The sequence below is a fragment of the Streptomyces sp. NPDC028635 genome (assembly GCF_040637635.1).
Classification (GTDB): domain Bacteria; phylum Actinomycetota; class Actinomycetes; order Streptomycetales; family Streptomycetaceae; genus Streptomyces.
The window spans coordinates 1-55,200 of sequence record NZ_JBEZWX010000022.1 but is presented as its reverse complement, the minus strand read 5'-3'; the positions used below and the strand labels follow the sequence as shown (position 1 = coordinate 55,200).

Below are 55,200 nucleotides of genomic sequence, written 5' to 3'. Positions count from 1 at the left end.
CGGCCCGATCAGCTCGTACGACTGGGCGCGCGCCACGCCGCCCGTCACCACGATCTTGAACTGCGGCCGTACGGCCAGCTCGTTGGCGATGTTGAGGGCGTTGGTGACGACGGTGAGCGCGGGGGAGCCGGACGCCAGGTCGCTGCGCACGGCGAGCGCGCGGGCCACCTCGGTGGTGGTCGTGCCGCCGGTCAGACCGACGGCCTCGCCGGGCGCGATCAGCTCGGCCACCGCCCGGGCGATGCGCTGCTTCTCCGAGGCGCGCCGGGCCGTCTTGTAGCGCAGCGGCAGTTCGTACGACACCCCGTGCACGACCGCGCCGCCCCGGGTGCGCACCAGCATCTGCTGCTCGGCCAGCTGGTCGAAGTCGCGGCGGATCGTCGCGGCCGACACCTCCAGCTCGGCCGCGGCCTCCTCGACGTCCAGCCGGCCGCGTTCGACGAGCAGTTCCAGCAGCGCCTTCCAGCGGGCGTCGCGCGACATCCGCACCTCCGTCTTCCCTTGTCTCGGCTCCTCGGTGACCCTAGCGCACCCTCCGTGGCGTGGAATGCTTGAAGTTGCTCGAAAGCTCGCTATATCTTGCATAAACAAACAGGACCCTGGGAGGGGCAGCCGCATGACGCATGTCGAGGACGAGCTGAACAGCCAGCCGGAGTGCTGGACCCGCGCCGCGGCGGAGGCGACCGCGCACGCCGCCGCGCTGCCCGCGCCGGGAGAACGGACCGCGGTGGTCGGCTGCGGCACCTCCTACTTCATGGCCCAGGCGGTAGCCGGTCTGCGCGAGGCCGCCGGCCAGGGCGAGACCGACGCCTTCGCCGCCTCCGAGTTCCCCCACGGCCGCTCCTACGACCGGGTCGTCGCCCTCACCCGCTCCGGCACCACCACCGAGGTGCTGGAGCTGCTCGGCCGGCTGAAGGGCCGGACCCGCACCACCGCGGTGACCGCCGACCCCGGCACGCCCGTCATGGCGGCCGCCGACGACGTCGTGGTGCTCGCGTACGCCGACGAACGCTCCGTCGTACAGACCCGCTTCGCCACCACCGCGCTCACCCTGCTGCGCGCCCACCTCGGCCTGCACACCGCTGCCGCGGTCGACGACGCCCGCACCGCGCTCGCCGCCGCCCTGCCCGAAGAGCTCGTCGCGTGCCGCCAGTTCACCTTCCTCGGCCGCGGCTGGACGGTCGGCCTGGCCAACGAGGCCGGTCTGAAGATGCGCGAGGCGTCCTTGTCCTGGACCGAGGCCTACCCGGCGATGGAGTACCGGCACGGCCCGATCAGCATCACCACCGACGGCACCGCCACCTGGATGTTCGGCGACGCTCCCGAGGGACTCGCCGACCAGGTGCGGGCCACCGGCGGACTCTGGGTGGACGGTGGCCTCGACCCGCTCGCCGAACTGGTCCGCGCCCAGCGCCTCGCGGTCGCCGTCGCCGCGGCCCGCGGCCTCGACCCCGACCAGCCGCGCCACCTCACCCGCTCGGTGATCCTCGCCCCCTGAGCCGCCCGACACCCCGGAAAGGACAGGCCGTGCCCCTCGCGACCACCGGCGAGCTCGTCACCCGCGCCGCCGTCGACCGCTCAGCCGTCGCCGCCTTCAACATCATCACGCTGGAGCACGTCGAGGCCGTCATCGCCGGCGCCGAACAGGCCGGCGCACCCGTCGTCCTCCAGGTCAGCGAGAACGCCGTGAAGTTCCGCTACGGCCGCCTCCTGCCGCTCGCCCGCGCCGCGGTCGCCGCCGCCGAGGCCGCCACCGTACCCATCGCCCTGCACCTGGACCATGTGCAGAGCGACGCCCTGCTGCGGCAGGCACCGGCGGCGGGCTTCAGCTCGGTGATGTACGACGCCTCCGCGCTGCCCTACGCCGAGAACCTCGCCGCCACCCGTGCCGCCGCCGACTGGGCGCACGCCCAGGGGCTCTGGATCGAGGCCGAGCTGGGGCAGGTCGGCGGCAAGAACGGCCGCCGCCCGCTGGACGCGCACGCCCCCGGCGCCCGCACGGACCCCACGGAGGCGCGCGGCTTCGTCGCCGACTCCGGGGTCGACGCGCTCGCCGTCGCCATCGGCAGCGTGCACGCCATGACCACCCGTACCGCCGCCCTCGACCACGAACTCCTCAAACGCCTCGCCAAGGCCCTGGAACTCCCGCTCGTCCTGCACGGCTCCTCCGGAGTCCCCGACGAGGAACTGCGCACGGCCGTCGCGGGCGGCATCACCAAGGTCAACGTCGGCACCGCCCTCAACCAGGCGATGACCGCGGCGATCCGTCACTTCCTGGCCACCCACCCCGAGGCGGTCGACTCCCGCAAGTACCTGAGCGTCGGCCGGGAGGCGATGATCCAGGAGGTGACCCGCATCATCTCCGTCCTGAACTGACGCCACGACGGCCCGCAGGCGCGTACGGCGGCAAGGGGCCGGGGTGGGGGGTGTCCGCCCGCAGCGTCCGGCACCGGGCAACGGCGCCGTCGTCGGGGACGGCCGGCCGGACCGAGGACGGACACCCCCCGCCCCGGCCCCGCCGTGACCACCGCCCGCAGGCGAGACCGCAACCGTCCACCGGACGGACACGGGCCGCCGCAGGCACAAAAGGGGCGCGGGGAACGGCGCGAGCAACCCCCCACGCACCCGCACCCGAGAAACGACACGCCGCCGCAGGCACAAAGGGGCGCGGGGAACGGCGCGACGAGCCACAACACAACCCGCACCCGAGACACGAACCGCCGCAGGCGCTTACCGCCGGACGGCCCGCAGCACCACGAACTTCGGATCGCTCGCCACCACCGCACTGTTGCCGAACAGCCGCCGCAGCTTGACGTGGTACCCCAGATGCCGGTTCCCGATGACCCACAGCTCCCCACCCGGCCGCAGCACCCGCCGCGCACCCGAGAACATCCGCAACGCCGTCGCGTCCGTCGTGGCCTGGTGGGAGTGGAACGGCGGATTGTTCAGCACCAGGTCCACACTCCCGGACGCCACCCCGGCCAGACCGTCCCCCACCCGGAACTCCCCGTGCCCCGGCACCCCGTTCGCCTTGTACGTCGCCTCCGCCGAGGCCACGGCCTGGAACGACTCGTCCACGAACAGCACCTCCGCCTCCGGGTTGGCGAGCGCGACCGACGTGCCCACGACGCCGTTGCCGCAGCCGAGGTCGACGATGCGGCGCGGACCGTCGGTGGCCGGCAGGTGCCGGAGGAAGAACCGCGTGCCGATGTCCAGCCGGTCCGCGCAGAACACCCCGGCGTGGTTCACGACGGGCCGCCCCGACACCGGCCCGACCCCCTCCTCCAGCCGGTAGCTGTACGGCCACGGATTGACGGGCCGCTCCAGCGCCGGATCCGGCGTGCAGAAGATCAGCCGCGCCTTCTGCCGGGCAAGCGAGGTGCGCGTCGGGCCGAGGATCCGCTCGAACAGCTCCAGGGTCGAGGTGTGGATCTCCTTGACCATGCCGGTGCCGACCACCACGGACCCCGCGTGCAGGGCGGGAGCCAGCCGCAGCAACTGGTCCTCCAGCAGCGCGAGACTCTTCGGCACCCGCACCAGCAGCACGTCGATCCGCTCCGGCGGCGCGTCCTGCGTGGTCAGCAGAGGCACCGTCCCGGGGGCCACCCCGTTGCGCGCGAGGTTCGCCCGGGTCGCCTCCTGCGCCAGGTAGGAGTCGGTGATCTGCGTCGGCGCGTGGGGAGCGAGCGCCGTGACCAGCGCTCCCCAGCGGTCACCGACGACCACGACCGTGCCGGACAGACCGACCCGCTCCTCGGCCAGATGCCGCAGCAGATACGCGTCGGAGGCGTCCCAAGCGCGCAGCCTGTCGCGCGGGTCCTCGGGGAAACGGGTCAGCGCGAACTCGCCCCAGGGCGTCGTCATACGGTCGTTCATGGTGTGTCCAGGCTAGCCGAGCCGCAGCTCAGGCCCGGTGGGGCAGGATGGTGCCATGGACGCCGAGCTGTTCCCGCGCGAGCGCGCCGAGGTCGCACCCGGTGCGGTGCACGTGCCGGACTGGCTCGACAGGGACCGGCAGCGCACGCTGCTCGACGCCTGTCGCGCCTGGGCCCGGCCCCCGGCGGGCCTGCGCACCGTGCGCACCCCCGGCGGCGGCACGATGACCGCCCGCCAGGTCTGCCTCGGCTGGCACTGGTACCCGTACGCCTACGCCCGTACGGTCGTCGACGGCGACGGCGCCCCCGTCAAGCCCTTCCCGGCCTGGCTCGGCGAACTGGGCCGTCAAGCGGTGACCGACGCGCTGGGCCCGGGGGCGGAGCCGCCGCCGTACGACATCGCGCTGATCAACTTCTACGACGCCGACGCCCGCATGGGCATGCACCGCGACGCCGACGAGAAGGCCGACGCGCCGGTCGTCTCGTTCAGCCTCGGTGATACGTGCCTCTTCCGGTTCGGCAACACCGAGACCCGCGCCCGGCCCTACACCGACGTCGAGCTGCGCAGCGGTGACCTGTTCGTCTTCGGCGGGCCGTCCCGGTTCGCCTACCACGGGGTGCCGCGCGTGCTGCCGGGCAGCGCACCGCCGTGGCTCGGGCTGACCGGGCGCCTGAACATCACGCTGCGCGTCAGCGGTCTGCGGGCGGACGCCACCTGAGCAGCGGATCATGACAGACTCCCCCTCATGAGCGGCAAGGCGGACCCCCGGCAGGCGGGGGAAGGGACCACCTCGAGGACGCGGCTGGACCGGGGGCGCGGAGCGCTCGGGCCCGCGTTGGAGCTCGTGCACACCGGACGCGCGCCCACCCGTGCCGTGCTCACCGCCGAACTCGGCGTCACCCGCGCCACGGCCGGCGCGGTGGCCGCCGAGCTGGAGGCGCTCGGCCTGATCCGCGTCGACGCCCGGCCCAGCGCCCCCGCCGGCGCCCAGGGCCGCCCCTCGCACCGGCTGAACCTCGCCGAGGACGGCCCCGTCGCGCTGGCCGCCCAGGTCCACGCCGACGGCTTCCGTGCCGCCCTGGTCGGCCTGGGCGGCCGGATCGTCGCGACCGCGCCCGGCTGCGAGACCGTCGACGCCGACCCGGCGAAGGTGCTCGGGTCCGTGGTCGAAGCGGGTGCGCAACTGCTGCGCGAGACCGGCCGGCGCTGCGTCGGCGCCGGGCTCGCCGTGCCCTCCGCGGTCGCCGAACCGGAGGGACTCGCGCTGAACCCGCTGCACCTGGCCTGGCCGGTGGGCGCGCCCGTGCGGGAGATCTTCGCCGCGTGTGTGCGCGACGCCGGGATCACCGGGCCGGCCTTCGCCGCCAACGACGTCAATCTCGCCGCGCTCGCCGAGCACCGGCACGGCGCCGGCCGGGGCTCGCGCGACCTGCTGTGCGTGGCGACCGGGCACCGCGGCGTGGGCGGCGCGCTGGTCCTCGACGGGCGGCTGCACACGGGCAGTTCGGGCCTCGCGCTGGAGGTCGGCCACCTCACCGTCAACCCCGAGGGCGGCCGCCCCTGCCACTGCGGCAGCCGCGGCTGTCTCGACGTCGAGGCCGATCCGCTGGCTCTGCTCACCGCCGCGGGCCGCGACCCCGGCCCCGAGGTGTCCCTGCTCCAGCAGGCCAACGACCTGATCCGCACCGAGTACGACGACCCGGACGTCCGGCGGGCCGTCGAGGCGCTCGTCGACCGGCTGGGCCTGGGCCTGGCCGGGCTGGTGAACATCCTCAACCCCGACCGGATCATCCTCGGCGGGCTGCACCGCACACTGCTGGACGCCGACCCCGAGCGGCTGCGCGCGGTCGTCGCCGACCGCAGTCTGTGGGGCCGCAGCGGCGGTGTGCCCATCCTCGCCTGCTCCCTGGACCACAACAGCCTGGTCGGCGCGGCCGAGTTGGCCTGGCAGCCGGTGCTGGACGACCCGCTCGGGGCGCTGACCGGGGGCTGATCTCCGGCTACAGCGCGGCGCCCCCGTCGATCACCAGGTCCGTGCCGACCAGCGGCGCGGCCGCGTCGGACGCCAGGTACAGGACGGCTTCGGCGACCTCCTCGGTGGACGACACCCGGCCGAGCGGCGACTGGTCCTTCATGCGCACGGCGCGCTCCGGCTCGCTCTCCCCGGGCCTGAGCGACATCGTGGTGTCGGACGCGCCGGGGCTGACGGCGTTGATCCGCACCCCGTCCGCGATGTACTCCAGCGCGGCCCCGCGGGTCAGCGAGGCGACGGCGGCCTTGCTCGCGGCGTACGCGACGGCGCTCGGCACCTGCTTGTGCCGGCCCAGGTTCGAGGCGACGTTGACGATCGCACCGCCGCCGGGCTGCGCGCGCATCTGCCGGATCTCCGCCTGAAGAGCGAGGAACACGCCGGTGACATTGATGTCGAGCAGGGTGTGCCAGTCGTCCTCGGCGAGGTCGGCGAGTGGCGCGCCCCGGAAGACGCCCGCGTTGTTGATGGCCACGTCGAGCCTGCCGAACCGGTCGACGACCGCGCGCACCAGCGCCCGTACGTCGGCGGCCCGGCTGACGTCGGCGACCTCGGCGACGGCGGTGCCGCCGGCCTCCTCGATCAGCGCCACGGTCTCGTCGAGCGACGCCCTGGAGCGGCCGGCCACGACGACCCGGGCGCCCTCGGCGGCCAGGGCGAGCGCGACGGCCCGGCCGATACCGGTACCGGCGCCGGTGACGAGGGCGGTACGGCCGGAGAAGCGGTTGCTGGACACGGGAGTTCCCTTCGAAGGAGACATACGGACGGCGGCCCTTTTACTGGACCGTTCGGTCAAATAAGGGATCAGCGAAAAGCGGCGTCCCGGTGGCGCGCGTGCGCCGGGACGGACGTCAGTCCAGGAGTGCGAGCGCCTGCTCCGCCGCGTCGAGCACCCGGGCCGGCTCCGTGGACGCCTTGCCGACCACCCTCAAGCCCTGCATCAGCACCAGCAGCATGCGGGCCAGCGCGCGCGGGTCGCGCCCCTCGGGCAGCTCGCCCTGGGCCCGGGCGCGCAGCAGCGCCGAGTGCAGCAGGGTCTCCAGGTGCCCCCAGCTGCGCTCCACGCGGCGGGCGGCGTCGTCGTCGTGCGGGGCCAGTTCGGCCGCCGTGTTGGTGACGAAACAGCCACGCTCGCGGCGGGCGTCGTCCGCCGCCTCGGCGGCGAACCGGCGCACCACCGCCCGTACGGCGGGCAGCGCCGGCCCCGGCTGGGACACCTCCAGCGCGAGCAGCGGGTCGTGCTCCTCGCCGTAGCGGTCCAGGGCCTTCAGATACAGGTCGTGCTTGTTGCCGAAGGTGGCGTAGAGGCTCGCGCGCCCGATCCCGAGGTGCTCGACCAGGTCGGCCATCGACGTCGCCTCGTAGCCCTTGCGCCAGAAGAGGTCGAGGGCGGACCGGAGGGCGGCGTCCGGATCGAATTCCTTGGTCCTGGCCATGACGGAGACGCTAGCCCTTTATGGAACGATCGGTCAACTATGGTTGGCCGGGAGGGGGTCCGCCGCTGCCGGCGCCCGGCGGAGCGGTGTCCTCGCTACCGTTCGCCGGGGGAGGGCGGCGCCGCCACGGAGTCCCGGGCGATGAACGTCGTGTCGAGCGTGATGTGCCGGGGCTCCTCGCCGCTGCCCTCGATGCGGGCCGTCAGCGCCCGCACCGCGCGAGCCCCCAACTCCTGCACCGGCTGCGCCACCACGCTCATCCGCGGGCGCACCGCGGCCGCCCAGTCCGGGTCGTCGAAGGTGACCACCGACAGGTCGTCCGGCACGGTGAGGCCGCCGGCCCGCGCGGCCGTGAGCACCCCGAGGGCGATCATGCTGTCGGTGGCGAAGACGGCCGTGGGGCGGTCCGGCAGGGCCAGCAGGTCGGCCGCCAGCGCCGCCGGGTCCTGGCGGTGGAAGGTGCCGCGGCGCAGATACCGCTCGGTGTCCCCGATGCCCGCCTCGTGCAGCGCCGACCGGTAGCCCTCGATGCGCTCCAGGCCCGTCGTGATCGGGCCCGACGGGTCCTCGTCGCCGGTGCCGACCAGGCTCACCAGGCCGATCCGGCGGTGGCCGGCCGCGATCAGGCGGCGCACCGCGTCCTGTGCCGCGCCCCGGTTGTCGACGGTGACGGAGTCGCAGGGCAGGCCGGGCGCCCGGCGGTCCAGCAGCACCACGGGGCATCCGGAGGTGTGCGCGGCGTTCAGGTGGGCCGCGTCGGCCGTGGAGGCGGGGGCGACGATCAGGCCGTCGACATGCTTGTCCAGCAGCGTCTTCACGGCCGCGCGCTCGGCGGTGACGTCCTCGTCGGTGTTGGCGAGCAGCACCTGGTAGCCGGCGGCTCGGGCCGCGTCGGTGATGCCACGGGTGACACCGGCGAAGAACGGGTTCTGGATGTCGGCGACGACCACGCCGAGCGTGTGCGTGCGCCCCGTGATCATCGAGCGGGCCAGCTGGTTGGGGCGGTAGCCCAGCTTCTCGGCCGCCGCGCGCACCTTCTCGCGGGCCTCCGGCGAGACGGACCCGTAGTCCGCCAGGGCCCGGGACGCGGTGGAGCGCGAGACCCCGGCCTCGCGGGCGACGTCGGGGATGGTGGCGGGGCGGGCGCGGCCGCTGCTGCGTCGGTTCGTCGTCATGGCAGGGGTCAGATTAACGGGCGCGACACGGGTCTTGACGCTCGGGATCGGGCGGTGGGAAGGTTCTCACCACCGCCGGTGAGAACGTTCCCAATCCGTTTGCGCTGTCCTGTCGACTGCGATTGGGAACGTTCCCCATCTCCCTCTCGGAAGGAACCGCGTGAGCACCGCATCCCTGCCCCTCAAGCCCATCACCGAGGACTTCAAGGAGGCCGTGGCCTTCGCACTCGGCCAGAACGACACCGCCCGCGCCTTCGTCGACGAGGTCGTCGAAGTCGGGCTGCGCAACGTCTTCCTGGTGGGCTGCGGCGGCTCGCTCACCGCCGCCTACCCCGTGCAGTACCTGCTGGAGACCCGGGCCCGGTTCCCCGTCTTCCACCTCAACAGCGACGAGTTCAACCACCGCAGGCCCGCCCTGCTCGGCGAGGGCTCCCTGGTCCTCGTCTCCTCCCACACCGGCACCACCAAGGAGACCGTCGCGGCCGCCCACTACGCCCGTGAGGCGGGCGCCAAGGTCGCCGCTCTCACCCGCAGCGCCGACAGCCCGCTCGCCGAGGCCGCCCACGTGGCGTTCACGTACCGCAGCGAGGACACCGTCGTAGCCCCCAAGGGCGTGCTGTTCGGTCAGCTCGCCCACGCCCTGCTGGAGAAGACCGGCGTCGAGGGCGACTACGCGGCGCTCCGGCAGGCCTACGAGGCACTGCCCGACGCCCTGTACACCGCGCAGGAGGAGGGCGAGGAGCTGGCCGCGTCGATCGCGACCGCGCTCGCCGACGAGCCGGTGACCTACGTGCTCTCGGCCGGCCCCAACTACGGCGCCGGCTACGGCTTCACCATGTGCTACCTGATGGAGATGCAGTGGAAGCACGGCGGCAGCTACAACGCCGGTGAGTTCTTCCACGGCGCCTTCGAGGTGGTCACCGAGGACCAGCCGGTGATCCTCTTCCTCGGCGAGGACGCCACCCGTCCGATGGCCGAGCGGGCGAGGACCTTCCTCGACAAGTACACCAAGAAGGCGCACCACGTGGACTCGACGATGTTCTCCCTGCCGGGCGTCCCCGCCCACCTGCGCGGCGACATCACGCCCATCGCCCTGGACGTCTTCGGCACCCGCCTCGCCCGCCACTACGAGTCGGTGCGCGGCCACGACCTCGACAAGCGGCGCTACATGTTCCAGGTCGAGTACTGAGCCACCGCTCGCCGGCTCCCGTTCCACCCCCGGCCCGGTGCGGAGCCGCACCGGGCCGGCCCGTACCCGCGACCGGCTCCGCTCCCGTGGCCCCAGCGGCCACCACCCCGCATCCACCGACTCCCTGCCGAGGAACCCCCATGCGTATCTGCGGAGTCGGCGACAACGTCGTCGACCGCTACCCCCAGCGCGGCCTGATGTACCCGGGCGGCAACGCCCTCAACGTCGCCGTGCACGCCGCCCGGCTCGGCGCCGAGTCCGCCTATCTCGGCGTCACCGGCACCGACACCGCCGGCGCCCACATCCGCGCCGCCCTCGCCGCCGAGGGCCTGTGCCTCGACCGCCTGCGCACCGCCGACGGCCCCAACGCGTACGCCACCGTGTACGTCGAGGAGGACGGCAACCGCACCTTCGGCGCGTGCGACGCCACCGTCTCCCGCTTCACCCCCGACACCGCCGACCTCGCCTGGCTGCGCCGCTTCGACCTCCTGCACACCGGCGACTGCAGCCGGCTCGAGGACGAGCTGCCGCGCCTGGCAGCCGCCTGCCCGGTCAGCTTCGACTTCTCCGACCGCCCCTGGTCCTACGCCGCGCCCCTGCTGCCGTACGTGCACACCGCCGTCTTCTCCCGCCCGCACGCCGACGACACCGAGGCCGTCGACCTGACGCGGCGCGCCGAGAACGCCGGCGTGCGCCTGGCGGTGGTGACACGGGGCGCCCGCGGGGCGCTGATCCGCTACGAGGGCACCGCGCACCACCAGGACGTCGTGCCCGTCGCGGCCACCGACACCCTGGGGGCCGGTGACTCCTTCCTCGCGGCCCTGCTCGTCGCCCTGCACCACGAGCGGCGCACCCTCGCCGACGCCGCCGCCCGCGCGGCCGCGTACGCCGCCGAGGTGTGCACCCGGCCCGGCGCGTTCGGCCACCCCCTCGCCTTCGAGGCCGCCGGCACGCCCTGACCCCCTCGCACACCCTCCGACCCCGACCGCCAGGAGCCACCGATGCGCCGAACTCCCGCCCCCGTCGTCGGCTGCCTGCTCACCACCCTGCTGATGCTGCTGGTCAGCGGCTGCGGGCAGCGGCCGGTCACCGTCACCCCCGACGACTTCACCCTGCACGGCCGGCCCGAGGGCCACCTCACCGTCCTGGAGAAATGGGCCGACCCCGAGTACGCGCCCTACTTCCAGCAGGCCGTAAGCGCCTACGAGCGGCAGAACCCGGGCGTCACCATCGAGCTCCAGGCGGTCGGCGACCAGCCCTACAAGGACCGCATCGCCGTCCTCGCCGCCTCCCGCGAACTGCCGGACATCTTCTTCGCCTGGCCCGGCCAGTACGCCCGCAAGTTCGCCGACGGCCGCCTCGCCGCCGACCTCAGCAGCACACTCAAGGGCACGGCCTGGGGCGACGGCTTCGAACGCAACGCCCTCGACGCCTTCACCTTCGACGGCCACGTCTACGGCGTCCCCCTCGACGTCGACGCCAAGGTGTTCGCGTACAACACCACCCTGTTCGCCGAGGCCGGCGTCACCACGCCGCCGCGCACCTTCCCGGAACTGCTCACCGCCTGCGACCGCATCCGCAAGGCCGGCCACACCCCGCTCGCCTTCGGCAACCAGTACGGCTGGCCCGCCGGCCACCTGCTCACCCAGTTCAACGCCGCCGAGGTGCCCGCCGACGTCCTCGCCCGCGACTACGACGGCCGGGGCGACTTCACCCACCCCGGATACGCCCGCGCCCTGGACGACCTGGCCCAGCTCAAGCAGCGCTGCATGGCCCCCGGCGGCACCAGCATGAGCCACGAGTCCGCGCAGGCCCGCATGCTGTACGGCAAGGCCGCCATGCAGTACCTCGAGACACTGGAGTTCTCCTACCTGACCGAACAGGGCGGCGCGCCCGAGGAGTTCGCCGGTCACTGGGACTTCTTCCCCATGCCGCGCATCCCCGGGGCGCAGGGCGACGCGAAGGCCATCGCGGGCGGCGCCGACGGACTGCTCGTCTCCAACGCCTCGCCCCGCAAGGCCCTCGCCCTCGACTTCCTCAAGTTCCTCACCAGCCGCGCCCAGGCCCGCGCCATGGTCCGCGACCTGGGCTGGCTCAGCGCCGTCAAGGGCACCGCCGACGCGGCCCGGCTGCCCGCCCTCGCCAAGGCGCAGCGCGTCATCGCCGGGCACGACATGGCCGTATGGCTGGACACCCGGGCCGGGGAGAAGATCGTCAACCCCTGGCTGTCGGCGGCCGAGGCCGTCCTGGCCGGGCGTGCCTCCCCGCAGGCGGCCCTGCGCGAGGTGCGGCGCGGCGCCGAGCAGGCCCGGCGCTACGGGGTCACTCCGTGACCGGCCCGCACACCCCCGAACCCGCCCCGAAGGAGGTGCCCCCATGGGACACGCCGGCACACCCCACGGCAGAACGCGGCACCGGCTGCGCCACTCCCTGTACGTCGCTCCCGCCCTCGCCCTGATCGCGCTGTTCGTCTACTACCCGATCGTCGAGAACGTCCGGCTCAGCCTGTTCAAGTTCAGCGTCTTCCGGCCCGGCATGCGCTACGTCGGACTGGACAACTACCGCCAGGCGGTCGTCGACCCGGTGTTCTGGCAGGCCCTGCTCAACAACGTCTTCTACGCGGTGACGTCCGTGGTCTTCCAGGTCGGCGCCGCCCTGGTGCTGGCCGCCGTGCTGGAGGAGGCCGTCGGACGCCGGCTGCGCGGGCTGCTGCGCACCGTGTACTTCGTCCCGGCAGCGGTGTCGATGACGGTGGCCGGCCTGCTGTTCCAGTTCCTGTACCAGCCGGACGCGGGTCTGGTGAACAGCGCCCTGAAGGCCGTCGGACTCGGCTCTCTCCAGCACGACTGGCTCGGTGACGCGGCCACCTCCATCTGGGGGGTGATCAACACGAGCCAGTGGCAGTCCTTCGGCTACACCACGATGCTGCTCACCGTCGCCATGCAGCGCGTCCCGCGCGAGCTGTACGAGGCGGCCACCGTGGACGGTGCCGGGCGCGTGCGGACCTTCTTCACCGTCACCGTGCCCATGGTCCGCGAGATGACCACCCTGCTCGTCATCCTCACGGTCTCCGGCGCCTTCCTGGTCTTCAACGAGGTGATGGTGATGACCGGCGGCGGACCCTCCAACTCCAGCCAGGTCCTCGGCACCTGGCTGTACGCCTCCGCCTTCACCGGCGACGACATGGGTTACGCGGCGGCCGTCGGCACCGTGATGTTCCTGATCACCTTCGCCGCAGGAGCCGTCCAGCTCCTGCACTCCCGCAGGAAGGCGGCCACGGCATGACCCTCACCCTCGACCGGTCCGGAACCCCGGCCACCGCCGCCGCCCCGCCCACCCGGCCCACCCGCACGGCCGGCACGGCGGCGCTGCGCGTCCTCACCCACGCCGCGCTCGCGGCCCTGGCGATCGCCGTGCTCTACCCGCTGTTCTGGATGGCCGTCTCCGGTCTGAAGTCCAACGGCGAGATCTTCTCCGACCCCTGGAGCCTGCCCGCCCACCCCCACTGGGGCACGTACGCCGACGCCTGGCACCAGGGAGTGCTCGGTTACCTCCTGAACTCCCTGCTCGTCACCTCCGCGAGCGTTCTCGCCGTCGTCCTGGTCAGCGCCTGGGCGGCGTACGGCCTGACCCGTCTGGACATCCCGTGCTCGCAGCCCGCGCTGCTGCTGGTCCTCGGCGCGATGATGCTCTCGCCGACCGTGGCGATCGTGCCGCTGTCGCAGCTGCTCCAGGCCCTGCACATCTACGACACCTACTGGGCGCTGATCGTCCTGTACACGGCGTTCAAGGTGCCCTTCACCACCTTCCTCATCCGCGCCTACCTGCTCGGCCAGCCTGTGGAGGTGGAGGAGGCCGCGTTCCTCGACGGCGCCGGCCGCTGGCAGACGTTCTGGCGGGTCGTCGTGCCCATGGCCCGGCCCATCCTCGTCTCCGCGGCGGTCCTGCAGTCACTGTTCGCCTGGAACGAGTACGCCTTCGCCCTGGTCTTCATCACCGACGACCGGCTCAAGACGCTCCCGGTGGGGCTCGCCGACATGGCCGGGCGGCTCAACTCCGACTGGCCGGTGCTGTTCGCCGGCCTGACCATCGCCGCCCTGCCGATGATCGCGGTCTTCCTCATCGGCCAGCGGCACTTCGTGCGCGGGCTGTCGGCGGGCATCGGCAAGTAGCGCGGCCGCCCTCGCGGCCCCGGTGGCCCGACCGGCGGTCACCCGAACGCGGGGCGGCGGGCCGGCGCACGGCGTGCTTGCCGGAGCCGTCCGAGGGAAGGCTGGAGCCTGAGGTCCGCACCGCCGCCAGGAAGAGGAAACCCCCGCGCCATGACCGACCAGCTCACCGTCAGCGTCCTCGGCACCGGCATCATGGGCGCGGCGATGGCCCGCAACCTCGCCCGCGCCGGCCACACCGTCCACGCCTGGAACCGCACCCGCGCCAAGGCCGAACCCCTCACCGCCGACGGAGCGCGGGTCGCCGACGACCCGGCGGAGGCGGTGCGGGACGCCGACGTGGTCCTGACCATGCTGTACGACGGCGCGGCCGCGGCGGACGTCATGCGCGAGGCCGCTCCCGCCCTGCGCCGGGGCGCCGCGTGGGTCCAGTCCACCACCGCCGGACTGGACGCCGTACCCGGCCTCGCGGCCTTCGCCCACGAGCACGGCCTGCTCTTCTACGACGCCCCCGTGCTCGGCACCCGGCAGCCCGCGGAGGCCGGACAGCTCACCGTCCTGGCCGCCGGTCCCGCCGAGGGCCGCGCCACGGTGACGCCCGTCTTCGACGCCGTCGGCGCCCGCACGGTGTGGACCGGAGAGGACGGCTCCGCGGCCACTGCCACCCGGCTCAAGCTGGTCGCCAACAGCTGGGTGATCGCGGCCACCGCGGCGACGGGGGAGACGCTGGCCCTCGCCAAGGCGCTCGGCGTCGACCCGGCCGGCTTCTTCGACATCATCGCCGGCGGCCCCCTCGACATGGGCTACCTGCACACCAAGGCGGCCATGGTCCTGGACGACAAGCTGACGCCGCCGCAGTTCACGGTGGCGACCGCCGAGAAGGACGCCCGCCTCATCGTGGCCGCGGGCGAAGGGCACGGCGTCCGCCTCGACGTGGCCGCCGCGAGCGCCGAGCGCCTGGCCCGGGCCGCCGCGCGGGGCCACGCCGACGAGGACATGGTGGCCGCGTACTTCGCCAGCTTCCCCGAAGAGCCCGCGTCCTGAACACCCAGCACCCGCAGGAGGAATCCCATGTCCAAGCCGCCGCTGCCGCCCGAGGCCGTCGAACTGCTGCGCCGCCCCAACCCGTGCGTGATGGCCACCCTGCGCTCCGACGGCGCGCCCGTGTCCACCCCCACCTGGTACCTGTGGGAGGACGGCCGGGTCCTGATCAGCCTCGACGAGGGCCGCGTGCGCCTGAAGCATCTGCGCCGCGACCCGCGCGTCACCCTGACCGTCCTGTCCTCGGACGACTGGTACACCCACGTCACCCTCATCGGCCGGGTCGCCGAGCTGCGCGAGGACAAGGACCTGGCCGACATCGACCGCCTGGCCACGCACTACATGGGCGGCCCGTACCCGAGTCGGGACCGTTCCCGGTTCAGTGCCTGGATCGAGGTCGAGCGCTGGCACGGCTGGGGTGCGATGAAGGACAGCGACCAGCCGGGGTGAGCGGCCCTCAGCCGCGCCGCGGCCGGGGAACCAGCTCGCCGCCGCAGTTGGGACACACGTCGCGCAGGTCCTCGCCGCACGGCACGCAGAAGGTGCACTCGTAGGAGCAGATCCGGGCCGGGGAGTCGGGCGGCAGCACCGCCGTCGTGCAGCGCTCGCACCTGTCACGCATCTCCAGTGCCATCGTCGTCCCACTCCTCGTCCGTCGCGTCCTCAAGGTCGTGGACCCTCGCAGGTCATGGACCCTCGGACGTCATGGTGCGGGCCCGGTCGGCCGCCGCGCAGCGCCCGGCCGGGCCGGAATCCGACATGATCGGGCCACGCCGGCTCACCGCCACGCGACGGCGAAGGCGCGCGCCGGGTTCTCCGTCAGCATCCGTGTGACCGGTTCCTCGCCCAGGACGGCGGCGAGCCGCGGCCACACCCGCCGCAGCAGGTACGGCATCCCCGGGCCGCCGTTCACCGAGCGGGCCGCCGCGGTCGTCGTGTCGCCGCCGAGCAGCAGCCGGTCGCCGAACCCGGCCTCCACCAGGGCCGCCACGGCCTCCGGCATGCGCCAGTCGGTCGCGTGGTTCGCGCGGGACGGGCCGTCGAAGGCCAGCCAGCAGCCGGACCGCGCCGCCTGGAGGTGCACCACCGGGTCCGGGAAGCGGTTGAGATGACCGAGGATCACCCGGTGCGGCGGCACGTCCAGTTCCCCGCAGAGCAGGTCGAGCACGTCCGGCGCGCCCGTGCCCAGCTCCAGGTGGACGGCGATCGGTGCGCCGGTCGCGTGGTGCGCCTCGGCGGCCGCGGTCATCGTCCAGCGCGCGTGTCCGTCCAGCGCGTGGAAGCCGCCCGCCACCTTGATCAGTCCGGCCCGTACGCCCGAGGTGCCGATGCCGGCGGTGAGTTCGGCGACGAACACCTCGGCGAGCCGCCCGCGGACCTCCTTCAGCAGCGTCTCGTCGTAGTGGACGTCCTGGTGCAGTCCCGTCGCGGCGAGCACGTGAACCCCGGTATCGCGGGACAGTGCCGGCAGGTCGGCCGCCCGCCGCCCCAGCCCGTACGGCGTCCACTGCGCCACACAGCCGCCGCCCTGTTCCCGGAACGCCGTGAGCTCCGCCCGTGCCGCGGCCACGCTGTTCAGTTCCTGGCCCGGCAGGCGGGGGCTGGTGAAGAACAGGTGATCGTGCGCGTCGCACACCCCCAGCCGTTCCGGCTCGACGTCCCCGAGCACGGTACGGACGGCGCTCACCACTGCCGGCCCCGCGGCAGCCGCCCGCGGCCCGGCGCCGACAGGTGCAGCACCTGGAACACCTCGCCCTCGGCCTTCGGCGTCCCGCCCGACCACAGCGAGAAGTGGACGATCTCCCAGCGGCTCGAGTCGACCACGGCCGCCGCCAGCACGGCCCCGTCCTCGCCCGCCAGCCGCCCTGCCTCGGCCGCCGCGTCCGCCATCACGTCCGCCAGCACGACGCCGTCCGGTACGGCCTGCCGACGGCGTATGGCGACGGCGGCCGGAGAGCCGGCGGCCACCCCCTCCTCGTACGCGAGGCCCGTCCACTGCCGCACGGCCGGGCGGCCGAAGTCGTCGACGGGCCCCTGGAACGCACCGCCCCACAGGAAGCGGTTCATGCCCTCCATGCTGTGCCAGAGGTAGAACGGGGCGTACTGGTTCACCGGCGAGCCGTCCACGCCGCGCTCGCGGACGAGATAGGCCTTGATGCCGAGCCCCTCCCATGCGTCCAGCTTGTGTCCGAGGCGGGACACGCGCGTGCGGATGACGTCCATGTCGTAGTCGGCGGGAAGCGTCATGGCGTACTGCATGGCATGCATGGGGCGGTCCTTCCTCGGACGGACGGGAATCAGGGGGCGAGCAGGGCGAGCAGTCCCCGCACCCCGGCGTCGAAGGCGGCGGGGGAGCCGGAGGCTCGGGCCAGGACGTAACCGCCCTGCACGGTGGCGACGATCGCCGAGGCGGTCTCCTCGCTGTCGAGGCCGGGCCCGAACTGGCCCTGTTCCTTCCCCTCGTCGACGAGGGCGGCGAGCCGGTCCCGCAGCCAGGCGATCGTCTCGTCGACGGGGGCGCGCAGCTCCGCACTGGCGACGATGTCCGGGTCCATGGTCAGCCGGCCCACCGGGCAGCCGCGCAGGACGTCACGCTCCCGGGTGAGGTACGCGGCGATGCGCTCGTACGGGGTGCCCGGGCCGTCGAGCACCCGGCCGGCGGCGGCCCGCATCTCCTCCGCCGTGCGCCGGATGGCGGTCAGCGCGAGGTCCGGCTTGCCCTTGAAGTGGTGGTACATGCTGCCCTGGCCGGCGCCCGCGCGCTCCAGGATCGCCTTCGGGCTGGTGCCCACGTAGCCGCGCTCCCACAGCAGCTCGCGGGTGGACTCGATCAGTCGCTCCGACGTGCTCATGCGCTCACTGTACATACTGGTAGTTACAGAATCCAGGGAGGGTGGCCAAGGGGAGTGGGCCTCAGGGGAAATGGACCTCAAGGGGAGTGGGCCTCACGGGGGAATGAGCCTCAACGGGGAATGAGCCCTGGGGGTGAACCTGCAACCGACTCGGCTTCCGATATGTCTCCTTCGGTGAAGGGAGGCCGTCGTGTCTCCCTCGGCAAGGGAGCCCGCCATGACCGCAGACACCGCATCCCGCCCGCCGCGCCGCCGGACCGTCGCCCTGTCCGCCGCCGCGCTCACCCTCGGCGTCCTGGCCACCGCCACGGCCGCCACCGCCTCGCCCGCCGAGCACACCGCGCAGTCCTCCCGCACCAAGGAGATCGCGTCCTGCGTACTCGGCCCGGACTACAAGGTCACGCTCACCGCCCTGCGCTCGGGCACCGACCCGTACGCCGCCTCCGTGCGCCTGCAGGTCTTCGTCCACAAGGGCGGCGCCTGGAAGGAGTCCGACCGCGTCCAGGTGGGCAAGGCGAACGGCTGGTTCTGGTACCCGCTGACCGGCAGCCAGGCCGTGGGGACCTTCGCCACCGCGAGCACCGAACCCGCCCCGGTCAAGGTCCGCCTGCTGATCACCCCGTCCATCGGCTACTCCGGGACGTACTCCTACGTCATCCGCCACGGGGACATCACCGCCCGCTGAACCGCCCGCGTACTCCCGCGGAGGTACGCGCGGTGCCGCTGGCCGTACGACGACCCAGGGCCCCTGCCGGGGCGAGGCTCGGAAGTGAACCGCAAGGACACGCACTTCCGAGGAGTTGACCGACCATGCAGACCCTGGCGCACTTCGGCGACGGCGGGCCCGGCCCGTGGATCCTGCTCTTCCCGGTGATCTGGGCCCTGGTCATCGGCGGCGGCATCGCGCTGCTGCGCCGCACCGCGTGGCGCGGCGGCCGGCGCGGCCCCTGGCGGCCGCCCGCCGCCGAGGACACCTCACCGCTGACCCTGCTCGGCCGCCGCTTCGCCGCCGGTGAGATCGACGAGGACGAGTACTGGCGCCGGCTGTCCGTCCTGGACGAGCAGTTCGGCCGCAAGGGCGGTGCGGCATGACGACCACCACCGCCGTGCGCACGGCCGCCCGGGTCGTCGACGCCGTCAAGGTGTACGGCAGCGGCGACACCGCCGTCAGGGCCCTGGACGGGGTGAGCGTGGCCTTCCCGGCCGGACGCTTCACCGCGATCATGGGGCCCTCCGGCTCCGGCAAGTCCACCCTCATGCACTGCGCGGCCGGACTCGACACCCTCACCTCCGGCTCCGCCCGCATCGGCGACACCGACCTCGCCGGCCTCGACGACCGCCGGCTCACCCTGCTGCGCCGCGACCGGATCGGCTTCGTCTTCCAGGCGTTCAACCTGGTGCCGACCCTCACCGTCGCCGAGAACATCACCCTCCCGCTCGACCTCGCCGGCACTCGCGGCGACCCGGAGTGGATCGACGCGCTGATCGGCGTCGTCGGGCTGCGCGACCGGCTCCACCACCGTCCCTCCGAGCTGTCCGGCGGCCAGCAGCAACGCGTCGCCGTGGCACGCGCGTTCGCCGGCCGGCCCGACGTCGTCTTCGCCGACGAGCCGACCGGCAACCTCGACTCACGCTCCGGCGGCGAGGTGCTCGCCCTGCTGCGCCGGGCCGTGCGCGACATGGACCGCACCGTCGTCATGGTCACCCACGACCCGGTAGCCGCCGCCCACGCCGACGAGGTCGTCTTCCTCGCCGACGGCCGCCTGGTCGACCGGATGCAGGACCCGACCGCCGACCGCGTACTGGACCGCATGAAAGCCTTCGAGGTCCCGTCATGAACGCCGCCCTCCGCCTGAGCGTCTCCTCCTTGCGCGCCCACAAGCGCCGCTTCGCCGGGACCTTCCTCGCCGTCTTCCTCGGCGTGGCGTTCCTCGCCGGGACCCTGGTCATGGGCGACACACTGCGCGCGAGCTTCGACTCCCTGTTCGGCAGCGCCACCGCCGGCACCGACGCCGTGGTCCGCAGCGCCGACGCCATCACCACGCCCGGGGAGAGCCAGGGCGTACGGCAGCCCGTGCGCGCCGACCTGGTGCAGAGGATCGAGGGCGTCCCCGGGGTCGCCGCGGCCGCGCCGAACATCCAGGGCGCCGGCCAGCTCGTCGGCAGCGACGGCAAGCCCGTCGGGGGCCAGGGACCGCCCACCCTGGCAGGCAACTGGATCACCGACCCGCGGCTCAACCCCTACCGGCTCGCCGAAGGCCGTGCCCCGCGCAACCCCGGCGAGGTCGTCGTCAACCGCGGCGCCGCCGAAAAGGGCGGACTGCACCTCGGCGACACCACCGTGCTGCGCACCCCCGACCCGGTCCGGGTGCGGATCGTCGGCCTCGCGACCTTCGGCGGCGCGGACGGCATGGCGCAGGTGACGTTCACCGGGATGACCCAGGCCGACGCGGAGAAGTACCTCACCGCGCGGCCCGGCGAAGCGGCGAGCATCCAGGTCCGTGCCGTGCCCGGTGTGAGCCGGCGCCGGCTCGTCGACCGGCTCGCACCCGTGCTGCCGCACGGAGTGGAGGCCATCACCGGGCAGGAGGCCGCGCAGGAGAACACGGACATGATCTCCAGTCAGTTCCTGACCCTCTTCACCACGTTCCTGCTCGTCTTCTCCGGTGTCGCCCTGCTCGTGGCGACCTTCTCCATCCACAACACCTTCGCGATCGTCGTCGCCCAGCGCAGCCGGGAGAACGCCCTGCTGCGCGCGCTCGGTGCCTCCCGCCGCCAGGTGACCGCCGGGACGCTTGCGGAGGCGAGCGCCGTCGCCGTCGCCGCCTCCCTGGCCGGACTCGCGGGCGGCATCGGGATCGCCGCCGCACTGGGGGCGCTGTTCCCGGCCATCGGGTTCCCCTTCCCGGACGGCGGCCTGGTGATCGGCGCACTGTCCATGACGCTGCCGCTGGTGGTCGGCGTCCTGGTCTGCCTCGGATCCGCGCTGCTGCCCGCCGTACGCGCCGGGCGCACCGCGCCGCTGGCCGCCCTGCGGGAGACGGCCGTCGACACCTCCGGCGCGTCCCGGCCGCGCGCCGTCGCCGGCGCGGCGCTGATCGCCCTCGCCACCGCCACGACGCTCACCGGCGTCCTGCTCGTGCCGTCGGTGTGGCTCGCGGGCGCGGGCGCCGTGCTGGCCCTGGCCGCGTTCGTCGTCCTCGGACCGGTCGCCGCCGGTGTCGCCGTACGTCTCCTCGGCAGTCCGTTCGACCGGCTGCGCGGTGTGACCGGCGCCCTCGCCGGGCGCAACGCCCTGCGCAGCCCGAAGCGGACCGCGGCCACCGCGGGAGCGCTGATGATCGGTGTGGCCGTGGTGTCCCTGTTCACCGTCTTCGGCGCCTCGCTGAAGGCCACCATGGACCAGACGGTCTCCCGCTCCTTCGCCGGTGACGTCGCCGTCAGCACTCCGTCGTTCGGGGCGGGCGGCAGCGGGCTGAGCCCGGAACTGGCACCCGCGATCGCCCGGCTGCCCGAGGTGGACACGGCCGTCGGGCTCGGCAGGGGAGTGGCACGGGTCGACGGCGAGGGACGCGCGCTGACCGTGACCGACCCGGCCGCCCTGGCCCGCGCGTTCGACCTCGGTACCGTGCGCGGCGACCTGCGCGACCTGGGCAGCGACGGCATCGCCGTCACCCGCGCGGAGGCGGACCGGCAGGGGCTCAAGCCCGGTGACACCGCCCAACTCACCTTCACCGACGGCCGGCAACAGCCCTTCACCGTCCGCGCGGTCTACGGGCAGTCCGAACTCGCCGGCGACTACGTCATCACCCGCGCCGCCTGGGCCCCGCACCGCACCCAGGACTCCGACCGTCTCGTCGCCGTCTCCTTCAAGGACGGCGTGAGCACGGAGCGGGGCGAGGCCGCCGTGCGCAAGGTCGCCGCACAGTACGGCGAGCCCGAGGTGCAGACCCGCGACGAGTACGCCCGGTCCTCGGCGGGCGGCATCGACATGATGCTCAGCCTGGTCTACGCGCTGCTCGCGCTCGCGGTACTGATCGCCCTGCTCGGCATCGCCAACACGCTGACGCTCGCGCTCCACGAACGCACCCGCGAACTGGGGCTGCTGCGGGCCGTCGGCCAGACCCGCGGCCAGCTGCGGGCCATGGTCCGCTGGGAGTCGGTGCTGGTCGCCGCCTTCGGCACGGCCGGCGGGCTCGGCCTCGGCGCCTTCCTCGGCTGGGTGCTGGTGCGGGCCTCCGACGGCGCGTCGGACAGCGCGTTCGCCTTCGCCCTGCCGCCCGGCCGGCTCGCCGTGGTCGCGCTGGTCGGCCTCGCGGCCGGAGCCCTGGCGGGACTCAGGCCGGCCCGCCGCGCGGCCCGCCTGGACGTCCTGCGGGCGATCGCCACCGAGTGAGGCGGGGACGCGAGCGCTCGGCGTGGCGGCGGTGCCACCGGGCGAGGCGGGAGTGCCCACGGGGGAGACGCCGACCTCGGCGCTGCCGCGGGTGTGCCGCCCCGGAGACGGCGGGAGCGTGGTCGGGGGCGCGGCGACAGCGGCTGACGCGGGAGAGCTGTCGTCGGGGAGCCGGCGGCGTCAGCGGGTGAGGTGGGAGGGGGTGTTGCCGGCGGGCGCCGGCGGGTGACGCGCGAGGGGACGTCGCGGGGGCGTCAGGGGGTGACGCGGGAGGCGACCTGCCGTAGGGCGTCAGGGGTGACGCGGCGGCGCCGTCGGGTGATACGGCGGTGCCACGCTCCCGGGCGCCGCGCGGAACCCGGGTGCGCGCGGCGCCGCGCCCCTCACCGCCCGGTCAGCCGACAACGGCCGACCGGGCGGGAGCGTGCGCGTGCGCCGGCGCGGGCTCGTCGGCCACCGGCGCGACCGGGGCGACCGGCGCTCCGGGCGCCACGGGCTCGACGGCGACCTCGACGAACCGGGGCGCAGTCGCGGCCGCGGGCTGCGGGGCACGCTCCGGCCGGCCGCTGACCGGGGCGGGCGCGGGCAGCGTGAACCACACGACCTTGCCGTCCTCGCCCTCGGGGCGCGCCCCCCAGTCCTCGCTGACGGCGGCGACCATGGAGAGGCCCCGCCCGCAGGTGGCGTCCGTGTCCGCCGAATGGGCGGCGTCCACGACCGGGAGGCGCGGGTCGCGGTCACGGACGGAGACGACGAGCCGGTCCAGCAGCAGCTCCATCTCCACGGTGCATGTCTTGTCGGGCTCGGCGTGCTGGTGGACGTTGGTCAGCAACTCCGTCACACCGAGCGTCGCCCGGTCTATGAGTGGGTCCAGATGCCAATAGCGCAACTGCGCAGATACGATTCTGCGGACTTGGCCGATCCGCGACGGCAGGGCCTGGAGCTCCACCGTGCAGTGCCTGCTCGGGTAACTGATCACGGCTGCGACTCCCCGACGTGAGGTCCGGAAGAACACGGAGTACGGATCTTCAGCAGGGCGCCTGCGTGACACTGCCGCCTGCTGTCGTGGCCGGCGGGCTGGTTCGCAGCGTTATCGCCGGTAAACCCTAAGTGACGTGAGAACAGCGTGACCCAAGGGGTGAGGTCCCGCAACTCGCGGCGACCGTTCGACTGCGTCACGTGCTCACCCGCCGTGCACGACCGCGTGGGCCGACACCCGGCCCCGCGCCGTGCACCCGGGCGCGGCGGAGGGCACCGCCCGCCCCGGGGGACCCGCCGACGCGCCGCCCGAAGGGGTGGGCAACTGCGGCCTGCCGTCGAGCCGGAGCTGCCCGGCCCCGATGAACGAACGCGGCCTGCTGTCGATCCGCACGTCCGTGGCCGTGAACTCCGGCTCCGCCATGCCGACCTGCCCCCCTCGCGCGTGTGGTGATCCGGGCGCGCCCCGCCGGGCACACGGGGCCCCCGTCCCGTACGACCCGGGACTGTGGGCCTCGTCACGTCCGGCAGTCTGCCCGCGCGCCGCGCCGAGCACCAGGGTGCGACAGCGCGTCCCGGCGCACTGACCGAATGCGCCCCCCACGTCACAGCGCGCTCGCGCCACTGTGCCCCGGTCGCCTCGTACGCTCGTGCCCCAGCCTTGCTTTGAGCCGCTCAAAGGGGCGTTTATGCAGGTGAGAAGTGGTGCGAGGGGTGCTTATCATCGGGGTGTCGGCCGCGCGACGCGCCGTCGGCGCGAAGTGTGAGGAGCACTGTCGTGAGCACCATCGAGCACACCCCGGCCGGCGCGACCCTGGACGTCGACCGCAGCGACACCGCCTATCGCGACTGGCTGAAAGAAGCCGTCCGCAAGGTCCAGGCCGACAACAACCGCTCGGCCGACACGCATCTGCTGCGCTTCCCGCTGCCCGAGCGCTGGGGCATCGACCTCTATCTGAAGGACGAGTCGACGCACCCCACCGGGAGCCTCAAGCACCGCCTCGCCCGATCCCTCTTCCTCTACGGCCTGTGCAACGGCTGGATCCGCCCGGACCGCCCGGTGATCGAGGCGTCCAGCGGCTCCACCGCCGTGTCCGAGGCGTACTTCGCCAAACTGATCGGTGTGCCCTTCGTCGCGGTGATGCCGCGTACGACGAGCGCCGAGAAGATCCGCCTGATCGAATTCCACGGCGGCCGCTGCCACTTCGTGGACGACTCGCGCACGATGTACGAGGAGTCCGCCCGCCTCGCGGCGGAGACCGGCGGCCACTACATGGACCAGTTCACCTACGCCGAACGGGCCACGGACTGGCGCGGCAACAACAACATCGCCGAATCCATCTTCCGCCAGCTGGAGTTGGAGCGGTTCCCGGAGCCGGCGTGGATCGTCGCCACCGCCGGCACGGGCGGCACGTCCGCGACCCTCGCCCGCTACGTCCACTACATGCAGTACGACACCCGGATCTGTGTCGCCGACCCGGAGAACTCCTGCTTCTTCGAGGGCTGGACCACCGGCGATTCCGGCGTCACCTGCGACTGCGGCTCGCGGATCGAGGGCATCGGCCGGCCGCGCATGGAACCGAGCTTCGTGCCGGGCGCCGTCGACCGCATGATGAAGGTCCCCGACGCGGCCTCCGTCGCCGCGGTACGCGCACTGGAGCGGGTCATCGGCCGCAAGGCGGGCGGCTCGACGGGCACCGGCCTGTGGAGCGCCCTGAAGATCGTCGCCGAGATGGTCGCCCAGGGCCGCCACGGCAGCGTCGTCACCCTGCTGTGCGACCCCGGCGACCGCTACCTCGACAAGTACTACTCCGACGCCTGGCTCGCGGAACAGGGCCTGGACATCGCCCCGTACGCCACCGCCATCGACTCGCTGCTGGCGACGGGGGTGTGGCCGGACTGAGGCGGCAGGGCCGCACGGCGGCTCGGTGAGGCGCGGTGACCGACGGCGGAGGCAAGGGCGCTAGCGCGCCAGCCGCCGGTCCAGAGCCGTCACCGCGTCGCGGAAGGCCCGGCCCAGTCCGGGGCGGGCCGCTGCCAGCACGAGCCGGAACGGGAGCGTGCCGTCGGCGGCGAAGGTCCACTGGACGCGGGTGCCCGTGCCCGACGGCGCGAGACGCCACTCCTCGAGCAGCGCGCGGGCGCCCGGCGCGTTGGTCACGTCGACCCGGTAGGCGTACACCTCCGGCTCCTTCGCCACGAGGATCGTCTCCAGGGAGCGGACCCCGCCCCGCAGCCGCACCTCCCGCCGCGCTCCGTCGTCGAACGGCCGGGCCAGCGTCACCGCGGAGAACCACGTGGGCCAGCCCGGCACGTCCTCGGCCAGTGCCCGGTACACCCGCTCCGGCGAGGCCGTGACGTCCCGGGCGAAGACGTGCCGTACGGCGGCGGTGTCCAGGAAACCGGGTTCCACCGGGTGCAGACGGTGAGCCATGGGTGCATCCCCCTTCGCAACGGCCCGCGTTCGGGCCGTCACGATAGCTGGCGGACCGTCAGTTGTCTGCGGCCTGCCCGGGATTGCCGTCCTGCCCGGGATTGTCGTCCTGCCCGGGATTGCCGTCCTGACCGGGATTGCCGCCCAGGCCGGGCTCGCCGTTCCGGCTGTACTCGCCGTCCTGCCCGGGCTCGCCGTCCTGGCGCGGCTCGGGGTCCCGGTCGGGCTCGCCCGCGACGACCAGACGCACCTGCTCCGCGATCTCCGCGCGCGCCCCGCGCGGCAGCCCGGCGTCGGTCACCCAGGTGTCGACCTGGTCCAGCTTCGCGAACGAACTCAGGCCCACGGTCCCCCACTTGGTGTGGTCGGCGACCACGACGACCCGCCGCGCCGACTGCACCAGGCGCCGGTTCGTCTCCGCCTCCGCGAGGTTCGGCGTCGACAGCCCCGCCTCCACCGATATCCCGTGCACCCCGAGGAACAGCACGTCGAAGTGGAGCGCCGCGATCGCCTGGTCCGCCACCGGACCTACGAGCGAGTCGGACGGGGTGCGCACACCACCGGTGAGCACCACCGTGGCCGCACCCTGCCGCGGGCCGGAGGTGCGCTGCGCCGCGTGGAAGACGTCCGCCACCCGCACCGAGTTGGTCACCACGGTCAGATCCGGCACGTCCAGCAGCCGGTGCGCCAGCGCATACGTCGTCGTACCGCCCGACAGGGCGATCGCGCTGCCCGGCACGACCAGTTCGGCCGCCGCCCGCGCGATGTCCTCCTTCGCCGTCAGCTCCAGGCCCGACTTGGCCTCGAAGCCCGGCTCGTGCGTGCTCGCCTCGACCACCGGCACCGCGCCGCCGTGCACCTTCTCCAGCACACCCTGCCGGGCCAGCGCGTCCAGGTCGCGGCGGACCGTCATGTCCGACACGCCGAGCTTGCGGGTCAGCTCGTTGACCCGGACCCCGCCGCGGCGCCGGACCTCGTCCACGATCAGGGCGCGCCGCTGCTCCGCGAGGAGGTTCTGATTCTCACTCACGTGACGCTCCGGTCCTTTCGCCTCAAACCGCCGTCTGCTCCGACCCGCCCGGCGCACCCGCCGCGACAAGGAGATGCTCCCGTCCGAGTGTGCGGACGTCCCATCCTCGCACGTCGCCCCGTACAGCGCGCCACCCGCCCGGCCCGTCGCGCACATGCCATCCGGGTGCCCTCGCCCGGTTCGGCTCCGCACGGATCGGGGAGATTCCGTGACGGAGGGTGTACGGCCCGCCGCGAACGGAGATCCTTGTGCGGGCACGACACGGCCGACGGCGGCACCGCGGGAGAAGTGCGGACAGTGGAACGCGCGCAGACGACAGCCCTGGAACTCCTCGTCCACGGAGTCGGGGGCGCCACACCCGAGAAGATGCTGGGCGATCCACGCACGGTCCGGATCACCGGCGACGACACGGCGGCGGTGTTCCGGCGCGCCGACGACGTGGACGCCGAGCAGCGTCCGGCCGACCACCGGGGCGCACCGGTGCCCGAGGCATACGTGTGGTGCAACCTCACCTCCGGCAACGGCACCCGCGCCCTGTGGCTGCTGCTCCTGCCGTTCATGGTCGTCAACCTCGCCCACTGGATGCGGCCCACCGCCCACGGCCGCCGCCGCACCGTGCGCCTGTACGGGCTGCTCGTGCGGCTCGCCGGACTGACCCTGACCGTCCTGCTGGTGGCCGCCGCCTGCGAGGTGGCCCTGGACCTCGCCGCCTGGCAGTGCGCGGGCACGCACGCGTGCGCGCGCCGCCACTCGTGGCTCGGCTTCCTGTCGCCCACGGAGTCCGCCGGCGGCTGGTGGAGCCGCCCGGGACGCCGGCTCGCGCTCGCCGCGCTCGTCCCCGCCGCGCTGACCGGACTGCTGTGGTACCTCTCCCTGCGCACCTGGAACGCCTACGAGTCCACCGAACCGATGGACCGTCCCGTCGAACCCGACGAGACGACCGGCCGCACCGCCCTGAGCCGGCCCGGCTTCTGGTACGGCCGCCGCCTGGTCGCCCGGCTGCGCGCCGCGCACACCGCCGCCGGACTGCTCACCGTGACCGCAGCCCTGACCGCGGCGGGGGCCCGCTTCGACCGGCGGCCGGGCGGACCCGCCGTACTGGACCTGCTGGGACGGCTGCTGGAAGGCGCTGTCGTGGCCGGCGCGGTCGGCGTCGTCTGGGTCGTGTGCCGCCGCGGCCGCAGCGAACGGCGCCCGGACCGCGCCCTGGACGCCCACCTCGTGCGGTGGCTGCCCCTGGCCGCACTGCTGCTTCTGATCGCCGCCGCGGTGTACGCCGGCTGGGAACGGCCGGGCTGGCGATCGAGCGGGCGCCTGCCGGGGAACGCGACGTTCGGCGGCATCACCCTCGTCCAGAGTCTGCTCGTCGTCGTCCTCGGCGTGGTCGCCCATCTGCTGCACCGCACCCGGCCCGACCGGCGCGCCGCGATGCGCGGCCTCGGCGGCCCCGCCGTGGCCATGCTCGCCTGCGCCCTGGGCGGTGTGATGTCCGGCGGCGTGTCGCAGCGGGTCGCCGACTGGCTGGACGGCACCCGCGCCTCGATCCCCGGCCCGCCCGTGCTGCTCACCTGGCAGGCCTCCGTCATCCCGCCCATGGTCGTGGTGGTGCTGGCGCTGTGCGGCTGGCTCGCCCACCGGGCCTGGCGGCTGCGCCGCGCGGAGATCCCCGCCGTCCGGCGCGACTATGCGGGCGCGGCCGGCGACGCGGCGCTCACCCGCCGGATCGCCACCGTGCGCGCGCTGGCCTCGCTCACCGACCGCGGGCCCCGGATCGTCGCGATCACCTCCGTCACCACACTGCTGCTCGGTGCCGCCGCCCTGGTGGGCGCGCTGGGCAGCGGCCGGACCCCGGTCGGTGCCGCCCGGGACGCGCACCCCTTCGTCCAGGGCGCCGCCGAGACCGCGCAGGCGCTCGGCTCCTGGCTGATCGGGCTCGGCTTCCTGCTGTTCGTCACCTGGGGGCGGCGCGCCTACAAGGACCCCTCCGCCCGGCGCACCATCGGCATCCTGTGGGACGTCGGCACGTTCTGGCCGCGCGCCGCGCACCCCTTCGCGCCGCCCTGCTACGCCGAGCGCGCCGTGCCCGACCTGACCTGGCGGATGGCCACCTGGACCAGGACCACCGGGGGCCGCCTGGTGATCTCCGGGCATTCCCAGGGCAGCGTGCTCGCCGCGGCCGCCGCCTGGCAGCTGCCGCCGTCGGCCCGCCGCCGGGTGGCGCTGCTGACCTACGGTTCGCCGATCGAACGCCTCTACGGCCGCTGGTTCCCCGCCCACTTCGGGCCGGCCGCTCTCGGCTCGCTGCACCAGGACGTCGAGGGCTGGCGCAACCTGTACCGGCTCACCGACCCCATCGGCGGTCCGGTGCGGCTCACGGACGCGTGCGGGCCCGAGGTCGACCGGGCGCCCCTGAAGGACCCCCTGTCCTACGGCCGCAGCGCCCTGCATCCGCTGCCCGCGCCGATCCTCGGCCACTCCGACTACCAGGCCGACCCGGCCTTCGCCGAGGAACGACGGCTGCTGCTGGCCCGGATGCAGCCGTCGGAACCGGTCGCAGCGGACATCGCCGGGCAGGCTGAGACGTGCGGCGCCGCGGGGAGTCCCGAGCCGTCCGGCGTCGCGCGGGGGCCCGCGTCGTCCGGCGCGGCCGGGGAGCCCGAACCGTCGCGCCCGGCCGGGAAGCCCGAGCCGACCGGCGCGCCCGGGGTGCCCGCCCAGCGACCGCAGGACGACGAGCGACGACCGAGGGACGGCGAGCGACGACCGGCGGACGGCGAGCGGACCGCGGAGAGCACCTGAGGGGGGACGGCGTCAGGGCAGGTCCGGCAAGTCCTCCGGATACAGCAGGGTCAGGTCGTCGGTGTCCGGCTCGGCCAGCTGCGCCACCCGCCCGGCGTGCCGTTCCACCATCGCCTCGAACGTCTGCCGGGCCGTGCGCCCGTTGCCGAAGGCCGGGCCCTTGGGGATCGCCGTGAAGTACATCAGCAGCGCCTCGGCCGTGCCCGGCGCCAGCCGGTACTCGTGCTCCACCGCCTGCTGCTCCACGATCCGCAGCAGCTCGTCGGCGCCGTAGTCGCCGAAGGTGATCGTCCGTGAGAAGCGGGACGCGACACCGGGGTTGACGGAGAGGAAGCGCTCCATCTCCGCGGTGTAGCCGGCGACGATCACGACGACCGCGTCGCGGTGATCCTCCATCAGCTTCACCAGCGTGTCGATGGCCTCCTTGCCGAAGTCCCGGCCGCCGTCCTCGGGGGAGAGGGCGTACGCCTCGTCGATGAAGAGCACCCCGCCGTGCGCCCGTCGGAACGCCTCCTGGGTGCGGATCGCGGTGGAGCCGATGTGCTCGCCGACCAGGTCGACGCGGGACACCTCCACCAGGTGGCCCTTGTCCAGCACACCGAGGGAGGCGAGGATCTCGCCGTAGAGGCGGGCGACCGTCGTCTTGCCCGTGCCGGGGGAGCCGGTGAACACCAGGTGCCGTTTGACGGAGGCCGCCTTCAGCCCGGCCTCCCGGCGGCGCCGGCCCACCTCGATCATGTCGGTGAGCGCGCGCACCTCCCGTTTGACGCTCTCCAGGCCGACCAGGGCGTCGAGTTCACCGAGCACGTCCTTGCTGGTGCGCACCTGTTGCGCGGGCTCCTCGGCGGCGGGCGGCTCGGGTGCGGTGGCGCGCTGGTCCGGGACCGCGCCGAGCAGCCCCGTCGATCCGCCCACCGGCTGCACGGCCGTCTCCCGCACCACCGGCGGCCGCAGGCTCGCGCTCTCGTCGCCGGTGCAGTCCTCCACCAGCGGCCCGGTCCCCGAACCGGCGTCCGACCCGCCGTCGGCGAACTCGTAGCCCCCGCGCGCGCAGCGCTCCGTCCGGCACTTCTTCAGCGTCGTACGGCAGCCGTCGATCACATGGAAGCCGTAGCCGTCGCTGCCCGAGACCCGGCAGCCGAGGAAGCTGCCGCGGCCGCCCGCGGAGACGTAGAAACCGGCCTCGCCGGGGGAGTCGACCGTGCACCGCTCGACCGTGGGGTCCGCGCCCTTGGTGACGATCACGCCGGTCTGGGTGCCCGCGATCGTGCAGGAGTTGAGGGTGCCGCCGCTGCCGTGGTCGCGGAACCACGCACCGGTCGCCGCGTCCCTGATCCGGCAGTCGTCGAGCTGCGCGGTGGCGCCGTCGCTGACCGACACGGCGGTGTTGCGCACCTGGAACAGGTCGCTGTCGACGACGTCCACGCGCGAACCCCGGTCGAGGACGAACAGCGCGTCGGGCACGTCGTGCACCCGGCAGGAGTCCAGCACGGCGGTCGCGCCGTCGCTGACCCAGACGGCCGGGTAGTCCCCGGTGCTGTCGAAGATCTCGCACTGATTGGCGTCCACCCGGGTGCCCGGGTCCCACACCGACAGGCCGTTGCGGCCGAACTGCCGCACCGACGTGCGGGTGAGCGTGAGCACCGATCGCGAGCGCAGATCGACCGCGTTCTCGGGGATGTCGTGCAGCCGGCAGTCGGCCAGGGTGACCACGGCGTCCGTGTCCAGCGTGACCCCGTCGGCGGTGGTGCGGTGCACGTCGCAGTCGGTGAGATGGGCGGTGGCCCGGCCGGTGATCTGCACCCCGGTCCCGCGCACCTCGTACACCTCGCACCCCACCGCTTCCAGGGCCGAGCCGTCCCCGGTCGCGGACAGCCCGGCGCCGGAGGCGTGGTGGACACGGCAGCGCTCGAGCCGCGGGTGGGCGCCGCCGCGCACCGCGACGCCCGCCTGTCCGGCGGCGACCACCTCGCAGTCCTCGAACACCCCGCCCCCGCCGTCGACGACGGCGATTCCCACACCGGCCGGGTTGTCCACGGTCAGGCGCCGCACAGTGGGCCGGGCGCCGCCGCGAACCTCCACCCCGGCCGCCGAACGCGTCACGACCCGGATGTCCTTGAGCTCCGGCGTGCCTTCCTCGACCAGCAGGGCGGGTGCCGCCGCGTCCTGGCCCTCCACGTGCAGGTCCTGCACCACGGCCGAGGCCCGCACCGTCAGCGGCACGCCGTCCACGGGCGCGATGCGCACACTGCCGGGGGAGCCCTCCGGGCCACGCAGCGTCACCGCCCGCTGCACGACGAGGTTCTCCCGGTAGGTGCCGGGGGCGATGGTGAGGACGTCCCCGTCGGTCGCGGCCTCCAGGGCGGCGGCGAGCGACGCGTACTCACCCGTGCGGCGCCGCCACCGCGATGTGCCGGTGTGCGTCACCTGGACCGTGCCCTGTGCCATGGCGTTGCTGCGCCCCCACCTCGTCGTACCTGTGGCTCGTTCGCCGTCGGGGCGCGCCCCTGCGGCTCCCTCACACGCGGGATGTTGCCGAAGAGCTCGGCCGGTCCACCGTAGCGTGCGCGGGGCCGGTGAGTTGACCGGAGACGGAACGCGGTCAGCTGCCGGTACCCGTCCGGCCCCAGTCCGGGCCCGCCCGCAGCCAGGCCCGGTCCCAGCGGGCGTAACGGCGGCGGAGCATGCGCCAGACGATCAGCCGTCTGCCCGCCTCGACGAGGCCTGCCACCGCCAGGGCCGTGCCGACCCCGGCGAGCACGGCGTGCGTGGCGGCGGTGGCGGAGTCCAGGGGACGGGCCGCGAGGTCACCGTGCGGGTCCGTCCATATCGTGAAGTGGTCGCCGTGCTCCGGGGACTTCAGCGTCGTCATGACCGGGGCGTGGTGGGCGCTGCCGTCGGGGCCCCGCCAGTCGGCGAGGACGCGGCTGCGGGTGTCGCGCCCGGCGGCCAGGTCGGGACTGGCCTCCAGCGGGGAGCGCTTCACCTCGTGGTCCACGGTGGCCGCCACCTCGTAACGGGTGTGCCGCTGGTCGCGGACCGACTGCTGCAGGGCACCGTCGGCGGCCCTGCCGGCGAGGGCGCCGGCCACCGGCGCGACGACCAGGATCAGCAGCAGGGCCGTCAGGGCCACCCAGCTCTCCACCAGGTCCGTCCCTCGGCGCAGCGGATTGCGCCGCCAGCGCCACAGCCCGAGGATCGCTCGCACCATCGCCCGCACCCCCTTCCCGCTCCGTGATAACTCCGTGCGGAGCCGTCCACCGGAGAACCCGGCGGAAGAGAGAGGGAAATCACCTCCCACCGGCGGTTCTCAGGAACCTCTCATCCTTCCAACGAGCGGCTCCCGGCGAAGGGTTCCCCGCGGCGCGCCGGATCCACGCGGACGCGAACCGGGGCGGCGGGTCCGGCGCGGGACCGGCGGGAGGTCCGGGTCAGGACGGGGAGACGTCGAGGACGCGGACGGGGTCGCCCACGCGGATCGTGCCCGGGGTGAGGGGCACCAGGTTCTGGCCGAAGACCAGGCGATTGCCGAAGCGGCGGTGCCGGCCGAGGGTGCGCAGGGGTTCCTTGCCGCGCACGGCGGTGTCCTGGTCGGTGGTGGTGACCACGCACCGTCCGCTCGGCTTGGCCACCCGCAGGACGACGTCACCGATGGCGATGCGGGACCAGCCGTCCTCGGCCCACGGCTCGGTGCCCGCCACGACCACGTTGGGCCGGAAGCGGTTCATGGGCAGCGGGCCCTCGTGGGCGTACGCTCCCTGCGCCAGCAGGGAGTTGAGGGCGTCCAGGGACGCGGTGGTGGTGAGCAGCAGCGGGAAGCCGTCGGCGAACGAGACGGTCTCACCGGGCACCGCGTACTCGGGATCGACGGGGCGGCGCACGGCCGGGTCGTCCATGTGCACCAGTCGCACGTCGGCCCCGAGGTAGGAACTGCACCAGGTGTGGGCGCCGGCGTCGGCGGGCACCGCCTCCACCTTGTCGCCGAAGATGTCCACCGTCACCGTGCCCGGTCCGCCGGGGACGGCGACCGTCAGCGGGCCGAGGCCGGGAGCGGACAGCCGGAGGCCGCCGCCGGGCACGGGCTCGGCGGCGGCCAGGGCGAGGCGTGGCTGCTCGCGCTGGGTGACGACCTTTCCCCCGTCGTCGATCAGCACCCAGCGCCGGTCTCCGGCCAGCCCCCAGGGCTCCACGACGGCTTCCCGGAGCGACATGCCCCGGAACGCCTTGACCGGATGGACGTGTATCGAGAGCAGCTCCGCGTTCCCCATGGGGACATCCTGCCAGCCGGCACCGACGCCCCCGCGACGGACTCAGTAACCGCGGTACTGCTGGTTGTTGTACGGATCCTGGTACGGCGCCGGGGCGGGCCGGGGAGCCGCGGGGCGCATCGCCTCGTAGCCCATGTTCTGCGGCGCCGCCGGGCGGGGCTGCTGCGGCTGCTGGCCGGGGTAGCCGCGCGGCGCGGTGGCCTGCTGCGGGATGTAGGCCGTGGGCGCCTGCTGCAGCGGGGCGGGCTGCTGCATGTGCGGGTAGCCGTAGGAGGGCTGGGACGGCGCCGCCGGGAGGGCGGGCAGGGCGGACGGCAGCGCGGGCAGCTGGCTGCCGGGCATGTCGTACGCGGCGGGGACCCGGATCGGGGCGATCTGGGGAGTGCCCCGCTCGGCCACGAGCGAGTCGTAGATCGGGGTGTCCGGGAAAGAGGCGGAGTAGTAGCCGCCACCATAAGTGGAGCGGGGGGAGGTCATGGCACATAAGTTAAGCCCACGATGTGCTGGTTGGGGAGACCGATAAGAGGGTTGTTTTGCGTGCCCTGAGTGACCACGGATCCCCAATCCGAGCGAACATGGGAAAAAGGGGCGGCAGGGATGGCGATATTCCTGTAAAGCGCGAGTTCCCAAGGGGTTACCGGCGGTTGACGGGCTGTGCGGGACCGGGTCGGATGCGACCCTGAGGGTGCTGTGGCAGCGTCCGGAGAGCGGCGGACGGATGACGCACCGTGGTCGCCGGTGAGCGGCGCGGAGCGGTGAACGGATGATGGGGGCGGACATGTCAATGGCCAAGGGATCGAACACGCCGGTGCCGACGACGGCGCTGCGCGTCGAACTGGGCTGGCGCCCCGGCCCCGGCGTACCCGACGTGGACGCGTCCGCACTGCTTCTGGCAGGGGCGAAGGTGCGCTCCGACGGCGACTTCGTCTTCTACAACCAGCCCTCCCACCCCTCCGGCGCGGTCCGTCACGAGGGCAAGCGGCAGGCAGGCGACCGGGTGACCGACACCCTCCTGGTCGACCTCGCGCGCGTGGAGGGCCCCATCGAGCGGGTCGTCCTCGCCGCCTCCGCCGACGGCGGCACCTTCGGCCAGGTACCCGGCCTGTACATCGAAGTGCGCGACGCCGCGCAGGGCGGCGTGGTCGCCCGGTTCGACAGCACCGGCGCGAGCGTCGAGACGGCCTTCGTGCTCGGCGAGTTCTACCGCCGCCAGGGCGCCTGGAAGTTCCGCGCGGTCGGGCAGGGCTACAGCAGCGGACTGGAGGGCCTCGCCACGGACTTCGGCATCACGGTGGACGAACCCCAGAACGCCCCCGCCCCCCAGTCTGTTCAGCCCGCGCCACCGCCGCCGAACCCGTGGGCCGCCCCGGCACCGCCCGCGCCCCCGGTGACCATGCCACCCCCGGGCCCGACGTCCCCCTACGGCACGCCTCCGCCTCCCTCCCCCTACGGCACGCCTGCGCCCCCGTCTCCCTACGGGACGCCCGCGCCCGCGCCGTCCCACGGGATGCCCGCGCCCTCCTACGGCACCCCGCCGCCCCCTCCTGGGGGCGCCGCGCCCGCGCAGCCCGTCCGGCTGACCAAGGTGACGCTGACCAAGGCGGCGCCCGCCGTCTCGCTCGCCAAGCAGGGCGGCACCTCCGGCGCCCTGCGCGTCAACCTCAACTGGGAGGTGCGCAAGCAGTTCTCCGGGTGGGGCAGCAAACGCGGCCGGGCCGTCGCGCTGCACAACGACCTCGACCTCGACCTGTGCGCCCTGTACGAACTCGCCGACGGCCGCAAGGGCGTCGTGCAGGCCCTCGGCAACGCCTTCGGCGCCCTGCGGCAGCCGCCGTACATCCACCTCGACGGCGACGACCGCACCGGAGCCGTGGCGACAGGCGAGAACCTCACCGTCAATCTCGATCACATCCGGGACTTCCGGCGCATCCTCGTCTTCGTCACCATCTACGAGGGCGCCCGCTCGTTCGCCGACCTGCACGCCACGGTCACGCTCCAGCCGCAGTACGGCGCACCCGTCGAGTTCTCCCTCGACGAGTGCACCGTGCCCTCGACGGTGTGCGCGCTCGCCCTGATCACCAACACCGGCGGCGACCTCGTCGTCCAGCGCGAGGCCCGTTACCTGGTGCCCGACCGGGGGGTCAGCCCGCAGCGGACCGTCGACCGCGTCTACGGCTGGGGCATGAACTGGACCCCTGGCCGCAAGTAGGACGCCGGCAGGGCGTCAGCTCTCGTCGGGCACGGCGTCCGGGCGCGCGTAGGTGCGGCCCTTCCAGGCCGCACCGCGCCCCCGGTAGTGCTGCACCGCCGAGTCGAGCGTCATCAGCAGGTACAGGAACGCGGTGAACGGCAGCAGCGGAGCGAGCCACAGCGGCTGCCGGTAGTACCGCACCATCGGCGCGTACGTGCCCGTCATCACCAGCCACGCGGACCCGCCGAGCAGCGCCAGCGCGCCGTCGCCCGTGCCCAGGGCCGCGATCAGCGCCACCGGCGGCACCAGGTAGACCAGGGCGAGCCCGGCGACCGTACCGAGCAGCAGCAGCGGGTTGTGCCGCAGTTGCGCATAGGCGCTGCGCGACACCATCCGCCACAGATCGTGCAGGCGCGGATAGGGCCGCACACTGTCGACGGACTCCGCCAGGCCGAGCCAGATGTGCCCGCCGGCCTTCTTCACCGCCCGTGCGAGGGCCACGTCGTCGATGACGGCGTGCCGGATGGCGTCCGGGATCCGGGCCCGTACGGCCGTCTCGGTCCGCAGCAGGACGCAGCCGCCCGCCGCTGCCGCCGTACGCCCGCCCCGGCGGCCGATCCGGCGGAAGGGATACAGCTGCGCGAAGAAGTAGACGAAGGCGGGCACCACCAGCCGCTCCCACAGGCTCTCCACCCGAAGCCGGGCCATCTGCGACACGGCGTCGAAGCCCCCGGTCTCCGCGGCCGCCACCAGGCCGCGCAGGCTGTCCGGGGCGTGAGCGATGTCCGCGTCCGTCAGCAGCAGATAGCGGGGCTCACGCGCGCGTGCCAGCGCGATGCCGTACCGCACCGCCCACAGTTTGCCCGTCCAGCCCGCGGGCGGCTCACCCGGCGAGCCGACGGTCAGCGGCAGCCCGCCGCAGCGCTGGGCCAGCTCCCGCGCGAGCGCCCCGGTGCCGTCCGAGCTGCCGTCGTCCACCAGGAAGACCTCCGCCCGCCCCGGATAGTCCTGCGCCAGCAGCGACGGCAGACTGCGCGGCAGCACCTCCGCCTCGTCACGCGCCGGTACGACGACGCAGACCGACGGCCACGCGCGGGGCTCCCGGCGCGGCGGCAGACGCACGTCCGTGCGCCAGAACATGCCTTGCGCCAGCAACAGCCACAGCCAGGCGGCGAGGGACACGGCGGCGATCCACACGAAGGCGCTCACCTGCGCAGTGTGCCCCACCGCGGCGACCCGACGGAGGTCATCGTCTATCGTGGCCGGGTGAAGATCGCGCTCATGGACTCCGGAATCGGGCTGCTGGCGGCCACCGCCGCGGTGCGGCGCCTGCGCCCCGACGCCGATCTGGTGCTCTCCCTCGACCCGGACGGCATGCCCTGGGGCCCGCGTACCCCCCAGGACCTCACCGCGCGCGCCGTCGCCGTCGCCGAGGCCGCGGCCGCCCACCGGCCCGACGCCCTGATCGTCGGCTGCAACACGGCGACCGTGCACGCCCTGCCCGCGCTGCGCGCCCTGCTGGAGCCCGGGATCCCGGTCATCGGCACGGTTCCCGCGATCAAGCCGGCCGCGGCGGGCGGCGGCCATGTGGCGATCTGGGCGACGCCCGCCACCACCGGCAGCGCCTACCAGCGCGGACTCATCCGCGACTTCGCCGACGGCGTCCCGGTCGCCGAGGTGCCCTGCTGGGGTCTCGCCGAGGCCGTCGAGCACGCCGACGAAACCGCCATCGACGCCGCCGTCGCCGCGGCGGCGGCCCTCACCCCGGAAGACGTCACCACCGTCGTCCTGGGCTGCACCCATTACGAACTCGTCGCCGAACGCATCCACGCCGCCGTCCACCGGCCCGGCCGCCCGAAGCCGGCGCTGTACGGCTCCGCCGGCGCCGTGGCCGCGCAGGCGCTGCGCCGGATGGGCGAGGTCGCGGCGCCCGAGGCGCCCGCGGTCGGCTCGCTCACCGTGCTGCTCAGCGGCCGCGAGGGCACCCTGCCGCAGGCCGCGCTGGCCTATGAGGAGGGCAGGCTGCTGCCTGCCGTCAGCCCCGCGTCGTAGGGCAGGCACCCCCGGCGGACCGGCGCACTCCGCCGGAGCAGTCACGGTGTGCGACCCGGTACCCGCACAGCGAAACATGAGTACCCTCAAGGCATGAGGGACGACCGCCTCCGCGACGCCGACGCCCCGCTGCCCGTCGTCTGGCACGGACGGGCCACCAACCGCGTGCAGTGGCTGCTGGCGCTGGTGGGTGTCGCCTGTGTCGCCCTCGGCATCGAGCTCGCCGTGGACTCGGCCTGGACGTCCGGGATCACCGCGCTCGCCATGGCGGTCGTGGGCTGCATCGCCGCCGGGCTCCTCGTCGTCTTCGGCACCCTTGCCTTCGTGCACGTCGACCTCAAGCTCGACCGGGAATGCCTCGAGGTGCGCTGCGGCCACATCGGTCTGCCGCGCCGGCGCATCCCGCTGGACCACATCGCGGGCGCCGAGGTCGCCCCGCACGTCACGCCCCGCCACTGGGGTGGCTGGGGATACCGCTGGCGGCCCGAGAAGGGCACGGCGGTCGTCGTACGCCGCGGCGAGGGCGTGGTGCTGCGGCTGTGGGACGGACACACGTTCACCATCACCGTGGACAACGCCGAAGCGGCGGTCCGGATGATCCGTGACCGGCTGCGGCCCACGTCCCCGGGCGCGCTGCGCTGACGCTCCACCGAGGCGGGCGATCGCCCGGACAGCGTGCACGACGGGGTCCGACTGCACGACGGGGTTCCACGCGTGCGTGGGGTCCGGCTGTCGCTGTGCGAGCTCCGGGTGTGGGCGGGCCGGCTGCCGCCTTACGGGGCACCGTGCGTGTGAGTCGGGTGTCGCCGTAGGAGGGTGCACGCGTGCGGTCAGGCTTTCTCTCGGCGGGGCGTCACGCGCGTGCCGCTGCCGGCGTCGTCCTGCTGCCGCCGGGGGTGCGTGACGCTCACCGGACCAGTCGGCCGCCTCGCGCCGGCACGGCGGGCGGGGTCCGTGGAGTCTCCTCCGCCAGGGGGCGCGCCGTCGCCACTCCGGCCACCAGGCCCGCGCCGACGGACACCGCCGTGAAGCTCAGCGCGTTGCTCACCGAGGCGATCGCCGCGAGTGCCGTCAGGGTCGCGCCCGCGGTCAGGACGAGCGCGGTGGGCCGCCGCGAGCGCCACAGCGCGAACAGCACCCAGCCGAACACCGCCGCCAGCAGCGCCACCCCGACCACACCCTGCTCGGCGGCCTGCTGCAACGACGCCGAGTGCGGCTTCGCGTCCGGCGGCAGCGCCTGAGCCGCCGCCTGGCTGAGGTCCCCGAACCTGCCGGGGCCGACACCCAGCACCGCGTCGTCGCCCGCCAGCCCGAGAGCGTCCCGCCACAGCAGCACCCGGTGCGGGGTGAGCGGACCCTCCAGAGCGGCGGCCGGCCCCGTCGGCAGCACTCCCGCGGCGATCGCCCACACCGTGCCGGTCACCGCGGCGGTGGCCACGGCCAGACCGGCGACACCCAGCCCGCGGTGCCGCATCCGGCCCGCGGCCAGCGAGGCGAGCAGCACGGTCGTACAGCCGACCGCGCCCGCGACGGAACCGACGGCCGCCGCGGTCACCGCCGTCCCGGCCGCCAGCAGGCGCAGCGCCAGCCGCACGGCCGGCGTCCCCGCCGCCCAGGCGGCACAGCACGCGGCGCCCGCGGACAGCGTCAGCACCGCGGACGTCGCGCCCGTGTGCCCGAGCGGCGCGCTGATCTGCGGGCTCGCCGCAAGGCCCGGCGTGGTGGCGACCAGGACGAGCCCGGCCACCGCCGCGGCACCGGGCGCGCCCACCGGCAGCAGCGCACCGCCGATCCGCCCGGCGGCCCACCCCGCCGCCACGGCCAGCACCGCGAGCAGCACACCCTCGGGCCGCCCGTCGTGGGCTCCCGCCGTGATCAGCGACCACGCGGAGCAGGCGCCCAGCAGCACTGTCCCCGCCGCGTCAGAAACGTTTCGTCTGTCCTCGTCCGGTTCCGGACCGCCCCCGGACGACACTCTCGACGTGGACCCCACCCCGTCCCCCTGTACCGGTCGCCCCCGACCCGCGCCCGGCCGCGTCGCCGGGACCCGGGCACACCGTAACGGCTGATGACCGGTTTGTGGATGAGTTGTGCAGAGGTACGTGGATGCGTGGATATGCAGGCACTCGGATACCGAGGTCCGGACACCGGTCCGGACACGGGCGGACGCGGGGGAACGACGCGGCCCGGAGTGCCTGTACGAGGCCGGGGCGCTTGCCTAGGAGACCGGGGCGCCCGCATACGGGGCCGGGGCGCCTGCATACGAGCCCGGGGAGGGACCGTCGCCGACCGCCGCCCGGGCGGCCGGCGCTGTCAACGCCGAGGTCACCCGCCGTACACTCCCCGAGTGACCGTCACCGCAACATCCGTGGGCCAGGCGGACGAGCTGGAACCCGACAGCGCGTCCCCCGCTCGCGGCGCGCGCCTCAAGCGCCTCGTCCCGGCCGTCGCGGCGGTGCTCTGCGGAGTGCTGCTGTACGTGAGCTTCCCGCCCCGCACCCTGTGGTGGCTCGCCCTGCCCGCGTTCGCGGGCCTCGGCTGGGTGCTGCGCGGCCGCGGCTGGAAGGCGGGGCTCGGCCTCGGCTACCTCTTCGGCCTCGGCTTCCTGCTCCCGCTGCTGGTGTGGACCGGCGTCGAGGTCGGCTCCCTGCCGTGGGTGGCGCTGTGCGCGGTGGAGGCCCTGTTCGTCGCCCTGGTCGGCGCGGGCATCGCCGTGGTCTCGCGGCTGCCGGCCTGGCCCGTATGGGCGGCGGCGGTGTGGATCGCGGGCGAGGCGGCACGCGCGCGTGCGCCGTTCGGCGGCTTCCCCTGGGGCAAGATCGCCTTCGGACAGGCGGACGGCATCTTCCTCCCGCTCGCGGCCGTGGGCGGCACCCCGGTCCTCGGCTTCGCGGTCGTCCTGTGCGGCTTCGGCCTGTACGAGACCGTACGACTCGTCGTGGAAGGGCGACGCACACGCGTGCTGCGGCGTGGCGCCGCCTCGGCGGCCCTGCTGAGCTTGGCCGTCCCCGTGGCCGGCGCGCTGGCCGCGCGCACCCTGGTCAGCGACCGGGCCGAGGACGGCACGGCGACCGTGGCCCTCATCCAGGGCAACGTCCCGCGCCTCGGGCTGGACTTCAACTCCCAGCGTCGGGCCGTGCTCGACTACCACGCGCGTGAGACCGAGCGGCTCGCGGCGGAGATCAAGGCGGGCAAGCAGCCCAGGCCCGACTTCGTACTGTGGCCGGAGAACTCCTCCGACCTCGACCCCTTCGCCTACGCCGACGCGGCCTACGTCATCGACCAGGCCGCCAAGGACATCGGCGTGCCCATCTCCGTGGGCAGCGTCGTCGAGCGGGACGGGAAGCTGTACAACGAGCAGATCCTGTGGGACCCCGCCAAGGGCCCCACGCAGACGTACGACAAGCGCCGCACCCAGCCGTTCGGCGAGTTCCTGCCCCTGCGGTCGCTGGTCGGCGCCATCAACAGCGACTGGACCGAGATGGCCCGGCAGGACTTCAGCCCCGGCACCAGGCCCGGCGTCTTCACCATGCACGGCACCAAGGTCGGCCTCGCCACCTGCTACGAGGCCGCCTTCGACTGGGCGGTGCGCGACACCGTCACGCACGGCGCGCAGATGATCTCCGTGCCGAGCAACAACGCGACCTTCGACCGCAGCGAGATGACCTACCAGCAACTCGCCATGTCCCGGGTGCGGGCCGTCGAGCACAGCCGCACCGTCACCGTCCCGGTGACCAGCGGCGTCAGCGCGATCATCATGCCCGACGGCAGGATCACCCAGCGGACCGGCATGTTCGTCGCGGACTCGCTGGTGCAGAAGGTCCCGCTGCGCTCCTCCACGACGCCCGCGACCGACCTGGGCGTCCTGCCGGAGATCGCCCTGGTGCTCGCCGCGGCCGCCGGTCTCGGCTGGGCGATCGGCGCCGGTGTGCGCGGGCGCCGCGCCGGTGACGTGTCGCCGCAGGCCCGCCGCACGTCCCCCGCCGCCGGCCGCTGACCAGCGGGCCGGCCCGTTAGGGTCGGCCCCATGGCTACTCCCGACTTCATCCGCACACTCCGGGCCTCGGCCGGGACCCAGCTGCTGTGGCTGCCCGGCGTCACCGCGATCCCGTTCGACGACGACGGCAGAGTGCTGCTGGGCCGGCGTGCCGACACCGGCACGTGGTCGGTGATCGGCGGCATCCCGGACCCGGGGGAGCAGCCCGCGGCGTGCGCGGTGCGCGAGGTGTACGAGGAGACGGCCGTGCGCTGCGTCGCCGAGCGGGTGGTGCTGGTCCAGGCGCTCGACCCGTTCACCTATCCCAACGGCGACACCTGCCAGTTCATGGACATCACCTTCCGCTGCCGCGCCGTCGGCGGCGAGGCCCGGGTCAACGACGACGAGTCGCTCGAGGTCGGCTGGTTCGCTGTGGACGCCCTGCCCGAGCTGCGCGAGTTCGCCCGCTTCCGGATCAAGCAGGCCATGGCCGACGCACCCACATGGTTCGACCCCAGCAACACGCTGTGAAGTATGTGGGCCGACCACATGGGGTGGGGCGGGGGCGCCGCCTAGGGTCGTGCCATGACCGCGCCCAGCCCGCCCCCGGGCCCCCACGCCCCCTCGCTCGACCTCGGCGGTCGCACCGCCCTCGTCACCGGTGCCGCCGGCGGCATCGGCCGCGCCTGCGCGCTGCGGCTGGCCGCCGCCGGGGCGAAGGTCCGGGCGGTCGACCGGGACGCGGCCGGCCTGGCCGCCCTCGCCGAACCGGCCGCCGGGCTGCCCGGCACCGTCGAGCCCCACGTCCTGGACCTCACCGACCTGGACGCCGCCGAGCACGCCGCCGCCGGCACGGACATCCTGGTCAACAACGCCGGCATCCAGCTCGTCCGCCCGATCGAGGAGTTCCCGCCCGACGTCTTCCACACGGTCCTCACCGTGATGCTGGAGGCTCCGTTCCGGCTCATCCGGGGCGCACTGCCGCACATGTACGGGCAGAAGTGGGGCCGGATCGTCAACATCTCCTCCGTCCACGGGCTGCGGGCCTCCGCCTACAAGTCCGCCTACGTGGCCGCCAAGCACGGCCTCGAGGGGCTGTCCAAGACCGCCGCCCTGGAGGGCGCGGCCCACGGCGTCACCTCCAACTGCGTCAACCCCGGGTATGTGCGCACCCCCCTGGTCGAGCGGCAGCTCGCCGACCAGGCCGCGGCGCACGGGATTCCCGAGGAACGGGTGCTGAGCGAGGTGCTGCTGCAGGACAGCGCGGTCAAGCGGCTGATCGAGGTGGAGGAGGTGGCCGAGGCCGTGGCGTACCTGTGCGGCCCGCACGCCTCCTTCGTCACCGGCACCTCGCTCGTCCTCGACGGCGGGTGGACCGCGCACTGACCCGCGTGCCGACCGGGGGATCGCGTCACCGGCTCGCACGCACGCCGTACGCGGATCGCGTCACCGGCTCGCACGCACGCCGTACGCGGATCGTGGCACCGGCTCGCACACCGCCGGGGGGACCGAGCGCTGACCTGGGCGCCGTCGGGTTTTCCACAGGCCTGACGCGTCGGCCGGGCGATGAGGAATCCTGTGACCATGTCCCGCGATCACGTCCCCTCGGACCGCCCCTCCGGACGGACCGACACCCCGCCCCGGCGACCCGGCAGCCGGCCCGCCACCGCGCCCACGACGGCGGCTGAGCAGACCGACGCGGCGCACGCGCAGTTCGACGGTGAGCAGACCGACGCGGCGCACGCGCAGTTCGACGGTGAGCAGGCCGGCGGGGTGCCCGCGCAGTTCGACGTGGAGACGCCCTTCCTCTCGCTTCTGGCCCGCGGCGCTGCCGCCGACGCCTATGAGCAGCCGGTGCTGCGGGCACGTGCCGAGGGGTGGCTCCCGGAGCGGATCGCCGCGCTGGAGCACGCCAAGCTGCTCGCCCTGCGGGTGCGTGCCGAACTGGACGGCCGGCGCCGCCGGGAGGCGGAGCTGTCCGCGCTGTTCGAGACCGCCCACGACCTGGCGGGGCTCAGGGACCTGGACGCCGTCCTCCAGGCGATCGTGCAACGCGCCCGTTCCCTGCTCGGCACCGACGTCGCCTACCTCAGCCTCAACGACCCCGAGCGCGGCGACACCTACATGCGGGTCACCGAGGGTTCGGTCGCGGCCCGCTTCCAGCAACTGCGCCTGGGCATGGGCGAGGGGCTCGGCGGCCTGGTCGCCCAGACCGCCCGCCCCTACGTCACCGACGACTACTTCAAGGACGAGCGCTTCCAGCACACCACGAGCATCGACACCGGCGTGCGCGACGAGGGACTGGTCGCCATCCTCGGCGTGCCCCTGATGCTCGGCGCCCACGTCATCGGCGTGCTGTTCGCCGCCGACCGCAGGGCCCGCGTCTTCGAACGCGAGCAGATCGCCCTGCTCGGCTCCTTCGCCGCCCTGGCCGCGGCCGCCATCGACACCGCCAACCTGCTGACCGAGACCCGTTCCGCCCTCGCCGGCCTGGAGCGGGCCAACGAGATCATCAGGGACCGCAGCGCCGTCATCGAACGCGCCTCGGACGTCCACGACCGGCTCGCCGAACTCGTCCTGCGCGGCGGGGGAGTGCACGACGTGGCCGCCGCCGTCTCCCAAGTGCTCTCCGGAACCGTCGAGTTCGCGGAAGCCGACGCCGCACCCGCACGGGCCCTGGAGGCCTCCCGCGCGGACGGCCACGCCGTACGGCACGGGGACGACTGGATCGCGGCGGTCGCCGCGGGCGGCGAACTGCTCGGGGCGCTCGTCCTGCGCGGTCAACGGGCCCTCGACCCGGTCGACCAGCGCACCTTGGAGCGCGCGGCCATGGTCACCTCCCTTCTGCTGCTGGCCAGACGCTCGGCCGCCGAGGCCGAACAGCGCGTGCGCGGCGAACTGCTGGACGACCTGCTCGACGCCCGCGACCGCGACCCGCGCCTGCTGCGCGAGCGTGCCGCCCGGCTGCGTGCCGACCTCGACGCGACGCACGTCGTGCTCGCCGCCCGCCTCGACGGCCCCGCGGCGGACGCCGACCGGGAGGCGGAGGCCCGCCGCCGGCTGTGGGCCGCCGCCTCCCACCTGGCCGCGACCCGGCAGGGACTGGCCGCCGCACGCGACGGCGGCACGGTCCTGCTGCTCCCGCTGCCGCCCGGCGAGTCGGCCACCGCGCTGGCCCGTTCCGCCGCCCGCCATCTCGGCACCGCCGTCCACGAAGCGGTCACCGTCGGCGCCTCCGCGCCCGTCGCCGGCCCGGCCGCCCGTCCCGAGGCCGTGACCGCCGCCTATGGCGAGGCCCGCCGCTGCCTCGACGCACTGCGCCTGCTGGGCCGTACGGGAGACGGTGCGGCCGCCGAGGACTTCGGCTTCCTGGGCCTGCTGCTGGCCGGCGACCGGGACATCGCCGGCTTCGTCGAGCGCACGATAGGCCGCGTCGCCGACTACGACGCACGGCGCGGCACGGACCTGCTGCACACCCTGGAGGCGTACTTCGCCTGCGGCATGAGCCCGGCCCGCACCAAGGACGCACTGCACGTCCACGTCAACACGGTCGCGCAGCGCCTGGACCGCGTGGCCCGCCTCCTCGGCGACGACTGGCAGAACCCGGCCCGAGCCCTGGAGATCCAACTCGCCCTGCGGCTGCACCGCTTGTCCGCGGGGGTGAGCGCCGACGCCCCCGGCGACTGAGGTGCGCACATAGGCGGGGCCCGAACTATGGTGCCCCACCACATGTCCGCCTGACCTGCGTGTTCCTACGGTGTGCCGACACGTACCCGTCCCCACCGCACACGAGGAAGTGGCGCACATGGCCTCCGGAACGACCGCATCCCCGCCCCCGGCGAACCTCAAGCGCATCGTCGCCGCCAGCCTCATCGGGACCACCATCGAGTGGTACGACTTCTTCCTCTACGCGTCGGCCGCCGCGCTGGTGTTCAACAAGCTGTTCTTCCCCGACTCCGACCCGCTCGTCGGCACCCTGCTGTCCTTCCTGACCTACGCCGTCGGGTTCGCGGCGCGGCCGCTGGGCGCGCTGGTGTTCGGGCACTACGGCGACCGGCTCGGCCGTAAGAAGCTGCTCGTGCTGAGCCTGCTGATGATGGGCGGGGCCACCTTCGCCATCGGCCTGCTGCCCACCCACGCCACGATCGGCACCGCGGCGCCCGTGCTGCTGACCGTCCTGCGGCTGGTCCAGGGCTTCGCGCTCGGCGGCGAGTGGGGCGGCGCCGTCCTGCTGGTGTCGGAGCACGGGGACGCGCGGCGGCGCGGGTTCTGGGCCTCGTGGCCGCAGACCGGGGCGCCCGCCGGGCAGTTGCTCGCGACCGGCGTGCTGTCGCTGCTGACCGCCACGCTGTCGGACGACGCCTTCGCGAGCTGGGGATGGCGGGTTCCGTTCCTGCTGTCGGGTCTGCTGGTGCTGGTCGGCCTGTGGGTCCGGCTCTCGGTCGACGAGTCGCCGGTCTTCAGGGCCGCACTCGCCGCGGCCGAGCAGCGCAAGGCGGCGACCGGCGCCGTCGAGAAGATGCCGCTGCTGGCGGTGTTGCGCGACCACTGGCGGGACATCCTGGTCGCCATGGGGGCGCGGATGGCGGAGAACATCAGCTACTACGTCATCACCGCCTTCATCCTCGTCTACGCCACCACCTCCGCGGGCCTGAGCAAGCAGACCGCGCTCAACGCGGTGCTGATCGGCTCGGCCGTGCACTTCGCGGTCATTCCCGCCTGGGGTGCCCTGTCGGACCGCATCGGCCGGCGGCCCGTCTACCTCATCGGCGCGGTGGGCGTCGGCCTGTGGATGTTCCCGTTCTTCGCGCTCATCGACAGCAAGAGCTTCGGCAGTCTGCTGCTGGCCGTGACCGTCGGGCTGATCCTGCACGGCGCCATGTACGCGCCACAGGCCGCCTTCTTCTCCGAGATGTTCGCGACCCGGATGCGCTACTCGGGCGCGTCCATCGGCGCCCAGTTCTCGTCCGTGGCCGCCGGCGCGCCGGCCCCGCTGATCGCGACCGCGCTGCTGTCCGACTACGACAGCTCCACCCCGATCGCACTGTACGTCATCGCCGCCGCCCTGCTCACGGTCGTCGCGATCGCCTGCGCCAAGGAGACCCGCAGCCGCGACCTCGCCGACGTGGTCCCGGAGACACCGGCCCCGGTGCGCGCGGACGCCTGAGTGCTCACAGCCCTTCCGGAACGCCCCCTTCGCCGCGGCGAAGGGGGCCGTGCCGTGTCAGCCGACCTGGATGTGCTTGTCCATGCCGAGCGCCTTGTGCCCGGGCACGGGGCAGTAAAGATCGTACGAACCCTTCTTGAGGGTCACCGTCAGCGGGGCCATCTGACCGCCCTGGATGTTCTTGGTCCGGGCGTCCTCCACGCCGGGGCCGTCGATCGACAGGGCGTGGGTGATGTGGCCGGCGTTGTCGGCGACGAAGGTGTAGGTGCCGGGCGTGAAGGACGTCCGGGACAGCTTCAGCCCGTACTCGGTCTCGGTGACGGTCACCCGGGTCCCCGAGCCGGTGGACTGCGCTGCGGAAGTGCCCGAGCTCTTCGCCTGGCCGCCGCCCCCGCTGGAGCAGGCGGCCAGGACCAGTGCCGCCGTGAAGGCCGCCGCCGCGGTACCGGCCGCCCGGCGCTTCGTGTGTGCCGAGAACGCCATGTCGCTCATCCCCTTCGCATCGACCTCTATGTCTGATACGTGGGGGAATGTCGAGCTGTTCAGGTCAGGGCTGAGGGATGACCTTCACCTCCACGCCCCCGATGCGGCCCACCGCGTCGAAGCGCACCTCGACCGCGCTGCCGCCGGCCGGGCCGGCCACGATCCGGTCGTCCTCGGCGCGCTGGGGAACACCGTGGTGGTCGAAGTACCCGCTCACCACGTGCCGGGCCGAACGGCCGATCAGGCCCGCGCCGGTGAGCAGGGTCCGCGGCAGCGTCACCGGGTCCAGGCCGGCGCGCGGCACCCGCGGGTCGTCGGCGAGGAAGTAGACCCGCGTCGCCGGTCCCGCGGCGGCGCCGATGTACCCGGGGGCCTCGGCCACCCCCATGCCGGTGAAGGCGAGCAACTCCGCGGCGCGCCGTGGGTCCGGGAAACCGGACAACCGCAGTACGGGCTCGGTGAGTTCGGGGATGCCGTGGGCGCGTCCGTACCGCCGCACCGCACCGGTGAGCGCGACCGCCTCGGTGCCCTCCAGCCCCGGGTTCGCCCACCCCCACATCCAGGACTGCTCGTCCGTGTCGTAGGTGCCGAGGACGGCCACGCGCAGTTCGACGTCCCCCTGCCGGTAGCGGCAGGCCGCGAGGTCGGCCGTCCACGGTGCCTCGGGCAGGTACGCGGTCAGGGCCTCGAGCTGGGCCGCGCCCCAGGCGGCGTGCCGTTCGGCCTCCAGGAGGAACGCGTCGCTGAATTCACTCACCATGCCCCGAGCGTAGAAGCCCGGCGTCCGCCGCCTCGGTGCAGGCCCCCGGTCGCGCGGGCGGAGGGGAGAGGCGGTAGGAATCGGCGAGATCGCGTACCTCGACGGAGCGGATCACATGCTCGGCGGACGGCAGGTGGCGGCCGAGGATCGCCAGGACGGTCTCGGCGAGGCGTGCCTTCAACGCCTCCGAGCGGCCGGGCAACAGACCCACCTCCGCGTGCGCGAAGAGCGACTCTCCGGGCGGGCGGTCGCCGACGTACGTCTGCGCCGGGCGCAGGAACGTCTTGCACACCCCCGTCGAGCCGGAGTCCGCGATCACGGTCGTGTGCAGCTCCTTCACGAGGGTCTCCCGGTCGAAGGCGCCGTCCAGCTGCGAGGAGTAGTCGATGGTGATGTGCGGCACGGTGAGCCCCTTCGCGCGACTGCTGGTTACTTCAGGCAACTATTTTCGCGCATCCGCCCGCACCACGGCGCGGAGGCCCCGCGAGAAACCCGGTTCCGTGCGCGGGCGGGGTCCTGAACACTGCCGCCATGGAGTTCTTCGTTCACCACCGTGACCGGCCCGGCTCGCTTCCCCTGCGCCTCGAACTGGTCGAGGAGCACTGGTCCTACATGGACGGGTACGACAAGCAGCTGATCGCCCGTGGCCCCACCTTCCACGGCGACGTGCCCGGCGGGAGCGTGCACATCGTCGACCTGCCCGACGCGGCCGCCGCCCGCGCGTTCGCCTTCGACGAGCCCAACCAGCGGGCCGGCGTCTACCGGGACGTGCTGCTGCGCCGGTGGCGCAACATGCTGGGGCGCACCATGTGGCAGTTCCCCGGCGGCCCGGTCGACGGCGACGGCCACCTGGTGCTCGGCTTCGGCTCCGGCCGGGCGGCCGACGGGGACGTTCCGCCGCCCGACCGGGACCACCTCGTCGCCTACGGCCCCCTGCTCTCCGACGACGGCGCCCTCTGGCTGGGCACGGCCGCCCTGGTCCGCGCACCGGACGCCGACGCCGCCCGCGCGGTCCTCGATGCCGACCGGTACTCCTCGGTGGAGGTCCACCCCTGGGAACCGGGCGGCCGCAGGTAGGGCACTCTCCGAGAACGCGCCGCGCCGACGCGGCCCCGCGCGAGCCGTGCACGCCGTCGCCGCCGGCACGCACACCAGGACCGGGTGGACGGCCCCGGCCGTGGCGGCGGGTCGCGGCCCGCACCGCGGGCACCCGCGGCCGCCGCACCGGCAGGACCGCGAGCCCCCCCCGGGGTGGCCGTGGCGCCGAACAGCGGCGCGTTGGTGAGGCCGCACTGGAGGCCGGACGCGTGCGTCGCCCACCGCCCGCCCCGCTCCCGGACCGCGCGCTGCCGCGGTGGCTCGCGTTGCCCATCCATCACCCAGGCGCCCTCGCCCGCCATCCATAACGCGTCCCTGACGCTTTCCGAACCGGTGCGAACCGGTCGTAACCGGCCCCCGTACCCCCGTCACAAAATTGAATCGTTCGTTTTTCTGTACCTCTCGTGTCTGGCGGAGTAGGTTGCTCGCCATGAGCGCATCCCGGTCTGCGACCGCTGCCGAGGAGCTGCGCGGTGCCGGCCTGCGCGTCACGGCCGCCCGCGTGGCCCTCCTCGAAACCGTCCGTGCGGGCGACCACCTCGACGTCGAGGCGATCGCCGGCGGTGTGCGCGCCCGCGTGGGCCACATCTCCCTCCAGGCCGTCTACGAGGCGCTGCACGCGCTCACCGCGGCCGGGCTCATACGCCGCATCGAACCGGCCGGCAGTCCGGCCCGGTTCGAGGGGAGAGTGGGGGACAACCACCACCACGTCGTGTGCCGTTCCTGCGGGACCGTCGCCGACGTGGACTGCGGGGTCGGTGAGGCGCCCTGCCTGACCGCCTCCGACGACCACGGCTTCGTCATCGACGAGGCCGAGGTCATCTACTGGGGCCTGTGCCCCGGCTGCTCGACCGCAGGCAGTTCAGCATCCTGACCGCAGTCGCTTCAGCACCCTGATCCGCAAGCTGTTCAGCACCATGATCCGCTTAGTTCGGAAGGATCCGCATGTCCGAGAACCCTGACGCAATCGTCACCGACCCCAAGACGGAGGGCACGGGCGGCTGCCCCGTCGCGCACGGACGCGCCCCGCACCCCACGCAGGGCGGCGGCAACCGCCAGTGGTGGCCTGAGCGGCTCAACCTGAAGATCCTCGCCAAGAACCCGGCCGTGGCCAACCCGCTCGGCGAGGACTTCGACTACGCCGAGGCGTTCCAGAGCCTGGACCTCGCCGCGGTGAAGCAGGACATCGCCGAGGTGCTCACCACCTCGCAGGACTGGTGGCCGGCCGACTTCGGCAACTACGGCCCGCTCATGATCCGTATGGCCTGGCACAGCGCCGGCACCTACCGCATCAGCGACGGCCGCGGCGGCGCCGGTGCCGGTCAGCAGCGCTTCGCCCCGCTCAACAGCTGGCCGGACAACGCCAACCTGGACAAGGCCCGCCGTCTGCTGTGGCCGGTGAAGAAGAAGTACGGCAAGAGCCTGTCCTGGGCCGACCTGCTCGTCCTGACCGGCAATGTCGCGCTGGAGACGATGGGCTTCGAGACCTTCGGCTTCGGCGGCGGCCGCGCCGACGTCTGGGAGGCCGAGGAGGACGTCTACTGGGGTCCCGAGACCACCTGGCTCGGCGACGAGCGCTACAGCGGCGACCGCGAGCTGGAGAACCCGCTCGGCGCGGTCCAGATGGGTCTGATCTACGTCAACCCCGAGGGCCCCAACGGCAACCCGGACCCGATCGCCGCGGCCCGCGACATCCGTGAGACGTTCGCCCGCATGGCGATGAACGACGAGGAGACCGTCGCGCTCATCGCCGGCGGCCACACCTTCGGCAAGACCCACGGCGCCGGTCCCGCCGACCACGTGGGCAACGACCCCGAGGCCGCCTCCCTGGAGGAGCAGGGCCTCGGCTGGAAGTCGACCTACGGCACCGGCAAGGGCGGCGACACCATCACCTCGGGCCTCGAGGTGACCTGGACCAGCACGCCCACGCAGTGGGGCAACGGCTTCTTCAAGAACCTCTTCGAGTACGAGTACGAGCTGACCGAGTCCCCGGCCGGCGCCAAGCAGTGGGTCGCCAAGGACGCCCCGGAGATCATCCCGGACGCGCACGACCCGTCGAAGAAGCACCGCCCGACGATGCTCACCACCGACCTGTCGCTGCGCTTCGACCCGATCTACGGGCCGATCTCCCGCCGGTTCTACGAGAACCCCGACCAGTTCGCGGACGCCTTCGCCCGCGCCTGGTACAAGCTGACCCACCGTGACATGGGCCCGAAGTCGCTGTACCTCGGCCCCGAGGTCCCGGCGGAGACCCTGCTGTGGCAGGACCCGCTGCCGGAGGCCGAGGGCGAGCCCATCGGCGCCGCCGACGTCGCGGCCCTGAAGGCCAAGCTCCTCGACTCGGGTCTGACCGTGTCGCAGCTCGTGAGCACCGCGTGGGCGTCGGCGTCGACGTTCCGCGGCAGCGACAAGCGCGGCGGCGCCAACGGCGCCCGCATCCGCCTGCAGCCGCAGCGCGGCTGGGAGGTCAACGACCCCGACCAGCTCGCGCTGGTGCTGCGCACCCTCGAGGGCATCCAGCAGGAGTTCAACACCGGTGCCCGCAAGGTGTCGCTGGCCGACCTGATCGTGCTCGGCGGCTGCGTCGCGGTGGAGAAGGCCGCCAAGGACGCCGGGTTCGACATCGAGGTGCCGTTCACCCCGGGCCGCGTCGACGCGACCGAGGAGCACACCGACGCCGCTTCGTTCGACGCGCTGGAGCCGACCGCGGACGGCTTCCGCAACTACCTCGGCAAGGGCAACCGGCTGCCGGCCGAGTACCTGCTGCTCGACCGAGCCAACCTGCTCACCCTGAGCGCCCCCGAGATGACGGTCCTGGTCGGCGGCCTGCGTGTGCTGGGCGCCAACCACCAGCAGTCGCAGCTCGGTGTCTTCACCAAGACGCCCGGGGCCCTGACGAACGACTTCTTCGTCAACCTGCTCGACCTCGGTACGACGTGGAAGTCGACCAGCGAGGACCAGACCACGTTCGAGGGCCGTGACGCGGCCACGGGCGAGCTGAAGTGGGCCGGCAGCCGCGCCGACCTGGTCTTCGGCTCGAACTCCGAGCTGCGCGCGCTCGCGGAGGTCTACGCGAGCGACGACGCCAAGGAGAAGTTCGTGCAGGACTTCGTCGCGGCGTGGGTCAAGGTCATGAACCTGGACCGGTTCGACCTCGTCTGATCCTTCCGAACACCCGGTCCGGGCCGGCCCATGCGGGCCGGCCCGGACTGCTGTACGGCGACGCCGGACCGGGGCACGGTGATCGCTGTCGCACAAGCGGACACCCGTAGTAAGTTCCCTTTGTAAACTCACTCGTTCGAGCTGCAAGGGAGCCCGCCGTGTCCCAGGAGACCTGGACCGCTGTCGACGCCTACTTCAACGACCTGCTCGTCGAGGAGGACGCCGCCCTGCGCGCGGCCGTGTCCGACGCCGACGCGGCGGGGCTTCCGGCCATCCACGTCGCACCCAACCAGGGCAAGTTGCTGAACCTGCTGGCGCGGATGCGCGGTGCCCGCACCGTCCTGGAGATCGGCACCCTCGCCGGGTACAGCACGATATGGCTGGCCCGCGCCCTGCCCGAGGACGGACGTGTGGTCAGCCTGGAGGCCGACGAGCAGTGCGCCGCCCTCGCCGCCGCCAACGTGGCCCGCGCCGGGCTCGACCATGTCGTCGACATCCGTCTCGGCAAGGCGCTGGACATCCTGCCCCGGCTCGTGGAGGACGGGGAGGGCCCCTTCGACCTCGTCTTCATCGACGCCGACAAGCCCTCCAACCCCGCCTACCTGGAGTGGGCCCTGCGACTGACCCGCCCCGGCAGCGTCATCGTCGGCGACAACGTCGTACGGGAAGGAGCCGTCACGGACCCCGGCAGCCCCGACCCGCGGGTGCAGGGTGTGCGCCGCTTCACCGAACTGATCGCCGCCCACCCCCGGCTGACCGCGACGACCCTGCAGACGGTCGGTGAGAAGGGCTACGACGGGTTCACGCTGGCGCTCGTGACCGACTGACCGGCGGGCGGGTTCCGAGGGGTCTCGCTGACGTGGGCGCGTCGGGATGCCGTGCGGCGTGCTGCCCGATCGATCGCCGAGAAGGGGAATGATCGCGTCCGGGTCGGGTACGCGTGGCCAGACCGTGCCCGGGAGCCGTCACCGAAACGGCCCGCATGACTGCCGCTACCAGGGAAGACACCATGGACACACCCGCGAACGACAACACCGCCACGCCCGCCCAGCGCGCTCTGGACGCGCTCGCCCAGAACACGGAGGACACCGCCGCGCTCGACACGCTCGCCCACAGCGACGTGCTGGTGCCGGTGCCCGACGACGTCGCCGAAGAGGACGCCACGAACCCCTCCGCCGTGGCCCTGCCGGTGCTGGAGCAGCCGGGCGGCAACCCGGTGGTCCCGGTCTTCACCTCGGAGCCGGCGATGGCCGACCTGCTGCCCTACATCTCGCGCTACCGTCTGGTGCCGCTCGGCGCGCTGGCCGCCCAGTGGCCCGCGGACGACCTGTCGCTCACCATCGACGCGGGCTCGTCGCACCCGCTGACGCTCACCTCGGAAGGCGTACGCACCCTGCTGGCGCGGCCGTAGGGACCGACCCGGAGCTCACGCGGGCCGGCCGCCGAGCATCCGCTCCAGCACCTCCCGCTGGAGCGGTAGCACCTGCGCGTGCAGCCGGCGGCCCTTGTCCGTCAGGGCCACCCACACTCCCCGCCGGTCCTCGGCACACACCGAGCGCTCGACGAGGCCGTCCTTCTCCAGGCGGCCGATGAGGCGGGACAGCGCGCTCTGGCTGAGATGCACCTGTCCGACCAGGTTCTGCACCCGGCACTGGTCGCCCGGCCCGGCCGAGGCGCCGGCCAGGATGTCCAGCACCTCGAAATCGCTGGCGCCCAGACCGTGCGGGTGCAGGGCCCGGTCGATCTCGCACATCGTGCGGGCGTGCACGGACAGGATGTCCCGCCACCGCTCCTCGAGCCGCGCCTCGGCCGTCTTCGCTGCCATACCCGCACGGTAGCACCGAACCGGCCATTCGTTGACTATGCAACTACTGCGGGTGCAACGAGTCGTGCACTCCTCAGGCCACGGGGTCCTGGAGCAGCCCCACCAGGTTGCCGTCGGGGTCCTTCACGGAGACGATCAGCCGGCCGTTGCCGACGTCGCGCACATCCTGGACCACCTCGGCGCCCGCCTCCAGCAGCGCCGCGAGCCGCTCCCGCAGGTCGGTGACGTGCCAGAACGGCACCGGCCCGGTCAGCCCCTGAGCGTGCCCGTTCGGGTCCAGGCCCACGTCCTGGCCCTCGGCCTTGAATCCGACGTAGTACGGCTCGTCCACGTACGGCGCGACACCGAGCAGGGCTGTGAACACCGCCTTGGCCCGGTCCTTGTCCTTGACGGGGTAGATGATCGTCTGCACACCGGTGCTCATGGCACTCACTCCTCGAGAGGGCGGGGACCCGACGGGTTTCCGTCGGTGCATCCCACGCTAGGACGGCGCACCGTCCCGTGGCTTCTCCGATCCTGACCGGTCACGGAGAGCCCAGCGCCGCCCCGACCGGCGCACGGCGCCTGGGCGAGCGCGGAGTACGACGGCAGGGTGACATCACTTCCGACCGCCATTCGGGGGAAGACCGCCCACACCGAGCTGCGCCCGGGACCCGGAAGGGCCGACGGGCCCGCAGTCGCCGACGGCGTTAAGGGGCGACGGCCGGCACCCGCGTACGGCGGGAAGGGGCCGGGGTGGGGGGTGTCCGCCCGCAGCGGCCGGCACCGGGCAACGGTGCGCGCGTCGGGGACGGGCGGCCGGACCGAGGACGGA

At 73.7% G+C, this 55,200-nt stretch carries 54 protein-coding genes (1 of these 54 only partly in view); 30 read left to right on the top strand and 24 right to left on the bottom strand.

The annotated features are described in order from the left end of the window. On the bottom strand, positions 1–483 hold the 5' portion of the coding sequence (locus AB0E88_RS22825) for a DeoR/GlpR family DNA-binding transcription regulator (RefSeq protein ID WP_361633171.1). Its footprint begins 297 nt before the window's first position; only the first 483 of its 780 coding nucleotides appear in the window; it begins with the start codon at positions 481–483; its stop codon lies off the left edge, out of view. Between the two features lie 133 nt (positions 484–616). Between AB0E88_RS22825 and AB0E88_RS22820 the strand changes: the two genes are divergently transcribed. Next, positions 617–1,498, top strand: coding sequence for a sugar isomerase (locus tag AB0E88_RS22820; RefSeq protein ID WP_361633169.1), 882 nt, complete (start codon positions 617–619; stop codon positions 1,496–1,498). A gap of 29 nt (positions 1,499–1,527) precedes the next feature. Then, entirely contained in the window at positions 1,528–2,376 is an 849-nt protein-coding gene (locus AB0E88_RS22815; RefSeq protein WP_361633167.1) for a class II fructose-bisphosphate aldolase, read from the top strand. Between the two features lie 354 nt (positions 2,377–2,730). Here the strand turns inward: AB0E88_RS22815 and AB0E88_RS22810 are convergent, their stop codons facing one another. Next, on the bottom strand, positions 2,731–3,864 hold the full coding sequence (locus tag AB0E88_RS22810) for a methyltransferase (RefSeq protein WP_361633361.1): 1,134 nt from the start codon (positions 3,862–3,864) through the stop codon (positions 2,731–2,733). Between the two features lie 67 nt (positions 3,865–3,931). On the opposite strand from AB0E88_RS22810, the gene AB0E88_RS22805 reads away from it, so the two are divergent. Both AB0E88_RS22805 and AB0E88_RS22800 read left to right on the top strand, forming a co-directional pair. Further along, entirely contained in the window at positions 3,932–4,594 is a 663-nt protein-coding gene (locus AB0E88_RS22805; protein WP_361633165.1) for an alpha-ketoglutarate-dependent dioxygenase AlkB, read from the top strand. 27 nt (positions 4,595–4,621) lie between these two features. Beyond that, positions 4,622–5,869 carry an ROK family protein gene (locus tag AB0E88_RS22800; RefSeq protein WP_361633163.1) on the top strand — a complete coding sequence of 416 codons (1,248 nt, stop codon included), beginning with the start codon at positions 4,622–4,624 and terminating at the stop codon, positions 5,867–5,869. Positions 5,870–5,876: 7 nt separating this feature from the next. Here AB0E88_RS22800 and AB0E88_RS22795 read toward each other — a convergent pair whose 3' ends face one another. From AB0E88_RS22795 to AB0E88_RS22785, 3 genes are all read right to left on the bottom strand, one after another. Next, on the bottom strand, positions 5,877–6,665 hold the full coding sequence (locus tag AB0E88_RS22795) for a glucose 1-dehydrogenase (protein ID WP_361633161.1): 789 nt from the start codon (positions 6,663–6,665) through the stop codon (positions 5,877–5,879). Positions 6,666–6,756: 91 nt separating this feature from the next. Beyond that, positions 6,757–7,341, bottom strand: a complete 585-nt coding sequence (locus tag AB0E88_RS22790) for a TetR family transcriptional regulator (protein WP_361633159.1) — start codon at positions 7,339–7,341, stop codon at positions 6,757–6,759. 95 nt (positions 7,342–7,436) lie between these two features. Then, positions 7,437–8,516: a LacI family DNA-binding transcriptional regulator gene (locus tag AB0E88_RS22785; RefSeq protein ID WP_361633157.1), complete on the bottom strand. Its 1,080-nt coding sequence runs from the start codon at positions 8,514–8,516 to the stop codon at positions 7,437–7,439. A 160-nt stretch (positions 8,517–8,676) separates the two neighbouring features. Here AB0E88_RS22785 and AB0E88_RS22780 point away from each other — a divergent pair, with 160 nt between their 5' ends. From AB0E88_RS22780 to AB0E88_RS22750, 7 genes are all read left to right on the top strand, one after another. After that, positions 8,677–9,705: an SIS domain-containing protein gene (locus tag AB0E88_RS22780; protein ID WP_361633155.1), complete on the top strand. Its 1,029-nt coding sequence runs from the start codon at positions 8,677–8,679 to the stop codon at positions 9,703–9,705. A gap of 140 nt (positions 9,706–9,845) precedes the next feature. Further along, positions 9,846–10,664: a PfkB family carbohydrate kinase gene (locus AB0E88_RS22775; protein WP_361633153.1), complete on the top strand. Its 819-nt coding sequence runs from the start codon at positions 9,846–9,848 to the stop codon at positions 10,662–10,664. Between the two features lie 42 nt (positions 10,665–10,706). Further along, on the top strand, positions 10,707–12,038 hold the full coding sequence (locus AB0E88_RS22770) for an ABC transporter substrate-binding protein (RefSeq protein ID WP_361633151.1): 1,332 nt from the start codon (positions 10,707–10,709) through the stop codon (positions 12,036–12,038). 43 nt (positions 12,039–12,081) lie between these two features. Continuing rightward, on the top strand, positions 12,082–12,990 hold the full coding sequence (locus AB0E88_RS22765; protein ID WP_361633149.1) for a sugar ABC transporter permease: 909 nt from the start codon (positions 12,082–12,084) through the stop codon (positions 12,988–12,990). Then, positions 12,987–13,877, top strand: a complete 891-nt coding sequence (locus AB0E88_RS22760) for a carbohydrate ABC transporter permease (RefSeq protein WP_361633147.1) — start codon at positions 12,987–12,989, stop codon at positions 13,875–13,877. The genes AB0E88_RS22765 and AB0E88_RS22760 overlap by 4 nt, the downstream gene beginning before the upstream one ends. Positions 13,878–14,027: 150 nt before the next feature. Then, positions 14,028–14,918, top strand: a complete 891-nt coding sequence (locus tag AB0E88_RS22755) for an NAD(P)-dependent oxidoreductase (RefSeq protein ID WP_361633145.1) — start codon at positions 14,028–14,030, stop codon at positions 14,916–14,918. A gap of 27 nt (positions 14,919–14,945) precedes the next feature. After that, the gene (locus AB0E88_RS22750) at positions 14,946–15,365 is read left to right on the top strand and encodes a PPOX class F420-dependent oxidoreductase (protein WP_361633143.1); all 420 of its coding nucleotides are present in this window, start codon (positions 14,946–14,948) and stop codon (positions 15,363–15,365) included. 7 nt (positions 15,366–15,372) lie between these two features. Here AB0E88_RS22750 and AB0E88_RS22745 read toward each other — a convergent pair whose 3' ends face one another. The 4 genes from AB0E88_RS22745 to AB0E88_RS22730 all read right to left on the bottom strand — a co-directional run bounded on the left by AB0E88_RS22745 (position 15,373) and on the right by AB0E88_RS22730 (position 17,767). Beyond that, on the bottom strand, positions 15,373–15,549 hold the full coding sequence (locus tag AB0E88_RS22745) for a DUF1272 domain-containing protein (protein ID WP_361633141.1): 177 nt from the start codon (positions 15,547–15,549) through the stop codon (positions 15,373–15,375). Positions 15,550–15,693: 144 nt separating this feature from the next. Beyond that, the gene (locus AB0E88_RS22740; protein ID WP_361633139.1) at positions 15,694–16,602 is read right to left on the bottom strand and encodes a phosphotriesterase; all 909 of its coding nucleotides are present in this window, start codon (positions 16,600–16,602) and stop codon (positions 15,694–15,696) included. After that, on the bottom strand, positions 16,599–17,183 hold the full coding sequence (locus tag AB0E88_RS22735) for a DUF4865 family protein (protein WP_361633137.1): 585 nt from the start codon (positions 17,181–17,183) through the stop codon (positions 16,599–16,601). The genes AB0E88_RS22740 and AB0E88_RS22735 overlap by 4 nt, the downstream gene beginning before the upstream one ends. 29 nt (positions 17,184–17,212) lie before the next feature. Continuing rightward, a complete protein-coding gene (locus tag AB0E88_RS22730) occupies positions 17,213–17,767 on the bottom strand; it encodes a TetR/AcrR family transcriptional regulator (RefSeq protein ID WP_361633135.1) in 555 nt (184 codons plus the stop codon). 217 nt (positions 17,768–17,984) lie between these two features. Here AB0E88_RS22730 and AB0E88_RS22725 point away from each other — a divergent pair, with 217 nt between their 5' ends. From AB0E88_RS22725 to AB0E88_RS22710, 4 genes are all read left to right on the top strand, one after another. Next, positions 17,985–18,452, top strand: a complete 468-nt coding sequence (locus AB0E88_RS22725) for a hypothetical protein (protein WP_361633133.1) — start codon at positions 17,985–17,987, stop codon at positions 18,450–18,452. Between the two features lie 125 nt (positions 18,453–18,577). After that, on the top strand, positions 18,578–18,859 hold the full coding sequence (locus tag AB0E88_RS22720; protein WP_361633131.1) for an SHOCT domain-containing protein: 282 nt from the start codon (positions 18,578–18,580) through the stop codon (positions 18,857–18,859). Then, the gene (locus AB0E88_RS22715) at positions 18,856–19,605 is read left to right on the top strand and encodes an ABC transporter ATP-binding protein (protein ID WP_361633129.1); all 750 of its coding nucleotides are present in this window, start codon (positions 18,856–18,858) and stop codon (positions 19,603–19,605) included. Before AB0E88_RS22720 ends, AB0E88_RS22715 begins: the two co-directional genes overlap by 4 nt. Beyond that, positions 19,602–22,163: an FtsX-like permease family protein gene (locus AB0E88_RS22710; RefSeq protein ID WP_361633127.1), complete on the top strand. Its 2,562-nt coding sequence runs from the start codon at positions 19,602–19,604 to the stop codon at positions 22,161–22,163. Before AB0E88_RS22715 ends, AB0E88_RS22710 begins: the two co-directional genes overlap by 4 nt. A gap of 394 nt (positions 22,164–22,557) precedes the next feature. On the opposite strand, the gene AB0E88_RS22705 is transcribed toward AB0E88_RS22710, so the two are convergent. Then, positions 22,558–23,142: an ATP-binding protein gene (locus tag AB0E88_RS22705; RefSeq protein ID WP_361633125.1), complete on the bottom strand. Its 585-nt coding sequence runs from the start codon at positions 23,140–23,142 to the stop codon at positions 22,558–22,560. 204 nt (positions 23,143–23,346) lie between these two features. After that, positions 23,347–23,565: a hypothetical protein gene (locus AB0E88_RS22700; RefSeq protein WP_361633366.1), complete on the bottom strand. Its 219-nt coding sequence runs from the start codon at positions 23,563–23,565 to the stop codon at positions 23,347–23,349. Positions 23,566–23,919: 354 nt separating this feature from the next. Between AB0E88_RS22700 and AB0E88_RS22695 the strand changes: the two genes are divergently transcribed. Further along, positions 23,920–25,044 carry a PLP-dependent cysteine synthase family protein gene (locus AB0E88_RS22695; protein WP_361633123.1) on the top strand — a complete coding sequence of 375 codons (1,125 nt, stop codon included), beginning with the start codon at positions 23,920–23,922 and terminating at the stop codon, positions 25,042–25,044. A 60-nt stretch (positions 25,045–25,104) separates the two neighbouring features. Here AB0E88_RS22695 and AB0E88_RS22690 read toward each other — a convergent pair whose 3' ends face one another. Together AB0E88_RS22690 and AB0E88_RS22685 are read right to left on the bottom strand one after the other, a co-directional pair. Then, on the bottom strand, positions 25,105–25,575 hold the full coding sequence (locus AB0E88_RS22690) for an SRPBCC family protein (RefSeq protein ID WP_361633121.1): 471 nt from the start codon (positions 25,573–25,575) through the stop codon (positions 25,105–25,107). A 58-nt stretch (positions 25,576–25,633) separates the two neighbouring features. After that, on the bottom strand, positions 25,634–26,605 hold the full coding sequence (locus tag AB0E88_RS22685; RefSeq protein ID WP_361633119.1) for a DeoR family transcriptional regulator: 972 nt from the start codon (positions 26,603–26,605) through the stop codon (positions 25,634–25,636). 288 nt (positions 26,606–26,893) lie between these two features. Between AB0E88_RS22685 and AB0E88_RS22680 the strand changes: the two genes are divergently transcribed. Continuing rightward, positions 26,894–29,404, top strand: coding sequence for a hypothetical protein (locus tag AB0E88_RS22680; RefSeq protein ID WP_361633117.1), 2,511 nt, complete (start codon positions 26,894–26,896; stop codon positions 29,402–29,404). A 12-nt stretch (positions 29,405–29,416) separates the two neighbouring features. On the opposite strand, the gene AB0E88_RS22675 is transcribed toward AB0E88_RS22680, so the two are convergent. The 4 genes from AB0E88_RS22675 to AB0E88_RS22660 all read right to left on the bottom strand — a co-directional run bounded on the left by AB0E88_RS22675 (position 29,417) and on the right by AB0E88_RS22660 (position 34,149). Next, the gene (locus AB0E88_RS22675; RefSeq protein ID WP_361633115.1) at positions 29,417–31,852 is read right to left on the bottom strand and encodes a right-handed parallel beta-helix repeat-containing protein; all 2,436 of its coding nucleotides are present in this window, start codon (positions 31,850–31,852) and stop codon (positions 29,417–29,419) included. Between the two features lie 154 nt (positions 31,853–32,006). Further along, positions 32,007–32,612: a hypothetical protein gene (locus AB0E88_RS22670; RefSeq protein ID WP_361633358.1), complete on the bottom strand. Its 606-nt coding sequence runs from the start codon at positions 32,610–32,612 to the stop codon at positions 32,007–32,009. A gap of 223 nt (positions 32,613–32,835) precedes the next feature. Beyond that, a complete protein-coding gene (locus tag AB0E88_RS22665) occupies positions 32,836–33,672 on the bottom strand; it encodes an MOSC N-terminal beta barrel domain-containing protein (protein ID WP_361633113.1) in 837 nt (278 codons plus the stop codon). Positions 33,673–33,714: 42 nt separating this feature from the next. Further along, positions 33,715–34,149, bottom strand: coding sequence for a DUF6643 family protein (locus AB0E88_RS22660; protein WP_361633111.1), 435 nt, complete (start codon positions 34,147–34,149; stop codon positions 33,715–33,717). A gap of 307 nt (positions 34,150–34,456) precedes the next feature. Here AB0E88_RS22660 and AB0E88_RS22655 point away from each other — a divergent pair, with 307 nt between their 5' ends. Next, positions 34,457–35,881 (top strand): TerD family protein, encoded by a 1,425-nt coding sequence (locus AB0E88_RS22655; protein WP_361633109.1) that lies wholly within the window; start codon positions 34,457–34,459, stop codon positions 35,879–35,881. Positions 35,882–35,896: 15 nt separating this feature from the next. On the opposite strand, the gene AB0E88_RS22650 is transcribed toward AB0E88_RS22655, so the two are convergent. Continuing rightward, entirely contained in the window at positions 35,897–37,090 is a 1,194-nt protein-coding gene (locus tag AB0E88_RS22650; RefSeq protein WP_361633107.1) for a glycosyltransferase, read from the bottom strand. A gap of 39 nt (positions 37,091–37,129) precedes the next feature. On the opposite strand from AB0E88_RS22650, the gene AB0E88_RS22645 reads away from it, so the two are divergent. Then, a complete protein-coding gene (locus AB0E88_RS22645; protein ID WP_361633105.1) occupies positions 37,130–37,915 on the top strand; it encodes an aspartate/glutamate racemase family protein in 786 nt (261 codons plus the stop codon). Between the two features lie 93 nt (positions 37,916–38,008). Beyond that, positions 38,009–38,557: a hypothetical protein gene (locus AB0E88_RS22640; RefSeq protein ID WP_361633103.1), complete on the top strand. Its 549-nt coding sequence runs from the start codon at positions 38,009–38,011 to the stop codon at positions 38,555–38,557. 265 nt (positions 38,558–38,822) lie between these two features. On the opposite strand, the gene AB0E88_RS22635 is transcribed toward AB0E88_RS22640, so the two are convergent. After that, the gene (locus AB0E88_RS22635; protein WP_361633101.1) at positions 38,823–39,824 is read right to left on the bottom strand and encodes a hypothetical protein; all 1,002 of its coding nucleotides are present in this window, start codon (positions 39,822–39,824) and stop codon (positions 38,823–38,825) included. Positions 39,825–40,262: 438 nt separating this feature from the next. On the opposite strand from AB0E88_RS22635, the gene lnt reads away from it, so the two are divergent. The 5 genes from lnt (at position 40,263) to AB0E88_RS22610 (ending at position 47,058) form a co-directional block, all read left to right on the top strand. Then, positions 40,263–41,912 carry an apolipoprotein N-acyltransferase gene (gene lnt, locus AB0E88_RS22630; RefSeq protein ID WP_361633099.1) on the top strand — a complete coding sequence of 550 codons (1,650 nt, stop codon included), beginning with the start codon at positions 40,263–40,265 and terminating at the stop codon, positions 41,910–41,912. A gap of 30 nt (positions 41,913–41,942) precedes the next feature. Continuing rightward, positions 41,943–42,422 (top strand): NUDIX domain-containing protein, encoded by a 480-nt coding sequence (locus AB0E88_RS22625; protein ID WP_361633097.1) that lies wholly within the window; start codon positions 41,943–41,945, stop codon positions 42,420–42,422. Between the two features lie 54 nt (positions 42,423–42,476). Next, on the top strand, positions 42,477–43,277 hold the full coding sequence (locus tag AB0E88_RS22620; protein ID WP_361633095.1) for a 3-hydroxybutyrate dehydrogenase: 801 nt from the start codon (positions 42,477–42,479) through the stop codon (positions 43,275–43,277). Between the two features lie 198 nt (positions 43,278–43,475). Then, positions 43,476–45,578: a GAF domain-containing protein gene (locus tag AB0E88_RS22615; RefSeq protein ID WP_361633093.1), complete on the top strand. Its 2,103-nt coding sequence runs from the start codon at positions 43,476–43,478 to the stop codon at positions 45,576–45,578. 118 nt (positions 45,579–45,696) lie between these two features. After that, positions 45,697–47,058, top strand: a complete 1,362-nt coding sequence (locus AB0E88_RS22610) for an MFS transporter (RefSeq protein ID WP_361633091.1) — start codon at positions 45,697–45,699, stop codon at positions 47,056–47,058. A gap of 57 nt (positions 47,059–47,115) precedes the next feature. On the opposite strand, the gene AB0E88_RS22605 is transcribed toward AB0E88_RS22610, so the two are convergent. The 3 genes from AB0E88_RS22605 to AB0E88_RS22595 all read right to left on the bottom strand — a co-directional run bounded on the left by AB0E88_RS22605 (position 47,116) and on the right by AB0E88_RS22595 (position 48,704). Then, complete coding sequence (locus tag AB0E88_RS22605) at positions 47,116–47,541, bottom strand: plastocyanin/azurin family copper-binding protein (protein ID WP_361633089.1); 426 nt, start codon at positions 47,539–47,541, stop codon at positions 47,116–47,118. Positions 47,542–47,605: 64 nt separating this feature from the next. Further along, positions 47,606–48,301: a DUF6882 domain-containing protein gene (locus AB0E88_RS22600; RefSeq protein WP_361633087.1), complete on the bottom strand. Its 696-nt coding sequence runs from the start codon at positions 48,299–48,301 to the stop codon at positions 47,606–47,608. Next, positions 48,291–48,704, bottom strand: a complete 414-nt coding sequence (locus AB0E88_RS22595) for a 5-carboxymethyl-2-hydroxymuconate delta isomerase (RefSeq protein WP_361633085.1) — start codon at positions 48,702–48,704, stop codon at positions 48,291–48,293. The genes AB0E88_RS22600 and AB0E88_RS22595 overlap by 11 nt, the downstream gene beginning before the upstream one ends. A gap of 128 nt (positions 48,705–48,832) precedes the next feature. Here AB0E88_RS22595 and AB0E88_RS22590 point away from each other — a divergent pair, with 128 nt between their 5' ends. The 5 genes from AB0E88_RS22590 to AB0E88_RS22570 all read left to right on the top strand — a co-directional run bounded on the left by AB0E88_RS22590 (position 48,833) and on the right by AB0E88_RS22570 (position 53,972). Beyond that, entirely contained in the window at positions 48,833–49,378 is a 546-nt protein-coding gene (locus AB0E88_RS22590; protein WP_361633083.1) for a YciI family protein, read from the top strand. A 451-nt stretch (positions 49,379–49,829) separates the two neighbouring features. After that, positions 49,830–50,273: a Fur family transcriptional regulator gene (locus AB0E88_RS22585; protein ID WP_361633081.1), complete on the top strand. Its 444-nt coding sequence runs from the start codon at positions 49,830–49,832 to the stop codon at positions 50,271–50,273. 71 nt (positions 50,274–50,344) lie between these two features. Then, positions 50,345–52,561, top strand: coding sequence for a catalase/peroxidase HPI (gene katG, locus AB0E88_RS22580; RefSeq protein WP_361633079.1), 2,217 nt, complete (start codon positions 50,345–50,347; stop codon positions 52,559–52,561). A gap of 158 nt (positions 52,562–52,719) precedes the next feature. Further along, the gene (locus tag AB0E88_RS22575) at positions 52,720–53,388 is read left to right on the top strand and encodes an O-methyltransferase (RefSeq protein ID WP_361633077.1); all 669 of its coding nucleotides are present in this window, start codon (positions 52,720–52,722) and stop codon (positions 53,386–53,388) included. A 182-nt stretch (positions 53,389–53,570) separates the two neighbouring features. Then, positions 53,571–53,972, top strand: a complete 402-nt coding sequence (locus AB0E88_RS22570) for an SseB family protein (RefSeq protein WP_361633075.1) — start codon at positions 53,571–53,573, stop codon at positions 53,970–53,972. A 15-nt stretch (positions 53,973–53,987) separates the two neighbouring features. On the opposite strand, the gene AB0E88_RS22565 is transcribed toward AB0E88_RS22570, so the two are convergent. Further along, on the bottom strand, positions 53,988–54,386 hold the full coding sequence (locus tag AB0E88_RS22565) for a MarR family transcriptional regulator (RefSeq protein ID WP_361633073.1): 399 nt from the start codon (positions 54,384–54,386) through the stop codon (positions 53,988–53,990). Positions 54,387–54,459: 73 nt separating this feature from the next. Beyond that, a complete protein-coding gene (locus tag AB0E88_RS22560; RefSeq protein WP_361633071.1) occupies positions 54,460–54,810 on the bottom strand; it encodes a VOC family protein in 351 nt (116 codons plus the stop codon). Between the last annotated feature and the right edge of the window lie 390 nt (positions 54,811–55,200).

Excerpts from the sequence above, each read along its gene's own strand:
- AB0E88_RS22820 (WP_361633169.1), top strand. The coding sequence starts at position 617 with ATGACGCATGTCGAGGACGAGCTGAACAGCCAGCCGGAGTGCTGGACC.
- AB0E88_RS22810 (WP_361633361.1), bottom strand. The coding sequence starts at position 3,864 with ATGACGACGCCCTGGGGCGAGTTCGCGCTGACCCGTTTCCCCGAGGAC.
- AB0E88_RS22805 (WP_361633165.1), top strand. The coding sequence starts at position 3,932 with ATGGACGCCGAGCTGTTCCCGCGCGAGCGCGCCGAGGTCGCACCCGGT.
- AB0E88_RS22800 (WP_361633163.1), top strand. The coding sequence starts at position 4,622 with ATGAGCGGCAAGGCGGACCCCCGGCAGGCGGGGGAAGGGACCACCTCG.
- AB0E88_RS22795 (WP_361633161.1), bottom strand. The coding sequence starts at position 6,665 with ATGTCTCCTTCGAAGGGAACTCCCGTGTCCAGCAACCGCTTCTCCGGC.
- AB0E88_RS22790 (WP_361633159.1), bottom strand. The coding sequence starts at position 7,341 with ATGGCCAGGACCAAGGAATTCGATCCGGACGCCGCCCTCCGGTCCGCC.
- AB0E88_RS22785 (WP_361633157.1), bottom strand. The coding sequence starts at position 8,516 with ATGACGACGAACCGACGCAGCAGCGGCCGCGCCCGCCCCGCCACCATC.
- AB0E88_RS22775 (WP_361633153.1), top strand. The coding sequence starts at position 9,846 with ATGCGTATCTGCGGAGTCGGCGACAACGTCGTCGACCGCTACCCCCAG.
- AB0E88_RS22770 (WP_361633151.1), top strand. The coding sequence starts at position 10,707 with ATGCGCCGAACTCCCGCCCCCGTCGTCGGCTGCCTGCTCACCACCCTG.
- AB0E88_RS22765 (WP_361633149.1), top strand. The coding sequence starts at position 12,082 with ATGGGACACGCCGGCACACCCCACGGCAGAACGCGGCACCGGCTGCGC.
- AB0E88_RS22760 (WP_361633147.1), top strand. The coding sequence starts at position 12,987 with ATGACCCTCACCCTCGACCGGTCCGGAACCCCGGCCACCGCCGCCGCC.
- AB0E88_RS22755 (WP_361633145.1), top strand. The coding sequence starts at position 14,028 with ATGACCGACCAGCTCACCGTCAGCGTCCTCGGCACCGGCATCATGGGC.
- AB0E88_RS22750 (WP_361633143.1), top strand. The coding sequence starts at position 14,946 with ATGTCCAAGCCGCCGCTGCCGCCCGAGGCCGTCGAACTGCTGCGCCGC.
- AB0E88_RS22745 (WP_361633141.1), bottom strand. The coding sequence starts at position 15,549 with ATGGCACTGGAGATGCGTGACAGGTGCGAGCGCTGCACGACGGCGGTG.
- AB0E88_RS22735 (WP_361633137.1), bottom strand. The coding sequence starts at position 17,183 with ATGCATGCCATGCAGTACGCCATGACGCTTCCCGCCGACTACGACATG.
- AB0E88_RS22730 (WP_361633135.1), bottom strand. The coding sequence starts at position 17,767 with ATGAGCACGTCGGAGCGACTGATCGAGTCCACCCGCGAGCTGCTGTGG.
- AB0E88_RS22725 (WP_361633133.1), top strand. The coding sequence starts at position 17,985 with ATGACCGCAGACACCGCATCCCGCCCGCCGCGCCGCCGGACCGTCGCC.
- AB0E88_RS22720 (WP_361633131.1), top strand. The coding sequence starts at position 18,578 with ATGCAGACCCTGGCGCACTTCGGCGACGGCGGGCCCGGCCCGTGGATC.
- AB0E88_RS22715 (WP_361633129.1), top strand. The coding sequence starts at position 18,856 with ATGACGACCACCACCGCCGTGCGCACGGCCGCCCGGGTCGTCGACGCC.
- AB0E88_RS22710 (WP_361633127.1), top strand. The coding sequence starts at position 19,602 with ATGAACGCCGCCCTCCGCCTGAGCGTCTCCTCCTTGCGCGCCCACAAG.
- AB0E88_RS22700 (WP_361633366.1), bottom strand. The coding sequence starts at position 23,565 with ATGGCGGAGCCGGAGTTCACGGCCACGGACGTGCGGATCGACAGCAGG.
- AB0E88_RS22690 (WP_361633121.1), bottom strand. The coding sequence starts at position 25,575 with ATGGCTCACCGTCTGCACCCGGTGGAACCCGGTTTCCTGGACACCGCC.
- AB0E88_RS22675 (WP_361633115.1), bottom strand. The coding sequence starts at position 31,852 with ATGGCACAGGGCACGGTCCAGGTGACGCACACCGGCACATCGCGGTGG.
- AB0E88_RS22665 (WP_361633113.1), bottom strand. The coding sequence starts at position 33,672 with ATGGGGAACGCGGAGCTGCTCTCGATACACGTCCATCCGGTCAAGGCG.
- AB0E88_RS22660 (WP_361633111.1), bottom strand. The coding sequence starts at position 34,149 with ATGACCTCCCCCCGCTCCACTTATGGTGGCGGCTACTACTCCGCCTCT.
- AB0E88_RS22655 (WP_361633109.1), top strand. The coding sequence starts at position 34,457 with ATGGCCAAGGGATCGAACACGCCGGTGCCGACGACGGCGCTGCGCGTC.
- AB0E88_RS22640 (WP_361633103.1), top strand. The coding sequence starts at position 38,009 with ATGAGGGACGACCGCCTCCGCGACGCCGACGCCCCGCTGCCCGTCGTC.
- AB0E88_RS22625 (WP_361633097.1), top strand. The coding sequence starts at position 41,943 with ATGGCTACTCCCGACTTCATCCGCACACTCCGGGCCTCGGCCGGGACC.
- AB0E88_RS22620 (WP_361633095.1), top strand. The coding sequence starts at position 42,477 with ATGACCGCGCCCAGCCCGCCCCCGGGCCCCCACGCCCCCTCGCTCGAC.
- AB0E88_RS22615 (WP_361633093.1), top strand. The coding sequence starts at position 43,476 with ATGTCCCGCGATCACGTCCCCTCGGACCGCCCCTCCGGACGGACCGAC.
- AB0E88_RS22610 (WP_361633091.1), top strand. The coding sequence starts at position 45,697 with ATGGCCTCCGGAACGACCGCATCCCCGCCCCCGGCGAACCTCAAGCGC.
- AB0E88_RS22605 (WP_361633089.1), bottom strand. The coding sequence starts at position 47,541 with ATGGCGTTCTCGGCACACACGAAGCGCCGGGCGGCCGGTACCGCGGCG.
- AB0E88_RS22600 (WP_361633087.1), bottom strand. The coding sequence starts at position 48,301 with ATGGTGAGTGAATTCAGCGACGCGTTCCTCCTGGAGGCCGAACGGCAC.
- AB0E88_RS22590 (WP_361633083.1), top strand. The coding sequence starts at position 48,833 with ATGGAGTTCTTCGTTCACCACCGTGACCGGCCCGGCTCGCTTCCCCTG.
- AB0E88_RS22585 (WP_361633081.1), top strand. The coding sequence starts at position 49,830 with ATGAGCGCATCCCGGTCTGCGACCGCTGCCGAGGAGCTGCGCGGTGCC.
- katG (WP_361633079.1), top strand. The coding sequence starts at position 50,345 with ATGTCCGAGAACCCTGACGCAATCGTCACCGACCCCAAGACGGAGGGC.
- AB0E88_RS22570 (WP_361633075.1), top strand. The coding sequence starts at position 53,571 with ATGGACACACCCGCGAACGACAACACCGCCACGCCCGCCCAGCGCGCT.
- AB0E88_RS22565 (WP_361633073.1), bottom strand. The coding sequence starts at position 54,386 with ATGGCAGCGAAGACGGCCGAGGCGCGGCTCGAGGAGCGGTGGCGGGAC.
- AB0E88_RS22560 (WP_361633071.1), bottom strand. The coding sequence starts at position 54,810 with ATGAGCACCGGTGTGCAGACGATCATCTACCCCGTCAAGGACAAGGAC.